Source organism: Curtobacterium sp. GD1, assembly GCF_020882855.1.
Lineage (GTDB): Bacteria > Actinomycetota > Actinomycetes > Actinomycetales > Microbacteriaceae > Curtobacterium.
Window position 1 is genome coordinate 1 of sequence record NZ_JAFEVQ010000028.1, and the last position, 49,466, is coordinate 49,466.

Annotated in this window: 57 protein-coding genes; 35 read left to right on the forward strand and 22 right to left on the reverse strand. The window is 73.0% G+C overall.

Translation table 11 applies throughout. The features are described from left to right. Positions 1–217 precede the first annotated feature (217 nt). Positions 218–874: a tyrosine-protein phosphatase gene (locus JSX79_RS14390; protein WP_229086782.1), complete on the forward strand. Its 657-nt coding sequence runs from the start codon at positions 218–220 to the stop codon at positions 872–874. Between the two features lie 127 nt (positions 875–1,001). On the opposite strand, the gene JSX79_RS14395 is transcribed toward JSX79_RS14390, so the two are convergent. Beyond that, the gene (locus JSX79_RS14395; protein ID WP_071295380.1) at positions 1,002–1,973 is read right to left on the reverse strand and encodes an aldo/keto reductase; all 972 of its coding nucleotides are present in this window, start codon (positions 1,971–1,973) and stop codon (positions 1,002–1,004) included. 120 nt (positions 1,974–2,093) lie between these two features. Between JSX79_RS14395 and JSX79_RS14400 the strand changes: the two genes are divergently transcribed. Next, positions 2,094–3,062, forward strand: a complete 969-nt coding sequence (locus JSX79_RS14400) for a beta-ketoacyl-ACP synthase 3 (RefSeq protein ID WP_083413986.1) — start codon at positions 2,094–2,096, stop codon at positions 3,060–3,062. Between the two features lie 117 nt (positions 3,063–3,179). On the opposite strand, the gene JSX79_RS14405 is transcribed toward JSX79_RS14400, so the two are convergent. Continuing rightward, entirely contained in the window at positions 3,180–4,082 is a 903-nt protein-coding gene (locus JSX79_RS14405) for a hypothetical protein (protein ID WP_175496091.1), read from the reverse strand. 39 nt (positions 4,083–4,121) lie between these two features. On the opposite strand from JSX79_RS14405, the gene JSX79_RS14410 reads away from it, so the two are divergent. Continuing rightward, the gene (locus tag JSX79_RS14410) at positions 4,122–4,763 is read left to right on the forward strand and encodes a hypothetical protein (protein WP_229086783.1); all 642 of its coding nucleotides are present in this window, start codon (positions 4,122–4,124) and stop codon (positions 4,761–4,763) included. On the opposite strand, the gene JSX79_RS14415 is transcribed toward JSX79_RS14410, so the two are convergent. The 5 genes from JSX79_RS14415 to JSX79_RS14435 form a co-directional block, all read right to left on the reverse strand. Next, a complete protein-coding gene (locus JSX79_RS14415) occupies positions 4,750–5,673 on the reverse strand; it encodes an endonuclease domain-containing protein (protein WP_229086784.1) in 924 nt (307 codons plus the stop codon). The two genes, JSX79_RS14410 and JSX79_RS14415, sit on opposite strands and share 14 nt — an antisense overlap. A 264-nt stretch (positions 5,674–5,937) precedes the next feature. Then, a complete protein-coding gene (gene fliW, locus JSX79_RS14420) occupies positions 5,938–6,312 on the reverse strand; it encodes a flagellar assembly protein FliW (protein ID WP_071295376.1) in 375 nt (124 codons plus the stop codon). Beyond that, positions 6,309–7,190 carry a flagellar hook-associated protein FlgL gene (gene flgL, locus JSX79_RS14425; RefSeq protein ID WP_070418825.1) on the reverse strand — a complete coding sequence of 294 codons (882 nt, stop codon included), beginning with the start codon at positions 7,188–7,190 and terminating at the stop codon, positions 6,309–6,311. The genes fliW and flgL overlap by 4 nt, the downstream gene beginning before the upstream one ends. Positions 7,191–7,192: 2 nt before the next feature. Then, positions 7,193–8,614: a flagellar hook-associated protein FlgK gene (gene flgK / locus JSX79_RS14430; protein WP_229086785.1), complete on the reverse strand. Its 1,422-nt coding sequence runs from the start codon at positions 8,612–8,614 to the stop codon at positions 7,193–7,195. 4 nt (positions 8,615–8,618) lie between these two features. After that, positions 8,619–9,104, reverse strand: coding sequence for a flagellar protein FlgN (locus tag JSX79_RS14435; RefSeq protein WP_070419569.1), 486 nt, complete (start codon positions 9,102–9,104; stop codon positions 8,619–8,621). A gap of 396 nt (positions 9,105–9,500) precedes the next feature. On the opposite strand from JSX79_RS14435, the gene JSX79_RS14440 reads away from it, so the two are divergent. The 18 genes from JSX79_RS14440 to JSX79_RS14525 all read left to right on the forward strand — a co-directional run bounded on the left by JSX79_RS14440 (position 9,501) and on the right by JSX79_RS14525 (position 25,117). Continuing rightward, complete coding sequence (locus JSX79_RS14440; protein ID WP_229086786.1) at positions 9,501–10,352, forward strand: sigma-70 family RNA polymerase sigma factor; 852 nt, start codon at positions 9,501–9,503, stop codon at positions 10,350–10,352. A gap of 129 nt (positions 10,353–10,481) precedes the next feature. Continuing rightward, positions 10,482–11,321 (forward strand): flagellin, encoded by an 840-nt coding sequence (locus JSX79_RS14445; protein ID WP_071295373.1) that lies wholly within the window; start codon positions 10,482–10,484, stop codon positions 11,319–11,321. Positions 11,322–11,411: 90 nt separating this feature from the next. Next, positions 11,412–12,809, forward strand: coding sequence for a flagellar filament capping protein FliD (fliD, locus tag JSX79_RS14450; protein WP_092387392.1), 1,398 nt, complete (start codon positions 11,412–11,414; stop codon positions 12,807–12,809). An 11-nt stretch (positions 12,810–12,820) separates the two neighbouring features. Beyond that, a complete protein-coding gene (fliS, locus tag JSX79_RS14455; RefSeq protein WP_083295338.1) occupies positions 12,821–13,297 on the forward strand; it encodes a flagellar export chaperone FliS in 477 nt (158 codons plus the stop codon). After that, the gene (locus tag JSX79_RS14460; RefSeq protein WP_229086787.1) at positions 13,287–13,571 is read left to right on the forward strand and encodes a hypothetical protein; all 285 of its coding nucleotides are present in this window, start codon (positions 13,287–13,289) and stop codon (positions 13,569–13,571) included. The genes fliS and JSX79_RS14460 overlap by 11 nt, the downstream gene beginning before the upstream one ends. Positions 13,572–13,832: 261 nt before the next feature. Next, entirely contained in the window at positions 13,833–14,177 is a 345-nt protein-coding gene (locus JSX79_RS14465; RefSeq protein WP_070418831.1) for a flagellar basal body protein, read from the forward strand. After that, positions 14,174–14,569, forward strand: a complete 396-nt coding sequence (locus JSX79_RS14470) for a flagellar basal body rod C-terminal domain-containing protein (RefSeq protein ID WP_229086788.1) — start codon at positions 14,174–14,176, stop codon at positions 14,567–14,569. The genes JSX79_RS14465 and JSX79_RS14470 overlap by 4 nt, the downstream gene beginning before the upstream one ends. Next, positions 14,569–14,922, forward strand: coding sequence for a flagellar hook-basal body complex protein FliE (fliE, locus tag JSX79_RS14475; RefSeq protein WP_083403303.1), 354 nt, complete (start codon positions 14,569–14,571; stop codon positions 14,920–14,922). The genes JSX79_RS14470 and fliE overlap by 1 nt, the downstream gene beginning before the upstream one ends. Then, positions 14,922–16,592 carry a flagellar basal-body MS-ring/collar protein FliF gene (fliF, locus tag JSX79_RS14480; protein WP_229086789.1) on the forward strand — a complete coding sequence of 557 codons (1,671 nt, stop codon included), beginning with the start codon at positions 14,922–14,924 and terminating at the stop codon, positions 16,590–16,592. Before fliE ends, fliF begins: the two co-directional genes overlap by 1 nt. Then, on the forward strand, positions 16,589–17,638 hold the full coding sequence (fliG, locus tag JSX79_RS14485) for a flagellar motor switch protein FliG (RefSeq protein ID WP_083295340.1): 1,050 nt from the start codon (positions 16,589–16,591) through the stop codon (positions 17,636–17,638). Before fliF ends, fliG begins: the two co-directional genes overlap by 4 nt. Next, positions 17,631–18,266: a hypothetical protein gene (locus JSX79_RS14490; protein ID WP_229086790.1), complete on the forward strand. Its 636-nt coding sequence runs from the start codon at positions 17,631–17,633 to the stop codon at positions 18,264–18,266. The genes fliG and JSX79_RS14490 overlap by 8 nt, the downstream gene beginning before the upstream one ends. Further along, positions 18,263–19,615: a FliI/YscN family ATPase gene (locus JSX79_RS14495; RefSeq protein ID WP_229086791.1), complete on the forward strand. Its 1,353-nt coding sequence runs from the start codon at positions 18,263–18,265 to the stop codon at positions 19,613–19,615. The genes JSX79_RS14490 and JSX79_RS14495 overlap by 4 nt, the downstream gene beginning before the upstream one ends. Beyond that, positions 19,615–20,046, forward strand: a complete 432-nt coding sequence (locus tag JSX79_RS14500) for a hypothetical protein (RefSeq protein WP_071295367.1) — start codon at positions 19,615–19,617, stop codon at positions 20,044–20,046. Before JSX79_RS14495 ends, JSX79_RS14500 begins: the two co-directional genes overlap by 1 nt. Then, positions 20,043–20,756: a C40 family peptidase gene (locus tag JSX79_RS14505; protein WP_083403302.1), complete on the forward strand. Its 714-nt coding sequence runs from the start codon at positions 20,043–20,045 to the stop codon at positions 20,754–20,756. Before JSX79_RS14500 ends, JSX79_RS14505 begins: the two co-directional genes overlap by 4 nt. After that, positions 20,753–22,375: a flagellar hook-length control protein FliK gene (locus JSX79_RS14510; protein WP_229086792.1), complete on the forward strand. Its 1,623-nt coding sequence runs from the start codon at positions 20,753–20,755 to the stop codon at positions 22,373–22,375. Before JSX79_RS14505 ends, JSX79_RS14510 begins: the two co-directional genes overlap by 4 nt. A gap of 40 nt (positions 22,376–22,415) precedes the next feature. Continuing rightward, positions 22,416–22,850: a flagellar hook assembly protein FlgD gene (locus JSX79_RS14515; RefSeq protein WP_071302932.1), complete on the forward strand. Its 435-nt coding sequence runs from the start codon at positions 22,416–22,418 to the stop codon at positions 22,848–22,850. Positions 22,851–22,896: 46 nt separating this feature from the next. Continuing rightward, on the forward strand, positions 22,897–24,072 hold the full coding sequence (locus JSX79_RS14520) for a flagellar hook protein FlgE (protein WP_070418840.1): 1,176 nt from the start codon (positions 22,897–22,899) through the stop codon (positions 24,070–24,072). A gap of 235 nt (positions 24,073–24,307) precedes the next feature. Continuing rightward, positions 24,308–25,117 carry a GAF and ANTAR domain-containing protein gene (locus tag JSX79_RS14525; RefSeq protein ID WP_229086793.1) on the forward strand — a complete coding sequence of 270 codons (810 nt, stop codon included), beginning with the start codon at positions 24,308–24,310 and terminating at the stop codon, positions 25,115–25,117. Positions 25,118–25,135: 18 nt separating this feature from the next. Here the strand turns inward: JSX79_RS14525 and JSX79_RS14530 are convergent, their stop codons facing one another. Continuing rightward, positions 25,136–27,190 (reverse strand): GMC oxidoreductase, encoded by a 2,055-nt coding sequence (locus JSX79_RS14530; RefSeq protein ID WP_229086794.1) that lies wholly within the window; start codon positions 27,188–27,190, stop codon positions 25,136–25,138. A gap of 114 nt (positions 27,191–27,304) precedes the next feature. Between JSX79_RS14530 and JSX79_RS14535 the strand changes: the two genes are divergently transcribed. From JSX79_RS14535 to JSX79_RS14555, 5 genes are all read left to right on the forward strand, one after another. Further along, positions 27,305–27,712 (forward strand): cupin domain-containing protein, encoded by a 408-nt coding sequence (locus JSX79_RS14535; RefSeq protein WP_229086795.1) that lies wholly within the window; start codon positions 27,305–27,307, stop codon positions 27,710–27,712. A gap of 4 nt (positions 27,713–27,716) precedes the next feature. Beyond that, positions 27,717–28,091 (forward strand): DUF2255 family protein, encoded by a 375-nt coding sequence (locus JSX79_RS14540; RefSeq protein WP_229086796.1) that lies wholly within the window; start codon positions 27,717–27,719, stop codon positions 28,089–28,091. After that, positions 28,088–28,993 (forward strand): helix-turn-helix transcriptional regulator, encoded by a 906-nt coding sequence (locus tag JSX79_RS14545; RefSeq protein ID WP_229086797.1) that lies wholly within the window; start codon positions 28,088–28,090, stop codon positions 28,991–28,993. The genes JSX79_RS14540 and JSX79_RS14545 overlap by 4 nt, the downstream gene beginning before the upstream one ends. A 188-nt stretch (positions 28,994–29,181) precedes the next feature. Beyond that, positions 29,182–29,664 carry a DUF1003 domain-containing protein gene (locus tag JSX79_RS14550; protein ID WP_229086798.1) on the forward strand — a complete coding sequence of 161 codons (483 nt, stop codon included), beginning with the start codon at positions 29,182–29,184 and terminating at the stop codon, positions 29,662–29,664. Positions 29,665–29,880: 216 nt separating this feature from the next. Further along, entirely contained in the window at positions 29,881–30,315 is a 435-nt protein-coding gene (locus JSX79_RS14555; RefSeq protein WP_083414041.1) for a DUF805 domain-containing protein, read from the forward strand. Positions 30,316–30,501: 186 nt separating this feature from the next. Here JSX79_RS14555 and JSX79_RS14560 read toward each other — a convergent pair whose 3' ends face one another. Beyond that, positions 30,502–31,332 (reverse strand): universal stress protein, encoded by an 831-nt coding sequence (locus tag JSX79_RS14560; RefSeq protein WP_229086799.1) that lies wholly within the window; start codon positions 31,330–31,332, stop codon positions 30,502–30,504. A gap of 257 nt (positions 31,333–31,589) precedes the next feature. Between JSX79_RS14560 and JSX79_RS14565 the strand changes: the two genes are divergently transcribed. Next, complete coding sequence (locus tag JSX79_RS14565) at positions 31,590–32,429, forward strand: universal stress protein (RefSeq protein ID WP_229086800.1); 840 nt, start codon at positions 31,590–31,592, stop codon at positions 32,427–32,429. 6 nt (positions 32,430–32,435) lie between these two features. Here JSX79_RS14565 and JSX79_RS18740 read toward each other — a convergent pair whose 3' ends face one another. The 8 genes from JSX79_RS18740 to JSX79_RS14605 form a co-directional block, all read right to left on the reverse strand. After that, the gene (locus tag JSX79_RS18740; RefSeq protein ID WP_229086801.1) at positions 32,436–32,885 is read right to left on the reverse strand and encodes a BON domain-containing protein; all 450 of its coding nucleotides are present in this window, start codon (positions 32,883–32,885) and stop codon (positions 32,436–32,438) included. Further along, on the reverse strand, positions 32,882–33,304 hold the full coding sequence (locus JSX79_RS14575) for a pyridoxamine 5'-phosphate oxidase family protein (protein ID WP_071303192.1): 423 nt from the start codon (positions 33,302–33,304) through the stop codon (positions 32,882–32,884). The genes JSX79_RS18740 and JSX79_RS14575 overlap by 4 nt, the downstream gene beginning before the upstream one ends. Then, positions 33,301–34,365 (reverse strand): alcohol dehydrogenase AdhP, encoded by a 1,065-nt coding sequence (adhP, locus tag JSX79_RS14580; RefSeq protein WP_229086802.1) that lies wholly within the window; start codon positions 34,363–34,365, stop codon positions 33,301–33,303. Before adhP ends, JSX79_RS14575 begins: the two co-directional genes overlap by 4 nt. A 65-nt stretch (positions 34,366–34,430) precedes the next feature. Further along, positions 34,431–35,084, reverse strand: a complete 654-nt coding sequence (locus JSX79_RS14585) for a hypothetical protein (protein WP_229086803.1) — start codon at positions 35,082–35,084, stop codon at positions 34,431–34,433. Between the two features lie 83 nt (positions 35,085–35,167). Beyond that, positions 35,168–35,809 (reverse strand): response regulator transcription factor, encoded by a 642-nt coding sequence (locus JSX79_RS14590; protein WP_229086804.1) that lies wholly within the window; start codon positions 35,807–35,809, stop codon positions 35,168–35,170. Continuing rightward, a complete protein-coding gene (locus tag JSX79_RS14595) occupies positions 35,806–37,512 on the reverse strand; it encodes a GAF domain-containing protein (protein WP_229086805.1) in 1,707 nt (568 codons plus the stop codon). The genes JSX79_RS14590 and JSX79_RS14595 overlap by 4 nt, the downstream gene beginning before the upstream one ends. 91 nt (positions 37,513–37,603) lie before the next feature. Then, positions 37,604–38,464, reverse strand: a complete 861-nt coding sequence (locus JSX79_RS14600; protein ID WP_229086806.1) for a universal stress protein — start codon at positions 38,462–38,464, stop codon at positions 37,604–37,606. Further along, positions 38,464–39,339: a universal stress protein gene (locus JSX79_RS14605; RefSeq protein ID WP_229086807.1), complete on the reverse strand. Its 876-nt coding sequence runs from the start codon at positions 39,337–39,339 to the stop codon at positions 38,464–38,466. The genes JSX79_RS14600 and JSX79_RS14605 overlap by 1 nt, the downstream gene beginning before the upstream one ends. Before the next feature lie 247 nt (positions 39,340–39,586). Here JSX79_RS14605 and JSX79_RS14610 point away from each other — a divergent pair, with 247 nt between their 5' ends. Beyond that, positions 39,587–40,474: a universal stress protein gene (locus tag JSX79_RS14610; RefSeq protein WP_229086808.1), complete on the forward strand. Its 888-nt coding sequence runs from the start codon at positions 39,587–39,589 to the stop codon at positions 40,472–40,474. 26 nt (positions 40,475–40,500) lie between these two features. Here JSX79_RS14610 and JSX79_RS14615 read toward each other — a convergent pair whose 3' ends face one another. Next, the gene (locus tag JSX79_RS14615) at positions 40,501–40,965 is read right to left on the reverse strand and encodes a DUF2231 domain-containing protein (protein WP_229086809.1); all 465 of its coding nucleotides are present in this window, start codon (positions 40,963–40,965) and stop codon (positions 40,501–40,503) included. 143 nt (positions 40,966–41,108) lie between these two features. Here JSX79_RS14615 and JSX79_RS14620 point away from each other — a divergent pair, with 143 nt between their 5' ends. The 6 genes from JSX79_RS14620 to JSX79_RS14645 all read left to right on the forward strand — a co-directional run bounded on the left by JSX79_RS14620 (position 41,109) and on the right by JSX79_RS14645 (position 46,673). Continuing rightward, positions 41,109–41,828 (forward strand): VIT family protein, encoded by a 720-nt coding sequence (locus tag JSX79_RS14620; RefSeq protein WP_229086810.1) that lies wholly within the window; start codon positions 41,109–41,111, stop codon positions 41,826–41,828. Between the two features lies 1 nt (position 41,829). Beyond that, a complete protein-coding gene (locus tag JSX79_RS14625) occupies positions 41,830–42,513 on the forward strand; it encodes a response regulator transcription factor (protein WP_070418878.1) in 684 nt (227 codons plus the stop codon). After that, positions 42,510–43,910, forward strand: coding sequence for an ATP-binding protein (locus JSX79_RS14630; RefSeq protein WP_229086811.1), 1,401 nt, complete (start codon positions 42,510–42,512; stop codon positions 43,908–43,910). Before JSX79_RS14625 ends, JSX79_RS14630 begins: the two co-directional genes overlap by 4 nt. Positions 43,911–44,038: 128 nt before the next feature. Then, complete coding sequence (locus tag JSX79_RS14635; RefSeq protein ID WP_229086812.1) at positions 44,039–45,478, forward strand: ferric reductase-like transmembrane domain-containing protein; 1,440 nt, start codon at positions 44,039–44,041, stop codon at positions 45,476–45,478. Next, positions 45,475–45,927 (forward strand): FMN-binding protein, encoded by a 453-nt coding sequence (locus JSX79_RS14640; protein ID WP_229086813.1) that lies wholly within the window; start codon positions 45,475–45,477, stop codon positions 45,925–45,927. The genes JSX79_RS14635 and JSX79_RS14640 overlap by 4 nt, the downstream gene beginning before the upstream one ends. Next, complete coding sequence (locus JSX79_RS14645) at positions 45,924–46,673, forward strand: FAD:protein FMN transferase (RefSeq protein ID WP_229086814.1); 750 nt, start codon at positions 45,924–45,926, stop codon at positions 46,671–46,673. The genes JSX79_RS14640 and JSX79_RS14645 overlap by 4 nt, the downstream gene beginning before the upstream one ends. Positions 46,674–46,704: 31 nt before the next feature. On the opposite strand, the gene JSX79_RS14650 is transcribed toward JSX79_RS14645, so the two are convergent. The 4 genes from JSX79_RS14650 to JSX79_RS14665 all read right to left on the reverse strand — a co-directional run bounded on the left by JSX79_RS14650 (position 46,705) and on the right by JSX79_RS14665 (position 48,802). Then, positions 46,705–47,100: a cupin domain-containing protein gene (locus JSX79_RS14650; protein WP_229086815.1), complete on the reverse strand. Its 396-nt coding sequence runs from the start codon at positions 47,098–47,100 to the stop codon at positions 46,705–46,707. A 143-nt stretch (positions 47,101–47,243) separates the two neighbouring features. Then, positions 47,244–47,633: a hypothetical protein gene (locus tag JSX79_RS14655; protein WP_229086816.1), complete on the reverse strand. Its 390-nt coding sequence runs from the start codon at positions 47,631–47,633 to the stop codon at positions 47,244–47,246. Positions 47,634–47,642: 9 nt separating this feature from the next. Beyond that, positions 47,643–48,224 (reverse strand): hypothetical protein, encoded by a 582-nt coding sequence (locus tag JSX79_RS14660; RefSeq protein WP_139219831.1) that lies wholly within the window; start codon positions 48,222–48,224, stop codon positions 47,643–47,645. After that, on the reverse strand, positions 48,221–48,802 hold the full coding sequence (locus JSX79_RS14665; protein ID WP_229086817.1) for an RNA polymerase sigma factor: 582 nt from the start codon (positions 48,800–48,802) through the stop codon (positions 48,221–48,223). Before JSX79_RS14665 ends, JSX79_RS14660 begins: the two co-directional genes overlap by 4 nt. A 117-nt stretch (positions 48,803–48,919) precedes the next feature. Here JSX79_RS14665 and JSX79_RS14670 point away from each other — a divergent pair, with 117 nt between their 5' ends. After that, a complete protein-coding gene (locus JSX79_RS14670) occupies positions 48,920–49,132 on the forward strand; it encodes a hypothetical protein (protein WP_071303181.1) in 213 nt (70 codons plus the stop codon). Positions 49,133–49,466 lie beyond the last annotated feature (334 nt).

Here is a 49,466-nt window from a genome sequence, read left to right on the forward strand (position 1 = left end):
GCCCCGCACCACGCGGTCGCACGGCTCGGGGTGACTTCCCTTGTGCGAACCCGCGCCGCACCACCGGCGCGGGTTCGCCCACCGGCAGTCACCCCGAGCCGTGCGACCGCGTGGTGCGGGGCGGCTTTGGTTGTGCGCCGCGGGCCCGGGCACGCGGCGGACGGCGGGCGCGCGCCCGGCGGCGCGCCCGACGCCCCGCGTCCGGCAGAGTGGAGCCATGACGACGACGTCGAACACGCTCACGAACCTCCGCGAGGTCGGGGGACCCGGCCTCCAGCACGGCCGCCGGCGCACGGTTCACCGGGCGAACACCGACCCGGTCGCTCCCGCCGCGTACCCGGCGGGCCTCGCCGCCGTGGTCGACCTGCGCCGCGTGGACGAGACGGACGCGGTGCCGCACCCGCTCGCCGCCACGCCCGCCTACCGCTCCGTGCCGCTCTTCGACCCGGCCTCGGCGATCGAGTCCGCCGCCGAGGCCGTCCAGCTCGAGGACCAGTACACCGACTGGCTCGACCGGCACCGCTCCGGCATCGCCGCGGCACTGCGGACGATCGCCACCGCGGACGGCGACGTGCTCGTCTGCTGCGCCGCAGGCAAGGACCGGACCGGCATCGTGAGCGCGCTCCTCGCCCGGCACTGGGGTGCCGACCTCGACGCCGTCGGTGCCGACTACGCGGCCAGCGCCGCCGGGCTCGTCGAGCGGTTCGCCGCCGAGCGCGCCGCCAGCACGGACCCCGTGGCGACGGCGATCGGCCACCGCTGCGTGCCGGAGATCATGACGACGGTCATCGAGCGCGTCGAGCGGCGGTGGGGCTCGGTGGACGGGTACCTCCGCAGCATCGGGCTGCGGGACGACGAGATAGCCGCGCTCTGACCGGTGGCTGCGCGCGCGACGCGGGTCCGGCTCTGGACGTACGGACGGACGGGAGGCGCGGTGCGGGTCGGACCCGCACCGCGCCTCCCGTCATGGGTCGCGTCAGCGACTTGGTGGCGTCACCGCGTCACCAGGCGTAGTCCTCCGGCGAGGTCTTGTGCCCCGGGAAGATCTCGTCGAGCCGGTCGAGTGCACGCTGGTCGAGGCGGATGTCGACGGCGCGGACCGCGGACTCCCACTGTTCCATGGTGCGCGGTCCGGTGATCGGTGCCGTGACGCCGGGCTGGTGCAGGAGCCACGCCAGGGCGAGCTCGCCCGGGGTGTGCCCGAGCTCCTTCGCGAAGGACTCGTAGGCGGTGAGCTGGTCGCGGTGGCCCTCGACGTACTCGGCACTGCGGCCCGAGAGGCGACGCGAGCCGTTCTCGGTCTTCTCGATGACGCCACCGAGGAGGCCGCCCTGCAGCGGCGACCACGGGATCACGCCGAGGCCGTACTCGCGGGCGGCCGGGAGGACCTCGCGCTCGATGTCGCGCACGACGAGGTTGTAGATCGACTGCTCGCTGACGAGGCCGAGGGTGTTCCGGCGCGCGGCGGCCTCCTGGGCCTGGGCGATGTGCCACCCGGCGAAGTTCGACGAGCCGACGTAGAGCACCTTGCCCTGCTGCACGGCGACGTCGATCGCCTGCCAGATCTCGTCCCACGGGGTCGCACGGTCGACGTGGTGGAACTGGTAGAGGTCGATGTGGTCCGTCTGGAGGCGCTGCAGGCTCGCGTCGAGGGCCTGGCGGATGTTGTACGCGCTGAGCTTCCCGCCGTTCGGCCAGTCGATCATGTCGCCGTAGACCTTCGTGGCGAGGACGGTCTTCTCGCGCCGCCCGCCCCCCTTGGCGAACCACCGGCCGATGATCTCCTCGGTGGCGCCCTTGCCCACCGAGCCGCCGTAGCCGTTGGCGGTGTCGAAGAAGTTGACGCCGAGCTCGTGGGCCCGGTCCATGATGGCGTGCGAGTCGTCCTCGCTGGTCTCGGGGCCGAAGTTCATGGTCCCGAGCACGGCTCGTGAGACCGACAACCCTGTGCGGCCGAGGTGTGTGTAGTCCATGGTCCAGGTCTACGCGGTCCCGGTCTCCGCAGGCAGGCCCTGTGGGTACCCGCCTCGGAGGCTGCGCTCCATGCCGCGCCGGGCATGAGCGGGTCGCGCAGGGGAGTAGCGTGCGGTCTCGTGAACACCCCAGCACTCCGTGGCAGCCGGATCCTCGGGTTCGGCCACCACCAGCCAGCACGCGTCCTGACCAACGACGAGCTCTCGACCATGGTCGACACGAATGACGAGTGGATCCGCACGAGGACCGGGATCGAGACCCGGCACATCGCCGGACCGTCGGACACCGTGACCTCCATGGCGATCGAGGCAGCGCGGAACGCCCTCGCCGACGCCGGCGTCGCGCCCTCCGACGTGGGACTGGTCATCGTCGCGTCCACCACCCACCGCGACCGGGCGCCCTACACCGCCGGTCGGGTCGCCGCGGCACTCGGCCTGTCGCCCGCCGCCGCACCCATCGACATCAACACCGCCTGCAGCGGCTTCGAGTACGGCGTCGCGCTGGCCGACCAGGCCATCCGGGTCGGGTCGACGGACATCGCGGTCGTCGTCGGCTCGGAGGTGCTGTCCGGCATCGTCGACTGGACCGACCGATCCACGTGCGTGCTCGTCGGGGACGGTGCCGGCGCCGCCGTGCTCGGCGTGTCCGACGAGGCCCAGATCGGCCCGGTGTCGTGGGGGAGCGTGCCGCACCTCGAGGAGGCCGTGCTCGTCTCCGGCGACCCCGAGCGCTTCAGCCAGGAGGGTCGCTCCATCTACCGTTGGGCCATCACCGAGGCCGCCGACCACGCCCGGGCAGCCGTCGCCGCTGCGGGGCTCACGATGGACGACATCGGGGTGTTCGCGTTCCACCAGGCGAACCTGCGGATCATCGAGCCGCTCGTGCACGCCCTCGGCGGGGAGTCGAAGTTCGTGGTGCGGGACGTCGTCGAGTCGGGGAACACGTCGGCGGCGAGCGTGCCGTTGGGGCTGTCGAAAGCGTGGGCCCGGGGGGACCTCCCCGAGGGGGTGCCGGCGCTGCTGTTCGGGTTCGGCGGTGGGTTCGCGCACGCTGGGCAGGTGGTGACGACGCCGGTGCGGGGGCGCTGAGGCGGGCTTGCGCTGGGACGGACGGGAGGCGCGGTGCCGGCTGGCACCGCGCCTCCCGTCGGTCTGTTGGTTGCGTCCGGCCGATCGGCGGTTGCGCCCGGGCGGTGGGTGCGACCGTCAGTCGCCGGTGCGGTCCGGGGTGTCGGCCCAGAGGTCCTCGCGACCCTTCCGGCGACCGATCGCCCGCCGTTCCTTCGGCGCCTTGGCCTGCTTGGGTTCCTTGGCCGGCTTCGGTTCCTTGCCCGACTTCGGTTCCAGCACGATCGGGAACTGCGCCGGGGGCAGCCCGAACCCCGTCCGCGAGGCCTGGATCACCTTCCGCCCGAGCGCGTGGTTCCCGAGGCCACCGACCGCCGCACCGATCCCGAACGGGAGGGCCCGACCGACGATCGTCGTGCCCTGCCGCGCGGCGAAGCGCTTGATGAACTGGTCACGCACCTGTCCGCCGATGCCGTTCACGACCTGCTTCGGGAGGGACGACGTCACCATCTCGCCCCAGAACGCGGTGCGGACCTGTCCACCGGCGATCTGGCCCGCGAGCTGGTTGATGAGCTGGGTGCCCGGCGAACCGAGGATCATCGCCATCACGAGCATGCGGGCGCGCTCGGGGTCGTCGAGCGCGATGCCGTGCACCTCGGTCACGGACTGCGCGAACAGGGCCGTGGTCTCGAGGAAGCCCACGGTCTCGGCGCCGCTCAACCCGAGGGCCGCCGCCATGCCGACGCCCGGGATCACCGCGCTCGCGCCGACGGCTGCACCGCCCGTGGTCACCGCAGCGAGGTACTGCCGCTCGAGGATCTGGATGATCTCGGCCGGGGTCGAGTCGGGGTGCCGACGGCGGAGTGCCCGCACGTGGGCCACCACGACGGGGCGTTGCACGCTCAGCACCCGGTCGAGCATCTTCACCCAGCCGGCCGGCTGGGTCTGCTCGGGGGTGCGCGCGTTCGGGTCGGTGGGGGTGGAGGCCACAGGCGCTGCCGGCAAGGGCACGATCGCCTGGTCCTTCTGCTCTCGGGCCATGGAGACGACGGTACGCCGGACGCATGGGAGGCTCGTCGGATGACCCCTGCACACGCACTCGATGCAGCACGCCGCGCTGCCGGATTCCTGACGCCGGACAAGGTCGCGGCACTGGCGCCGGACGTGCTCGTCCTGGACCCGGCGTCCGTGCTGGTCGGTCGTTCGGTGGTCATCGAGCCGGGCGTCGTGGTGTACCCGGGTGCCGTCCTCGAGAGCCGGGGGACCGGGGCGGTCATCGTCCGCGCGGGGGCGCGGTGGGGGCCGGGGCCGGTGACGGTCCTCGCGGACGGGGCGCGCGTCGAGATCGGTCGGGCGGAGCTCGGGCCCGGTCCGGTCACGGTCGTCGCGGTCGGTGCGGCCTCGTCCGGTTCCGGGAGTGCCGACGTGGAGATCGGCGCGGATGCGCGGCTGTCCGGTGGCTGTTTCGTCGAGGGACCGGCGACGATCGGAGCCGGTGCGCAGGTGATCGGGACGGTCTCGATCCGTGACGTCGTCCTCGGCGCCGGGGCCGACCGCCACGACCCGGACCCCGACCGGCGCGGCGCCGTGGTCAAGGGCACGGGGCGGGTCCACGGCGTCCGCCTCGGAGCGGGCGACGTGGTCGTCGGCCGTGCCACGGTCTCCGATGTCGAACGCCAACGAGCCCACCACCCGGACGCTCCGCGGTTCACCGGCACGTGATCCCCGCCCGTCGGAGCTTCGCCCGGACCCGCTCGGGATCCATCAGGTCCGCCCAGGTCAGCCGGACGACGGCGCGGACCTCGGGGAAGGACCGCACGAAGTCCTCGCGCTGCTTCTCCTGCCAGTGGGCGTCGGCGGTGGTGGAGCCGCGCAGCTTCGCCGGGTCCTCGTACTTCCCCCGGCCGTCCACCTCGACCACCACGCCGGCCTCGGGGAACCAGAAGTCGACGATCGCCGTGCGTTCCCCGGGCCGTCGGAACGTGTGCTGCTGCACGGGCTGCGGGACGCCGAGCTGCCGGAACCGGACCCGGCACACCGACTCCGCCGGCGACCCCGACAGCCCCGACCCCATCCCGATCGCGACCCCCGCCTTGGTCCGCCCCTTGTGCAGCGAACCCGCCTCGCGCTCGAGGTCCGTCGCGGTCGCGAGGCCGCGGCCGAGCACGTGGTCGATGACGGGGAGCGAGTGGATCAGCGCTCGTGATGCTGCCAGGTCCACCGCCGTCCGTGCCGCCTCGGTCGCGGCGATCTCGTCCGCGCGGGTGTGACCCAACGGCGGTCGGTGTTCGGAACCGTGTCGGACGAACCACGCCGTGACGCGGGTGTTCGGTGAGGTCGGATCGCACACGTGCACCTTCGGTGGCCACGGCCCCACGAACGGCAGTCCGAGCACGGCGCACGCGGACTCGTGCGAGACCAGGTCGCTCGGGCGTGCGCGGTGGATCGAGGCCCGCACGAGCACGTGGTGCCGATGCTCGGGCAGGAGATCGTCCAGCGCACCCTGCTGCACGAGCACGCCGGGCCGGATCCGGACCAGCTGCCCACGGAGGACGGCTCGTTCGAGGTGCCGCCGTTCCGCACTCGGGAGCCCGGTCGTGCGGATGATCTCGATGTCGTCTGCTCTGCTCACCGCCCCAGGGTCGCGCCCGCGTCGGTCCCCGGGCGTCCGTGCCGCCGGATCCGTGGACACCTCCGGTCATCGAGCAGCTTGTGGAGGACCGAGGGTGATCCGTGCGTGTACATCGACCGACAAGACACTCGTCGATCGTCGGGCGTGATGTCGCTTCATGCACGTGCATCTCATGCGTGTGCAGGTTCCGACGAAGCACGCGTCGATCGACTCGCGCGATGTCGAAACACGCGCGGAACCCGGGCCGCGGCCGCCCCGCCGCGCTCAGCGCGCGGCGAGCTCCGCGCGCAGCGGCAGGTCCTGCTCCTCGAGGATGAGCTGCGCCCCGACCGACGTCCGGGCGTTCACGACGATCGGCGCGAGCAGGTTCACCGTGGTCCCGCCGTCGGCGCCGCCCGGGTTCGCGACGACGAGCAGCATCGCGTCCTCGGGCGCGGTCAGCCCGAGCCCGGCCGCCTGCTCGTCCGTGAGCTCCGGCGCGTACGACGGCAGGTGCACCGCGGCGTCGAGCACGAACAAGCGCGAGGAACCCCCGACGAGGGTGAACAGGCCTTCGGCGCCGTCCACGGGCGTCAGCGTGAAGACGGGGGCGGGCGCCAGGCCGAACGGCGGGACGGCGAAGGTCAGGTCGATGCTCATCGGAGGTAGTCCATCAGGGTCGGCTGCAGGACCTTCGCGGTGACGGCGAGGGCTGCCTGGTAGTTGGTCTGCTGCACCTGCAGGTCGAGGACGGCCTTCGCGAGGTCCTTGTCCTCGATGCCGGCGCGCCGGTTCTCGAGCGAGACGGTCGCGCTCTTCAGGGAGTCCTGCGCGGAGAGGGCCGCGGCGTGCCGGACGCCGACGTCGGCCTGGATGCCGCGCACGGTGCTGATCGCGGCGTCGACGTCGTTGATGCGGGGGTTCACGTTCACGCCGTTCTGCAGGTCGCCGACGATCGAGTCGATCATGGCGAAGACGGACGAGTTCCCCGAGCCGAACACCGCGGTGCCGGCGGTGTCGACCCGCACGGTGGTGCCGTCGCCGATGCGTCGGGTGACGTCGGTGCCGGAGGACGCCCACCCGGTCGCCGGGTCGTACGCGGTGGCGGCGGTGGACGATCCGGCGAACACCGATCGCGTGCCGTAGGTCGTGTTCGCCCGGGACTCGAGCTCGGACTTGAGGGACTGGAACTGCGTGATGAACGCGTCGCGGTCGGTGTCGCTCATGGTGCCGCTGTTCGCCGCCTGCACGGTGAGGTCCCGCACGTTGTTGAGCACGGAGTACACGCTCGACAGGGCGCTGTCGGTCGTGGCGAGCCAGCCGGCCGCGTCGTTCGCGTTGCGCGTGTACTGCGCGGCGGCCGCCTGCTCCTTGCGCACCTGCATCGACGAGGCGGTCCCGACGGGATCGTCGGACGGCCGCTGGATGTTCTTCAGCGTCGTCGCCTGGTCGGTGAGCTGCGCGAGCTTCGCGGCGCCGGCCTGCAGCCTGGCGCTCGCGGCCGTCATCGACATCTGGGTGGTCACACGGGTGATCACGGTCAGCCCCTCCCGACGAGTCCGACGCGGTTGATGATGGTGTCGAGCATCTCGTCGACGGCGGTCAGGACCCGCGCGGCGCCCTGGTACGCGTGCTGGTAGCTGAGCAGGTTGACGTTCTCCTCGTCGAGGTCCACACCGGCGCTCGACTGCTGCTGCGTGCGCGCGTTGGTCAGCGCGAGTCCGGTGAGCGTCGATTCCGACGCGGCGGACCTGGAGGCGCTGCCCACCCCCGCCACGAACGTCGCCCAGGAGCGGTCGGCACCGTCGGAGGTCGCGCCGAGTCGCGAGAGCGCGTCGGTGAACGAGTCGTCGAGTTCCCCCGCCGCGTTCCGCGTCGCCAGGCCGCTGCCGTCGGTCGGGACGACCGAGAGGCCCTGGGCCGCCGGGACGCCGGCCGCGAGGGAGAAGAACGGGGTCCCGGTGGCACCGGTCGGGGTCGTCCCCGTGGCGTGCACGGCGTTGACCGCGCTGGCGAGCTTCGTCGCGACCTGGTCGTACGACGCGGACGCCTCGGCGAGTGCTCCGCCGGTGCCGTTCGCCGTCGCGGGTGCGAGCAGTGAGAGGTTCCCGCCGATCGAGCCGCCGGACAGGGCGACCGCGCCGGCCGTGCCCGAGGTCCAGGTGAGGGTGACCGCGGCGCCGTCGGCCATGCGCTGCCCGCCGCCGAGCGCCACGGAGCGGGCATCGGTGCCCTGTACGATCGCGTTGCCGCCGATGAGGACGTCGACGGTGCCGTCGGTGTTCTGCCGGACGGTGCCGCCGGCCAGCGAGGCGATCTGCTGGGTGAGCTGGTCGCGCTGGTCCAGCAGCTCGTTCGCGTTCCCGCCGGACGCCAGCGCGGTGCGGATCCGACCGTTCAGGTCGGCGACCTGCGACGCGGCGTCGTTGAGCTGCTGCACCTGGCCGTCGACGGTGCCGCGGACGCTCGTCCACTGTGCGTCGATCGCCTTCGAGCCGCTGGCGAGCGCGCTGGCGACGGTCTTCGCGGCGCCGATGACGGCGCTGGCGGCACCGGGGTCGTCCGGGTGGCTGGAGAGCTCGCTCCACGAGGACCAGAACGCGTCGAGCTTGCTGGCGAGCCCGTCGTCACCGGGTTCGTTCAGCCCGTTCTCGAGCGCGGCGAGTGCGGTGGCGCGGGCGTCGGCGTAGGCCGAGGAGCCGGAGGCCACCCGCACGCCGGCGTCGAGCGTGAGGGACGCCAGGCGGGCGATGCCGTCGACGGACACGCCCTGGCCCGCGAGCGCTGCGGTCCCGCGCATGAACCCGGTCTGGGCGGCGGGGATCGAGGACTGCGAGACGCGCTGGCGGGTGTACCCGGCGGTGCCGGCGTTGGCGATGTTCTGCCCGGTGACGTCGATGCCGGCGCGGGCCGCGGCGAGGCCGGAGTAGGCGGTGGCGAGGGAGCCGAAGGTGCTGACCACGGTGCTACAGCGTCCCCTCGAAGAGTCGTGCGCCGTCCGTGCCCGTACCCGAGGTACCACTGGCGTCGTAGGTGGCGGCACCGGTGACGGACCCGGCGAGCGTCTCCTCGGTCGCCTGCGCGGCGGCACGGAGGAAGCGGTCGTTCTCGTCGCGGAGCGCCCCGATCTGCGTGGTGAGCTCCACCATCGCGGTGAGGTGGGCGGCGAGGATCTCGCCCCAGGGGCCGTTCGGCGCAGCGGCGACGACCTCGCGCAGGGGAGCGTCGGCGGCGACGCCCCACTCCTCGGCGACCTCGGCACTCGACGCGGCGCGCTCGAGACCGGTGCTGCGGAGACGCTCGAGGACCTGCTCGACCTCGCGGCTGGCGTGCGAGACCCAGCGGGAGCGACCGGCCGCGAGGAGCAGCTGTTCCTCCTCGAGCTTGAAGGTGAGCAGCTCGAGCAGTTCGCGTTCGCGCCAGAGCACGGCGGACAGTTCGTTCACGCTCATCAGCTCCTCCCGGTGGGGTGTGTCGGTCATCCTGCGGACACCGGGACCTATCGGGTCGCGGATGCCGGGCGTAAGCACCGACCGGGTGACCGCGCCTGCCGGACACGACCCGCGCCTCCAGGGAATCACCCACATCGGGGGACAAGAACGCGCGTTCCCAGGCCGGGGTCCCCCCAAATGCCGACCGGGAAAACGCCCCCTCACCCCCGCTTTGGGGACGGTTGTGCACCTCCTCAGGGCTTTGCCAGCCGATACATTCGAAGCGCACCGCGGGGGACACCCCGCACCGCGTCGCAGGGACGCACGGTGCACCACCCGGAGGGACCCGGGTGGGTCTTCGGCGTACGCACCGGCCATCCGAGGCCGGCGTCTGCCGCGCCCACGGACGGGTCAGGCATGTCAGGCGACCAGGGGATCAGCATGGACCGGAACGACCGCAACGCGATGATCGTGGAGCACCTCCCGCTCGTGGGCTACATCGTCGCCGACGTGCGGGCGCGTGCCACGCACCTCGACCGTGACGACCTCGCCGCCGTCGGGTCGCTGGCCCTCGTCGCCGCGGCCGAGGCCTTCGACCCCGACCTCGGCGTCCCCTTCGGCGCGTACGCCCGCACCCGCATCACCGGCGCGATCGCCGACGACATGCGCTCCGCTGACTGGGCGTCCCGCGGCACCCGGAAGCGGATCCGCGAGACCCTCGCCACGCAGGAGGCGCTGTCGGCCCGGCTCGGGCGGAGCGTCGGCGTGCAGGAGATCGCGGACGCGATGGGCGTCGACCGCCAGACCGCCGCCGACGCCATGAGCGACGCGGCCCGCACCGTCTCGCCGATCGACGAGACCGTGCACGACACCCTCGCCGCGGACCTGCCGCTGCCGGGTGAGGACCTGCTCGAAGCGGAGAAGCGCCGCTACCTCCGTGCCGCCGTCGAGGCGCTGCCGGAGCGGATGCGCTTCGTGGTCGAGAACGTGTACTTCGGCGACCGGTCGGTGACCGAGGTCGCCGCCGAGCTCGGGATCACCCACTCCGCCGTGTCGCAGCAGCGCTCCGAGGCGATGCGCCTGCTCCGCGACGGACTCGCCGCGCACTACGGGGACGACGGCGTCACCGTGGAGCCGGCCTCGAAGACCACCGCCGCGCGCCGCAGTGCGTACCTGGCACGGGTCGCCGCGAACGCCGCAGCCGGCGTGGCGCGGGCCGTGCAGGACGCCACGACGGTCACGACCGCCCCCGTCGTCGCGGTGAGCTAGCCCTCGGCGGTCTCGTCGCACGACGAATTCCGCCGATTCCCTAACGGCTCCGGCCAACCGGTCGAGAGTCACCCCTGTCAGCCCACGGACGGGCAGACGTACGACCCAGATTTCACGGAGGAAACCACCATGGGTATGTCCATCAACACCAACCTCTCGGCACTCAACACGTACCGGAACCTGAACTCGACGCAGAACGACCTGTCGAAGTCCCTCGAGAAGCTCTCGTCGGGTCTCCGCATCAACCGTGCTGCCGACGACGCGGCCGGTCTGTCGATCTCCGAGGGGCTGAAGTCCCAGGTCGGTGGCCTCACGGTCGCCGCCCGCAACGCACAGGACGGCATCTCCGTCGTGCAGACCGCTGAAGGTGGCCTCACCGAGACCCACTCGATCCTCCAGCGCATGCGTGACCTCGCCGTGCAGGCCGGCAACGACTCGAACAACGCGGACTCCCGCACGGCGATCTCCACCGAGGTCGGCGAGCTGTCCAAGGAGCTCACCCGCATCTCCCAGTCGACCAACTTCAACGGCATCAACCTGCTCGACGGCTCCGCCGGCACCGCAGGCGTCCTGAAGTTCCAGGTCGGCGCCAACGGCGACGCGGCGAGCCAGATCGACGTCGACCTGTCGGGCGCGAACGTCTCGACCGTGGCGACCGCCGTCACCGGTCTCGACTTCACGACCGCCACCGGTGCGCAGACCGCGATCACCACGATCGACGCGCAGATCAAGAGCGTGTCGACGGCACGTTCGAACATCGGTGCCATCCAGAACCGCTTCGACCACGCCATCAACGTGACGAACGTGGCCAAGGAGAACCTCACCGCTGCCGGTTCGCGCATCACCGACGTCGACATGGCGGAGGAGATGGTCAAGTACACGCGCGACAACATCCTCAGCCAGGCCGGCACCTCGATGCTCGCGCAGGCGAACCAGAGCACGCAGGGTGTGCTCTCGCTCCTGCGCTAGCAGCGCTGACGCCGTCGTCCGGGATCGTTCAGGTACCCCGGGCGGCGGCGTCGCCCGCACCCTTTCCCCTCGTAGCGGCAGGAGCCATCGATGTCGTCCGTGTCATCGGCGAGCAGTCTCGCGATCGACGGTCTCGTCAGCGGTCTCAAGACCACCGACCTCATCAACTCGCTGATGAGCGTCGAGGGGGTCCCGCAGACGCTCCTCAAGAACAAGCTCACCAGCACCAACTCGTTCATCTCGTCACTGCAGACGATCAACGGGCTCGTGCAGACCCTCGCGACGAAGGCGAAGGACGCGGCGAAGGCGACCTCGCTCGACCTCTTCACGGCCACGAGTTCGTCGCCGGGCGTCACCGCGGTCACCGGGGCGAACGCCAGCGCCGGGTCGCTGAGCTTCACGGTCGGGTCCACCGCGTCGGCGCAGGTCGGCGTCACCGCGGCGATGGCGACGTGGTCCTCCGCGGCCGAGCCGATCACGATCGTCGGCGCCGACGGCACGAAGACGACCGTCACACCGGCCTCCGGGTCCCTCGACGACACCGTGTCCGCGATCAACAAGTCGGGCGCCGGTGTCACGGCGACGCGGGTCGCTGCCGGGACCGACGCCGACGGCACGAAGCTCTACCGCCTGCAGCTCACCTCGGCGAAGACCGGGGCAGCCGGCGCGTTCGAGGTGTACCGCGGCACCGCCGACGAGGTCACCGCCGGCACCGCGACGAACGTCCTCACCCAGGTCGGTGCCGCGGTCGTCACGCAGGCGAAGGACGCCAGCGTGACCCTGTGGGCCGGTACCGCGGCGGCGCAGACGGTGACGAGCACGACGAACACGTTCACCGACCTCGTCCCCGGGGTCAGCGTCACGGTGACGCAGCCCACGACCGACCCGGTGACGCTGACCGTCGCGCAGGACACCACGAAGGCGCAGACCGTCGCGTCCGGCCTCGTCGACGCGATGAACGCCGTGGCCGCGTACTACAGCTCGAACACCGCCGTCACGAGCACGACCAGCCCGACGACCGGCACCACCACGACGACGGCCGGCGTGCTCTCGGGCGACGGCACCACGCGTGACGTCGTCCAGCGGCTCGCGAGCACGATGTCGGCGCCGGTGGGCGGGAAGTCCCCGTCGTCGATCGGGATCTCGATCACGAAGGACGGCGACTTCACCTTCGACGCGGACGTCTTCCAGAAGGCCCTCGCGACCGATCCGGAGGGCACGCAGGCGATGCTCTCGGGCGTCGCGGCGAACGTCGGCGCCGCTGCCACCTCGGCCTCGGACAAGTACGACGGGTCCATCACCACCGCGATCACCGGACAGCAGGCCGTCGCGAAGGACCTCAACACCCAGATCGACAGCTGGACCGACCGGCTCACCTCGCGTCGCGCAGCGTTGCAGACGATGTACGCGAGCCTCGAGACCAGCCTCAGCAAGCTCCAGTCCCAGTCCAGCTGGCTCGCGAGCCAGCTGGCGTCGACGACGAGCTGACAGGAACACCGATGAACGCCTTCGACCTCCAGTCCGCCGCCTTCCGACAGGCCGCGCAGCCCCGCACCGTCACGGACCAGCGCCGTGCCCAGTACACGAACGAAGCCGTGCTCTCGGCGACGCCGGCGCAGCTCGTCACGATGCTCTACGACCGGCTGCTCCTCGACCTGCACCGCGCCGAGGCCGCACAGACGACCGCCGACTGGGACGCGGCCCGCGAGCAGCTCCTGCACGCGCAGGCCATCGTCGGCGAGCTGTCCTCGACGCTGAAGATCGACGTGTGGGACGGCGGTGAGGGACTGCTGGCGATCTACAACTACGCGTCGACGTCGCTCATCACCGCGAACGTGCACCGGGACGTCCAGGCCACCCGAGACTGCATCCGGATCCTCGAGCCGCTGCGGCAGTCGTGGCACGAGGCCGCCGCGTCGATCCCGGCGGCGACCGCGGTGCAGCACCCGACCGGCGGGGCACTCGGTGTCGCCTGACGCGGAACGCCGTGCCGCGTGGGAGGCCGTGCTCGAGGCGCTCGAAGCCGACCTGACGGCGGGCGGCGACATGCGGTGGTCCGAGCCGACCGGGCTGGGGCCGGTGCCGCGGGAGCTGGTGGGGCGTGCCTCCCGGCTACTCGCCGCGCAGCGGGACCGGATCGCTGCGCTCGAGGGGGACCGTCGGGCGACGCTCGACCACCTCGGGGCGCTCCGGGCGGTGGACGCGACGCGGGAGCCGCGCGGGTCGGTGTACCTCGACGCGTCCGCCTGACGCGGGGCGCGGGCGCGGGGGCCGCGGCGCGGGGATGCGTGTGCATCGTGCGACGAAGCACGCGTCGATCGACTGGCGGAATGTCGAAGTGTGCACACGTGAGCCGCCCCCGCCCCCCGTTCGGGGCGACCCCTAACGCGCCCCACAGCCCGGCCGACAGCGCCCCCTGAGCACGGATCGCTCACCAGTTCGGCCACGGATCGGCCACCGCCATCAGGCGACGTCAACAGGGGACGTCGTCAGCGAGGGGACGGTCCACCAGTGTTCGATTCCGTGACGAGCGTCGCACTGCAGAGTGCGCTCGACGGCCTGTCGATGCGACAGAAGGTCATCGCGAACAACATCGCGAACATCAACACGCCGAACTACCACGCCGAGAAGGTCCAGTTCGAGGACGCCCTGGCGAAGTCGATCGTCGACGGGGACGGCGGCACGACCCCGACCGTCGCGCGGAGCCTCGAGCCGACGAACACGAACGGCAACAACGTCAACCTCGACGAGGAGACGCTCTCGAACATCGACACCGTGCTCCGGTACCAGTTCGCCACGCAGGCGATGAACTCCGAGCTCACCAGTGTCCGCGCGGCGATGCGGACCACCTCGTGACCACGTTCGACGCGATCGGCATCGCGAGCACCGGCATGACGGTGCACCGCAAGTGGCTCGACGCCGTGTCGGACAACATCGCGAACGTCAACACGGTGAAGTCGATGGACGACTCCGCCTTCCAGGCCCGCTACGTCGAGGTCCAGGAGGGCAACGGCGTCTCCGGCGCCTACGTCAAGGGCGCCGCGTTCGGCAGCGCCGCCGGCCGGGTCACGTACGACCCGGACAACCCGCTCGCGAACGCGGAGGGCTACGTCCGCATGCCGGACATCGACCTCGGCACGCAGATGGCGGACCTCATCATCGCCCAGCGGGGCTACCAGGCGAACGCCGCCGTGGTCGACCGCGCGAAGACCGCCTACGAGGCGGCCCTGCAGATCGGGAAGAACTGATGCCCATCGACGCCGTGAACGGTGTGACCACCAACGCGATGACGAACGCGATGACGAGCCTGAGCGGCACGTCCAGCGACGTCGGCACGAGCGCGACGAGCGGGGTCGCTGCCGCCGGCGCGACGTCCGACGGCAGCGGGTTCGCCGCGTCGCTCGGGAACGCGGTCGACGGGCTCCAGCAGCTGCAGAGCGACTCGAAGACCCTCGCGCTCAAGGCCGTCACCGGCAACCTCGACGACATCCACGACGCGACCATCGCCGCCACCCGCGCCCAGGTCACGCTCGAGCTCGTCTCCGCCGTCCGCAACAAGGGCGTCGACGCCTTCAACGAGATCATGAGGATGCAGGCCTGATGCCCGTCGCCGTCAAGGACCTCTTCGGTCGTCTCGCCGCCTACGTCAAGGGCTTCAGCGCCGCCCAGCGGACCATCGCGATCCTCGTCATCGCCGCGCTCGTGCTCGGCGGCATCGCGCTCGCGAGCTGGCTCGGCAAGGCGTCCTACGCCCCGCTGTTCACCGGACTGGCGGCGGCCGACGCGGCGAGCGTCACCGACCAGCTCACCACCGACGGTGTGCCGTACCAGCTCACCGACGGCGGGGCCACGATCCTCGTCCCGCAGGGGTCGGTGTACTCGGAGCGGCTCAAGGCCGCGTCGAACGGGCTGCCCGCATCGAACGAGGGCGGCTACTCGCTGCTCGACAAGATGGGCGTGACGAGCTCCGAGTTCCAGCAGGACGTCACGTACAAGCGCGCGATGGAGGGCGAGCTCGCGAAGACCATCGGCGCGATGGACGGCGTGCAGACCGCCACCGTGCAGCTCGCGATCCCCGAGAAGACCGTGTTCGTCTCCGAGGAGAAGGACCCGACCGCGTCGGTGTTCATCGCCACGAAGAACGGCAGCGAGCTGAGCACCGACCAGGTCCAGGCGATCGTGCACCTGACGAGCGCCGCCGTCGAGGGCATGCAGCCGACCGACGTCTCCGTCGTCGACGCGAAGGGCCAGACGCTCTCCGCCGTCGGCACCGGCGCGACCGGCAGCGGGGCGGACCAGGCGGCCGACTACGACGCCTCGACGAGCAAGAAGATCCAGGACCTGCTCGACACGACCCTCGGCACCGGGAACGCCAGCGTCGTGGTGTCCGCCACGATGAACCAGAACTCGGGCACCCGCACGTCGGAGTCCTACACGACGCCGACGACCGGCCCGGTCGCGCTCAACGAGTCGTCCACCACCGAGCAGTACGGCGCGGGGTCCGGTGCCGGCGGTACCGGGGCGACCGGCGTCCTCGGCCCGGACAACATCGCCGTGCCGAACGGCACCGCCACGAGCGGCGCCGACGACGGGTACAAGAACGAGTCCGCGACGAAGAACAACGCCGTCGACCACACCACCGAGACCACGCAGCTGCCGGCCGGTGGGCTCTCCCGCCAGACGATCTCGGTCGCGCTGAACTCCAAGGCGGCCGCGGTGCAGAACGCGAACCTGCAGAGCATCAACGACCTCGTGGCCGCGGCCGCCGGTGTCGACCAGACCCGCGGCGACCAGGTCCGCGTGGCGATGATGGACTTCGACACCAGCGCCGCCGACAAGGCGACGAAGGCGCTCGAGGCCCAGCAGAAGGCCGACCAGCAGGAGGCGCTGTGGTCGTCGATCCGCACCGCCGGGATCGTCGTCGGCGCGCTGCTCGCCCTCATCGCGATCATCGTCTTCCTCGCCCGCCGCAGCCGGAAGCAGGAGCGCGAGGCGGTCGACCTCGGCGAGCTCGACGCATTCTCCGGCGAGACCTTCCAGCTCCCGCTCGCCGTCGACGGCGCCGCGGACCGGAGCACCCTGCAGGCCGGGGACGCCCCGACCGTCGCGCTGCCCACCGTCCCGCACGACGACGCCCCCACCGAGGTCCTCACCACCGAGGAGATCACCGCGGAGCGTCGTCGCCAGGACATCTCCGCCCTCGCCGAGCGGGACCCGAAGCGCACGGCCGAGCTCCTCCGCGGGCTCCTCGACGACCGGGCACCGGTGTGAGCGCCCTGGTGCCGAGCGCCGGCGGGACCGGCGCTGGCGACCGTGCGCTGACCGGTGCGCAGAAGGTCGCGCTCATCCTCATGCAGATGGAGACCGAGCGCGCCGCCGAGGTGATGAAGCAGTTCACCGAGATCGAGGCCGAGGAGATCTCCGCCGAGATCGTCCGGATGCGCCGCGTCGAGGACACCGTCGTCGACAAGACCCTGACCGAGTTCCACCGGATGACGCTGAGCGGCCGCACGCAGAAGCGCGGTGGCAAGGAGACCGCGCTCGGGCTGCTCGAGGCGTCCTTCGGTGCCGAGCGCGCCGCCGGCGTCATGGACCGCCTGGCCTCGAACCTCGCCGGGCAGTCGTTCGACTTCCTCGACGACGCCGAGCCCGGCCAGGTCGTCACGCTCCTCGAGGGCGAGCTGCCGCAGACGATCGCCCTCGTGCTCGCACACCTGAAGCCGGCGCAGGCCAGCGCCGTGCTCGCCGGGGTGGACGAGCGCGCCCGCACCGACGTCGCCCAGGCGTTCGCGACCATGGGGAGCGCGACCCCGGAAGCCGTCGGGATCGTCGCCGGCGTCCTCCGCCAGCGCGCCGGTGCCGTCGTGTCGCCGCGCGAGAGCGTCGAGGTCGTCGGCGGCATCGCCCCGCTCGTCGACATCATCAACCGTTCGGACGTCGCCACCGAGAAGGCCGTGCTCGACGGGCTCGAGGCGCGCGACCCCGAGCTCGCCGAGGACATCCGCTCCCGGATGCTCACGTTCGAGGACATCGTCAAGCTCGAGTCCCGCGACATCCAGCAGGTCCTGCGCGGGATCGACTCGAAGCTCCTCGCGACCGCCATGAAGGGTGCCGCCGCGCCGGTCGTCGAGACCATCCGGGCGAACGTCTCCGAGCGCAACCGCGAGCTCCTCGACGACGAGCTGCAGGCCATGGGCCCGGTCCGGGTCTCGCAGGTCGAGGAGGCCCGCGCCGAGGTGGTCCGCTCCGTCCGCGAACTCGAGGCGCAGGGCGTCATCACGGTCCACCGCGCCGAGGAGGACGAGCTCGTTGACTGAGTCCGTGGTCCAGCGCGTCGCGTTCCCCGTCATCGGGGACCCGTCCGGGAACGCGCGAGCCGCCAGCGCCGACGTGCGCGGGCACGCCGCCGGGTACGCTGCGGGGCTCCGGCAGGCGCAGGCCGAGACCGACGCGCTCCGTGCCCGGCTCGAGACCGAGCACGCGGCCCGCACCGCCTCGATGCAGGCCGACACCGCGCGCCGCATCGCGGTCCTCGACGCCGCGACGAACGCGATGCTGTCGCACGTCGCACCGGTCCTCGACCAGGCCGAGCAGTCGGTCGCGGTCGCGGCCGTCGACCTGGCGGAAGCCGTCGTCGGGTACGCGATCCGCGCCTCCCGAACCGCGGGCACCGCCGATGACGGACGGGAGGCGCGGGTCGTCCCCGGTGCGCAGGCGACCGTCGAGCGGGCGCTCGCGTCCATCGACCGCACCGTCGCCGTGGCCGTCCGGCTGAGCGTCGCGGACGCCGCGCGCGTCGCCGACCTCGACCTGCCGGTCCCGGTCGTCGCCGACCCGTCGCTGCGCGACGGGGACGCCGTCGTCGACCTGCCCGACGGGCTGCTCGACGCGCGGATCGCCACCGCCCTGGACCGTGCCCGCACGGCGCTGGGGGTGACCCCGTGACCACGACGCTCCTCCGCCCCCGTGGGCTCGACGAAGCGCTCCGACAGGCCGCTCCGCAGCGGGTCGGTGTCGTCACGAGCGCGGTCGGACTCGGCCTCACGATCGCCGGACTCGACGCGCACGTCGGCGAGGTCGTCGCCGTCGGTGCCGAGGGTGCGCCGCAGACCCTCGTCGAGGTCGTCGCGACCGACGTCACCGGCGTCCGCTGCATGCCGCTCGGGCGCCTGACCGGTGTCACCGCCGGCACGCCCGCACGGCCCACCGGGCGACCGGTGCTCGTGCCCACCGGTGCGGGGCTCTTCGGACGCGTGCTCGACGGACTCGGGCGCCCGATCGACGACCGCGGTCCGCTCGTCGGCGCCGGTGGCGAGCCGGTCGCGTGGGTGCCGCTCGACCACGAGACGCCGAACGCCATGGCCCGGACGCGCATCGACACCCCGATGCAGCTCGGCGTCCGCGTGCTCGACACCCTCACCACGGTCGGGCGCGGGCAGCGCATGGGCCTGTTCGCGGGCTCCGGCGTCGGCAAGTCCTCGCTGCTGTCGATGATCGCCCGGGGGAGCGACGCCGCCGTCAACGTCATCGCCCTCGTCGGTGAGCGCGGACGCGAGGTCCGCGAGTTCCTCGAGGACGACCTCGGTCCGGAGGGCCTCGCCCGCTCGATCGTCGTCGTGTCCACCTCGGACGAGCCGGCGCTCATGCGGCTGCGAGCCGCGTTCGTCGCCACCCGCATCGCCGAGTCCTTCCGCGACGCCGGACAGGACGTCGTGCTGATGATGGACTCGCTCACCCGCGTCGCGATGGCGCAGCGCGAGATCGGGCTGTCCGTGGGGGAGCCGCCGGCCACCCGGGGCTACCCGCCGTCGACGTTCTCCGTCCTCGCCGGACTGCTCGAACGCGCCGGGACCGACCGGGTCGGCAGCGTCACGGGGCTGTACACGGTCCTCGTCGACGGCGACGACCACAACGAACCGATCGCCGACGCCGCCCGGAGCATCCTCGACGGGCACGTCGTGCTCGACCGGAAGCTGGCGATCACCGGGCACTTCCCGTCCGTCGACGCGCTCGGCTCGGTGTCGCGCGTGGCCTCGAAGGTCACCACGCCCGGGCAGCGCGGTGCGGCGACGGCCCTGCGGAAGGTCATGGCGGCACGCAAGGCGGCGCAGGACCTGCTCGACGTCGGGGCGTACCAGCGCGGGACGAACCCCCTCGTGGACGCCGCCGTCGACCACCAGGACGCGATCGACGGCTTCCTGCGGCAGGGCATGGACGAGCGTGCGACCGCGGCTGCGTCGTGGCGCTCCCTCGACGCACTCGTCAGCACGCTCGGCACCGGGGGTGGTGCCTGATGGCCCGCCGGTTCCCGCTCGCCGGGCTCCTCCGGCTCCGGCACGCCGAACAGGACCGTGCCGCCGCCGCCCTCGCGACCGCCAACGAGCGGGTGCGGGACGCCGCCGACGCCCGGATCGCAGCGCGTCGGAACCTCGCCGACACCGAGGGGTCGCAGCCGATCCAGGACGCCGCGACCCTCAGCGCGGTCGCCGCGGCCCGTGCCGCCACCCGCGGGATGCTCGAGGAGCTCGACGCCGTCGCCCGGACCCGCCGCGCCGACGCCGACCGGGCACAGGACGACTACAACGCCGCCCGCCGGTCCGCCCTCGGGCTCGAGAAGCTCGAGGTCCAGCACGACGAGCAGCAGGCCGCCGAGGACCTCCGCACCGAACAGAACGCCCTCGACGAGATCGCGGCACGCAGCCGCGCGGAAGGTGGTGCCCGATGAGCGTGGACGCCGTGCTCTCCCGGATCTCCGAGATCCGGACCCAGATCGATGCCCTGCGCAGCGGGACCACCGCGACGGCGGCCACCTCGGCCGCGTCGGGCGCCGCCACGTCGACCGCGTTCGCCGACGCCCTGGCGACCGCGACCGGGAGCGGGACCGGCGCGACCGGTACCGGCACGACCTCGGCCGTGACGCCCGCGGCCGCCGCCACGTCCGTCGACGCCGGGGCCGGGACGCTCGCGACGGGCAGCGGTGCCACGGGTGCCGACGTCGTCGCGGACGCGAAGAAGTACCTCGGTGTGCCGTACGTCTTCGGCGGCACCACCACGAGCGGCATGGACTGCTCGGGGCTGGTGCAGACGGTGTTCAAGGACCTCGGGGTGACCATGCCCCGGGTCGTGCCGGACCAGGCGAAGATGGGCGTCGAGGTGGGGTCCCTCAAGGACGCGCAGCCCGGCGACCTCATCATCCCGAAGGGCGAGGGGCACGTCGTCATCTACGTCGGCGACGGCAAGGTCCTGCACGCGCCGCGACCGGGCAAGGACGTCCGGATCGTCGACAACTGGTACAAGGACTCGGACATCGCCACGATCCGACGCATCGTGCCCGCGCAGGCGTCCGCCACGACGGCGACGACCGCGGCCTCGGGTGCGACGGACCTGCAGACGGCGGCGCTGCTGTCCCTCATGAACGCGGGGAGCGCAGCATGAGCCTGACCATCACCACGTCCGCCGCCACCCCGGCACCGGCGCGGGCCGCGTCCTCGTCGGGTGCGCCGGCGTCCGCGGACTCGTTCGGCGCCGCGATGGCCGCCGCAGGGAACGCGGGTTCGGCCGCGGCCACCGGGTCCTCCACGTCCGCTGCCTCGGCTGCCGACGCCCGGGAGCGCCGCACGCCGACGGGGCCGTCCCACGACCGCCGCACCCCGGCGCCCGGAGCGGACCGCGATGCGCAGTCCACGGCCTCGGCAGCAGGACGGGACCGCCGCTCGGCGACGGACGCGACGACGACGGACGGCACGACGGACGGTGGGACCCGTGCCGCCGCGGCTCGCTCCGCCGACGACACCGCCGCCGACGGCACCTCCAACGACGGCACCGCCGCCGGTCCCGCCGCCACGGGGACGGCGCCGACCGTCGACACGGCGTCGATCGTCGCTGCCCTGGTCCAGCCGGTCCCCGCCACGCCGACCGCCGCCGCCCAGCCGCTCGCGACTCCCGCAGCAGCCAGCTCGCCCGTGGCGTCGCTCGACGCACCCGTGCCGAGCAGCGGGGCGACCCCGACGCCCGACCCCGCAGACCCGACGATGCACGCCGACGCCGCGAGCAGCACACACCCGACCGCGGCGACCGCTGCCGCGACCCCCGCGGCCGGGGCGCTCGGCGGCACCCCAGCGACGACCGCCGCCGGAGCGCCGGCCGGAACGACAGCTGCCGCGGCGACGACCCCGGCCGCCCCGCTCGGTGCGCCCGGCCCGGCCCTCCCGGCGGGCCCCTCGCTCCAGGCCGACCGAACGGCAGCAACGCCGGCGTCCGCCCTCCCGGGGGCAACGGCCGCACCGACGGCCCCGGCAGCAGCGAGCACGCCGGTCGCCCAGAGCACCCAGGCCAGCCAGAGCGCCCAGGGCGTCCGGGCCGCCACGACCGGTACCGGCCCCGCCGACGCGGGGCAGCCCGTCGTCGCCACGGCCACGGCCACGGCAACGGCCACCACCCCGGCCGCCGGAGCACCGGGCAGCAGTGCCCAGACCGGCCACGAGGCGGACAGCGGCGCGCCCGACCAGGGCGATCCGCGCCTCCAGGCCGTCACCACGTCGCGCGGCGGCGAGAGCGCCTTCGCGGTCCCGACCACCTCGCCGACGGCGCCCGCCGCGCCGGCCACCCTGACGTCCGGCGCAGCGACCGCGAACGCTCCGGCCCCGCTCGCCCAGCAGCTGGCCCGCCCGGTGTTCACGCTCGCACAGGCCGGCCCGGGGGAGCACGTCGTCACCGTCCAGGTGACGCCGGACACGCTCGGCCCCGTCACCGTCCGCGCGCACGTCACCGCGCACGGGATGCACGTCGAGCTCTTCGCCGCCTCCGACGCGGGGCGCGACGCGGTCCGGCAGGTCATGCCGGACCTCCGCCGCGACGCCGCCGGCTCCGGACTGTCGACCACGCTCGACCTGTCCTCGCAGAACCACCCGGACACCCGCTCCGGGCACGACGAACGGCCCGCCCAGACGGGTCCACGCGTCGACACCGGCCAGGAGGCGCGGCGCACCCCGCGTGCACCCGGCACCGCCCACACGCCCACCGTCCGCACCGTCGGACTCGACGTCCTCGCCTGAGCGACGACCGCCAGCACAGGCAGAACCGAAGGGAACGACCATGCCGATCGACGGCATCACCGGCACCGTGGACCAGGCCGCCCAGGCCGCGGCCCTCGCCGCGAACCAGACCGGCTCGCGGTCGCAGACGATGGACTCCGAGGTGTTCATGAAGCTCCTCGTCACGCAGCTGCAGAACCAGGACCCGTCCTCGCCGATGGACACGAACCAGATGATCAGCCAGCAGACGCAGCTCGCGATGATGGAGCAGATCACCAACCAGACCACGACGGCGAACGAGAACTTCTCGCTGCAGATGCGGATCGCCGCCGCCAACCTCGTCGGGAAGCAGGTCAGCTACACCGACGCCACGTCCGGCACATCGATCACGGGGACGGCGACCGCGGTGTCGTACGCCCAGAGCGTGCCGACCGTGACGGTGAACGGGAAGGAGGTCAACCTCGACGTGATCTCCGGCATCAAGACGACCTCCTGACCCCCTCCTCTTCTTCTTCTTCGGTACCTCCACGAAAGGACGCACCATGCTCCGCTCGCTCTACTCCGGGATCTCCGGCCTCCGTTCGCACCAGCAGATGCTGGACGTCACGGGCAACAACATCGCCAACGTCAACACGGTCGGCTTCAAGTCGTCGTCGACGGTCTTCCAGGACACCCTGTCGCAGATGACCCAGGGTGCCGGCGGACCGCAGACCGGCATCGGCGGCACGAACCCCGCCCAGATCGGCCTCGGCGTGCAGGTCGCCGGCGTCTCCACGAACTTCGCCCAGGGCTCCGCCCAGGCCACCGGCAAGGCCACCGACCTGATGATCTCCGGCGACGGGTTCTTCGTCACGCGCCTCGGCAACGACACCGTGTACAGCCGCGCCGGTGCGTTCGACTTCGACGCCGACGGCCGCCTCGTCAGCGCCGACGGGAAGATCGTGCAGGGCTACCCGGCCACGAACGGCGTCGTGAACGAGAACGGCGCCCTGTCGGACATCGTCCTGCCGCTCGACGCCGCCGCGCCCGCCGTCCGCACCTCCACCGCGGGTGTGACCGGCAACCTGCCGTCCGAGACCGCCGTGGGCGCGGTCATCACCCGCGACGCCACCGTCTACGACGCGTCCGGTGCGAAGCACACCATGTCGATCGCCTACGAGCGCACCGCCGCCGGCTGGGACGTCACCGCGACCGACGGCCAGGGCACCCAGGCGACGACGTCGCTCACGTTCGGGACCGACGGCAAGCTCACGGCCGGTGGCACGCTCGCCGTCGGGGGCATCGCCGTCGACATGCGGCAGCTCACGGGCTTCGCGTCGCTCAACACCGCGTCGATCTCGTCGCAGAACGGCCACGAGGCCGGGTCGCTCCAGGGCTACTCGATCTCGAAGGACGGCACGGTCGTCGGGACGTTCTCGAACGGTGCGTCGCTCGCCATCGGCCGGATCGCCCTCGCGACGTTCGCGAACCCGGCCGGCCTCGAGAAGACCGGTGCGTCGGGCTACCGCGCCACGGCCAACTCCGGCAACGCCACGGTCGGCGCGCCGGGGTCGCCCGGTGTCGGGCAGCTCGCGTCGGGCACGCTCGAGATGTCGAACGTCGACCTGTCGCAGGAGTTCACGAACCTCATCGTGGCGCAGCGCGGGTTCCAGGCGAACGCGCGCATCATCACGACCTCGGACGAGGTGCTGCAGGAGCTGACGAACCTGAAGCGGTAGCGCGGCGCGGGGCGCGGCCGCGGCGCCCCGCGGTGCGGGGCGCTTGCGCACAACGGAAGGCACCGCGAACCACGGGGAACCGCGGTTCGCGGTGCCTTCCGTCGTGCGCTGGTCAGGCACGTCGGACGCCCGGGTGCGTTCGCATGTGCGGGCCGTACGGTGGGACCACGCGGTCCCCGACCGCTGGAGCAGCGCACGACCGGCCACTTCTGATCACCGCATCTGGAGTGACCCATTGGGTGTCGACCGCGAACGACGACTGCTCGACACGATCATCGAACTGGTCGGCGGTGCCACCGGTCCACGGGACCTCGCGGGCCGCCTGCAGCTCCTCGTGGACGAGTCGGCGGCGTTGTTCGACGTGCAGGCCGCCGGGCTGATGCTGTTCGGGTCGGACGACCGGTTGCACATCGCCGCCTCGGTGGGGCACCACAGCGGACTGCTCGAGCTCCTGCAGCTCGAGGTCGGCGACGGACCCTGCCTCGAAGCCGCCCGGACGGGGACCGTGGTCTCGATCCCAGACGTCCTGGCCGCCGAGTCTCGATGGCCGCACTTCTCCCGGGCCGCTGCGGATGCCGGGTACCGCGCCGTCCACTCGATCCCGCTCCGACTCCGGGCGACCGTCATCGGGTCGCTCAACCTGTTCGGCGAGTCCACAGGCGCGTTCAACGAGGACGACCTCGTCGCCGCGCGGGCACTGGCGGACATCGCCGCGATCTCGGTCGTGCAGCAGCGGACCATCGACGACGCCGTGACCACGCAGGCGCAGCTGCAGGCGGCCCTCGAGAGCCGGACGGTCATCGAGCAGGCGAAGGGGTGGCTCGCCAACCGGAACGGCGTGGACCCGGCGATCGCGTTCTCGCTGCTGCGCGACCACGCGCGGCGGAACCGGCTCCCGGTCACCGAGGTCGCGCTGGCAGTCCTCGCCGGACGGACCGTCCTCGGTCAGCCGACGGAGCCGACGGAGCCGACGGCGCCGACGGAGCCGACCGACCCGCCGGACCCGCCGGACCCGCCGGGCCCCCGCACCCGTCGCCGCGGGTAGCGGACGGGACGCCCGACGTCACCGGACCAGGTCGTCGATCGTCCGCATCGCCGTCGCGAAGATCGTCAGCACCGGGTTCACCCCGCCGTTCGTGACGTGCACCGACCCGTCGGCGACGCGCAGGTTGTCGTGTCCCCACACCCGGCCGAACGGATCGACGACCGACGTGCGCGGGTCGTCGCCCATGCGGAGGGTCCCGGCCTGGTGCTGGCCACCACTCGTCCCGGTCAGCTCCCCGTGCATCTCGGCGACCCGCGTCGCACCCGCGGCCCGGAGCCAGTCCCCGCTCCGCGCACTGGTGTGGTCTCGGGCACGGGTGTCCTCCGGGTGCGGACCACCGCTGAACCGTGCGACGGGGACGCCCCACCGGTCGGTGACGGCGGGGTCGACCCGGATGCGGGAGTCGGCGGACGTGACCTCCTGGATCGGCCCCATCAGTCGCATGCTCCGGCGGGCGAGGTCGCGCATCCCGCGCTTGCTGTCGATGCCCGCACGGGGGAGGAGCCCGAACCCGGTGAGGTACGCGTAGGTGTTCGACGGAGTCGCGACGAACTCGTCCGCGATGATCCCGCCGCCGATCTGCCCGGGGACGCCGTGCCGGAAGTCGGTCGTGGCGATGGACGGCCCGGGCCCGAGGCCGTCCTCGACGACGTCGTCGAAGATGCCCATCGCGCCGCCGTACCGGTGCCCCTGCAGGTGCCGTCCGACCTGATCCTGGCCGTTGCCGAGCCCGTTCGGCTCCTGCTCGCTGCGGCTGTTGAGGAGGAGCCGGGCGGACTCCACCGCTCCCGCCGCGACGACGACCTCCGCCGCGTCGACGTCCGAACGCCAGTCCACGCCGTCGACCGTCCCGACGAGCGTGACCCCGACGACGCGGCCGGACCGGTCCGTCCGGATCCGCGCGGCCCGGGTCTCGAGGAGGACGGACGCGTTGCCGGTGGCGACGGCCCGGGGGAGCATCGTGTTCTGGCTGCCGTTCTTCGCGTCGACGGGGCAGGCGAACCCGACGCACATCCCGCACTGCTCGCACGCTCCCCGCCCGAGGAAGGGGACCGAGTTGACGAGCAGCGGGACGTGCACCGTCGACCAACCGAGCTCGGTCGCGGCCCGCGCCAACCGCTCCCGCGCGGGTCCCGCCGCCACCGCCGGCATCGGCAGCGCCCGTGTGCGGGGACCGGCCCACGGACCGTCGCCGTCGCCGCTCACGCCGAGCTCCCACTCCGCCCGCTCGTACCAGGGCTCGAGGTCCGCGTAGCCGATCGGCCAGTCCGCCAGGGCACTGCCGTCCGGCACGCCGTGGTCGGTGGCCATCGTGAAGTCCCTCGGGGCGAACCGCCACGCCTGCGCGCCGTAGACCCTCGTGCCACCGCCCGCCGTGACGGCGTTGTTGTGCCAGTCCCAGTCGGACGGCCGGGCGACCCGGTCTCCCTCGGGCGAGGCGATGACGCGCGGGTTGCCGAGGTCGACGGGACCGGACCGCGGTGCGAGCCCCCACGTCGACCGGGGATTGCGGATGTGGTCCTGCGCGAGGTCGGCGGTGCCCGGCCAGGACCCGGCCTCGACCACGAGGACCCGGCGCCCGGACTCGGCGAGCCCGCACGCCGCGACACCCCCACCGGCCCCCGAACCGATGACGATCGCGTCGTACCGCTCGGCCAACTCCGCCGGGCGCACCACCACCGGCTGCGCCGTGGGCACCGGTACCGGGACACTCCACCCCGCCGGCGGCTCGGGCTGCCAGCCGACCATCTCCCACGAGCGTTCGCCGGCGTTGCCGCCGTTGCCCGCGTCGGCGTAGTAGCCGGCGGCGACGATCCCCGCGAACCACGCCCAGTCGGGGTCGTCGTCCTGGTCGTGGCCGTCCACGACCGCACGGATCCGGTCGAGCCAGTCCGGACGCTCGTCGAGGACCGACGCCAGGAACTCGAGCGCGCCGGCCTCGGACGCCGACGGGTACTCGTCGGCGGGCACGACCCGGTCGACGAGGGACTGCAGTCGGACGCGGTTGCGGCGGAGGAACAGCTGCTGCGTCGAATCACCGCGACCGGTCGTCCGGGGTGCGTCACTGCCCATGTTCGCAACGCTAGACCGACAAGGTCACCCTGTCAGGACATCCCTCCCGACCGCCATCGGTCGTAGCGTCGGACGCAGCGGGCACACGACCACCCGCCGAGAGAGGACGAACCCATGCCGCAGGAGATCCTGCCGAAGCAGCCCACCGCCAAGAACCCACCGGAGCAGTTCGCCGGCGACGTGTGGGTCGACCCGATCGTCACCCCGCAGGACGGCGACCAGCGCGCGACGCTCGCGCTCGTGAAGTTCGCCCCCGGTGCCCGCACCGCCTGGCACTCCCACGCCCGCGGCCAGTTCCTCCGCGTCACCCAGGGCGTGGCGCGCTTCGGGACCCGCGACGGGAAGGTCGTGACCGCGCGTCCCGGTGACACCGTGTACGTCTCACCGAGCGAGGAGCACTTCCACGCCTCCGCCGAGGGCACCTTCATGGAACACTTCGCGATGCTCGAGAGCGCCGACGACCCGTCGACCACGACCACCTGGCTCGAGCACGTCTCCGACGACGACCTCGCGGGCCGGTGACCCGATGACGAACTGGGACGAGGACACCATCGCCGCGATCGGCGCGAGCGACGACCTCCACGTCAGCCCGTTCCGGGGGGACGGCACGACGTACGGCACGCCGACGTGGATCTGGTCCGTGGTCGTCGACGGCGAGCTGTACGCCCGCGCCTACAACGGTCGGCGCTCCCGGTGGTTCCGGGCCGCCGTCGAGCAGGGTGCCGGCAGGATCCGCACCGCCGGGGCCGAGCACGAGGCAGCCTTCGAGGCCGTCGGCCCCGACCTGAACAGCCGCATCGACGCCGCCTACGAGGCGAAGTACGCCGGCAGCCAGTACCTGCCCCCGATGCTGCAGGACGGACCGACCTCGGCGACCGTCCGGATCAGTCCCCGTCCATGAGCACGAACCACGACGACGTCAAGGACTTCCTCGTCAGCCGGCGCGCCCGCGTCCGCCCCGAGCAGGTCGGCCTGCCCGCAGGAGCGAACCGGCGGGTCGCGGGCCTGCGCCGCGGCGAGGTGGCGATGCTCGCCGACGTGAGCGTCGAGTACTACTCCCGACTCGAGCGCGGCAGTCTCTCCGGGGTGTCCGAGGGCGTCCTGCACGCGATCGCCGGTGCGCTGCTCCTCGACGACGCCGAACGCGACCACCTGTTCGACCTCGCCCGTGCCGCGAACGCCTCTCCGGTGCGGGCCGCCCGCCGCCGGTCCACGACCCCGAAGACGCTGCGTCCCGGCCTGCAGTACGCGCTCGACGCCTTCACCGGGGGACCGGCGTTCATCCGCAACGACCGCCTCGACGTGCTCGGCGCGAACGCGCTCGGACGGGCCCTCTACGCCGACCTCTTCCGGAAGGCCGAGCGCCCGAACCTCGCCCGCGCAGCGTTCCTCGACCGCGAGTGGTCGGACGCGTTCTACCCGGACTGGGACCTCGCCGCCGACCAGAGCGTGGCGATCCTCCGGGCCGCCGCGGGGCACGACCCGCACGACCGGGAGCTGCAGGACCTCGTCGGCGAGCTCTCCACGCGCAGCCCCGAGTTCCGCACGAAGTGGGGTGCGCACGACGTCCGCCGGCACGGCACCGGCGAGAAGCGCTTCGTGCACCCGGTCGTCGGTGCGCTCGACCTGCTGTTCGAGGGCTCCCGCCTGATGAGCGACCCGGCGCTGAGCCTCCTGCTCTACACGGCCGAACCGGGCTCGCCGACGGCGGACGCGCTCCGCCTGCTCGGATCCCTCGACGCCACCGAGCGCCGGGACGCGGCGCACGCCGCCGACCCCGCTGCGGCAGACGGACGCGCGTGACGACGGCTCGCTGACACCGGGTCGCGACGCGACCACCCAGCGGACGGGAGGCGCGGTGCCAGCCGGCACCGCGCCTCCCGTCCGTCACCGGTCGCGTCGGGACGTTCGGCCCTGGTCGACCCGGGCTGCACGGGTTGGGATGGCGGTGGGTCCGTCCGGACCCGAACCGCCCTCGAGAGGCCTCGTCCATGGACAGCACCGACATCCCGACCACGAGCGCCCGCGCGGACCCTCGCTCGACCTGGCACCAGCGTCACCACTCGACCCTGTCGCGGGGCGAGCGCGCCGCGGACGCCATGCGCAACGGGATGGGGAGCTGGGGGTTCGTCGGCGGGTTCGTCGCGTTCATGCTCGTCTGGGCGGCGGTGAACACGGCCGCGGTCCGGTGGAACCCCTACCCGTACATCCTGCTGAACCTGTTCCTCTCGATGCTCGCCGGCCTGCAGGGCGCCATCCTGCTGATCGCCGCCAAACGGCAGGACGGCATCGCCGCCGCGCTGGCGCAGCACGACTTCGACACGAACGCGGCCGCGAAGGTGGACATCGAGGCGCTGCTCCGGATCAACCACCAGCAACTCGTGATGCTCGCCGAACTCCGCGCCCTCGTGACGGCGGTGGGCGATCCGGTGGTGCACGATGCTCCTGCGCCGGAGGTGTCGGTGGGGTCCTGACCCTGCGTCCACTCGCCGGACGGGGACGGACCGCCCGCCCGGACCAGTCCGCGGGGTCGGTCGACGACCTGGCTCGCCCCGGGCACCTCGTCAGGGCCGGGACGAAGGACCCTGGTCGGCACCGTCACGGGTGGGTACCGTCGCTGGCCAGCACGCACTCGCCCGGAGCCCGACGCATCCGGCGACGAGGGCGCGCACCGACCCGAGGAGTGCCCCATGTCCGAGCACAGCGAAGCCGTCCGCCGGCCGACGATCGACCTCCGGGAAGCCGTCCGGTCGGTGGTCCGTGGGGCGGCGGACTTCACCGGTCGTGCCGTGCGACCCGAGTTCTGGTGGTTCTTCCTCTTCAGCGCCGTCGTCGGCACCGCGCTCGGTGCGGCGAACGTGGTGACGCCCGCAGGCACCGTGATGATCGGTTCGGCACTGTCCGGTGTGTGGTCGGTCGTCGTGCTCGTCCCGACCCTCGCCGTCACGGTGCGGCGGCTGCGGGACGCCGGTCGGCGGTGGCAGAACCTGTTCTGGCTGCTCCTGCCCGTCGTCGGGCCGATCATCCTCATCGTCCGGCTCTGCGAACCCAGCGTGGTCGCGGCGACGAACGGCCCGACGGAACCGTCGACCCTGCCGCTGGACGGACAGGCGGTCCGACACTGAGCTCGGCTAACGGGCCCGAAGCGTCTGCACCGAGGAGGGTCCGCACGACGGCGTGCGGACCGTCGGACGGGAGGCGCGGTGCGGGCCCGCACCGCGCCTCCCGTCCATCGCGGAGCGAGACCACCGCGCACCCCGCGAGCGCAGCGTCCGGCCGGCAGCGCCGATGGTCCGACCGAGGCGGTCCCGTCAGTCGGCCGACACCGGCACGACGACGACCGGCGTCGCCGACCGGTGCATCATCTCGCGCGCGACGGACCCGAAGAGCTCGCCGCCGATCGTGGTGCGGTGCCGCCGGCCGACGACGACCAGTGTCGCCTCGACGCCGGCCGCCGCGAGTGCTTCACCGGCGTCGCCCTCCCAGAGCGTGGAGCGGACGGACACGGCCGGCTCCCGCCGCGCGGCTTCGCGTTCGGCCTCGCCGAGCACCAGGCGCGCGGACTGCTCGTCGGTGCTCGACGCGTCCTCGAGCAGCGCGACGGGACGTGCCGCGACGGGCGCCGTCACGCGCCACGCGTGCACGACCCGGAGCGAACGCCCGGTCCGTCGGGCTTCGCGCAGGCCGAACCCGAGCGCCGCCTCGGCGGTGTCGGCGTCGATGCCGACGACGACCGGACCGCTGCCCGGGCTCCAGTCGTCCGGTACGACGACGGTGGGCACGGGGGCCCTGGTCGCGATGCGCTCCGGGAGCGACCCCGTCAGCGCGGAGCGGACCCTGCGCGACCGGTGCGCCCCGATGACCAGGAGGTCCGCGTCGGCCGTGTCGTCCACGAGTGCGTCGGCGGCGAAGCCGCGTGCGACGGAGGTCTCGACGACGGTTCCCGGGGCGGTGCCGCGGACGAACGCCGCGGCCTCGGCGAGGCGCTCGCGCACGACGAGGACGTCGGTGTCGGCCGCCTCGAGCGCGTGCACGATCCGGACCCGCGCCGGGCTCTCGGCGGCGCGCTTCGCCGTCCACCGCAGTGCCGTCCAGCTGGCCTGAGACGCGTCGAGACCGACGAGGATCCGTTCGACGGACATGGTGTTCTCCTGCTCCTCCGGGACCGCGCGCACGCGGCGTGCGGTCTGCGCGCGATCAGCGCGCGAGGCGACGCTAACCGGCGAGGGCGCGGTCGAGCAGGGCCGAACGTCCCGCGGAGCGACGCCCTCCCGAGCCGACGGTCGCGGGTGGTCGGCGATCCGACCCGCGCAGGGACCTTCGGCTCTCGGTCGAGCGCGGCGGCGGACGTACGGTCTCGACGACGGGCGGCCGCCCGTCGGACCGGACGGAGCGGACCATGCACGACGACGTCGAACGGATCACGATCGGCCTGGACGACGAGGCGAGCTGGACCGCGCTCCGGTGGGTCGCGGAACGGGCAGCCAGGCACGCCTGCCGCGTCCGCATCGTGCGCGCGGTCGACCCGCTCGAGCCCGAGGAGGGGTGGACCCACCACCGTCTGGCGGCGGGACGTTCCCTCCTGCTGCAGTCGGCGCCAGGGATCCAGGTCGAGCTCGACGCACCGCCGGCCCCGATCGTCGACGCGCTCGTCGGCGCCGCGCAGTCGGACGACCTCCTCGTCGTCGGCAGCCACCGTCGTCGGCGCCTGCAGTCCGCGCTCACCGGGCTGCTGCCCGACCGGATCGCCGGGGCATCGCACGTGCCGACCGTGATCGTGCCGGACGACTGGCCGAGCGGCCAGCTCGACGCCGACGTCGTGCTGGCCGTGGACGCGGACACCGCTCACGAGGTCGTCGACTTCGCGATCACCGAGGCCGGTCGGCACGGTGCGGTGCTCCGCGTGGTGCACACGTGGCAGGAGTCCGCGCCGGTCGGCCCGCCCGTGGTCGCCGCCGTGGTGGAGTCACCGGTCGTCGAACGGGCGGCCGCACAGGCCGTGCTCGACGACGTCGTGACCCGCATCGCTGCCGCCTCGCCGGCGCTGATCGTCCGCACCGAACTGCTCCGCGGCGCCCCCGGAGGGACGGTCGCGGTGGCGGCGGAGCACCACGGGCTGGTCGTGGTGGGGCGTCGGCACCGGTCCACCTTCGGCGGCGAGGTCCTGGGATCGGTCGCGCAGGACCTGATGGCGGAGTCGACGACGGCGCTGTGCGTCGTCCCGCTCGAGCAGGGCTGACGCCGATCAGCCGACGACCGGGGCGACCGTCAGCTGGTCGATGACGAAGTGCACACCGCCGCACCGGGCAGCGGCGGCGTGCACCGCGCGGCGTTCCGCCACGGAGCTGACGGACCCGGCGATGGTCACGACGTGGTCGTGGACGTGGACGGCCACCGCGGCCCGCGGGACGACCAGCCCGACCACGCGTTCGACCCGGCTCCGGACGTCGGCGTCGGTCTCCTCGGGGTCGCACGCGTACGGACGGACGACGATCCGGTTCTCGATCGCGTGCATCGGCACGCACTGTTCCGCGAGTCCGACGGCGGTCACCCGGTCGCTGTGGCAGCCCACGTCGCCGGTGAGCACGACGCGACCGTTCCGCAGCGCGACGTCGAGGGAGCTGGCGTCGAGGGAGTGCTCTGCTGCCCAGGCCCGGAGGATCCGGTCCCGCCGTCCCTCGCGGACGTGACTCACGGGGCGGCCTGGTCGAACAGCCGTCCCGTGATCGAGGTGGGCTCCAGGACGACCGTCGCGCGCTTCGGGGTGGCGAGCATCGACCGCAGCCGCTGGGCGCTGGCGTTGCGCGTGTCCGGTAGGTGGGCGGTGCCCTTCGCGACGACGCTCCAGGCGGTCCAGCCGTCGTGCTCGTCGGCTTCCACCACCATCTCGCGGCCGGCGTGCACGGCGTCGAGGATGACGGTGCTCGACGTGGCGAACACCAGCCGTCGGTCCTCGGCCACGTAGTTGACCGGGATCACCTCGAGCGATTCCTCGGTGCGGAACGCGACGCGCGCGGTACGGGAGCGGTGCAGCCGTTCCCAGCACTGGTCGGCGTCGAGCCGGACCACGAGTTCGTCGTCCGGCACGTGGTCCGGCGGCGGGGCGGTGGTCATCGTCCGACCCGCTCGTCGGGTCGGAGCACGACGGCCTCGCGTTCGATCGCCGGCAGCTCGAAGACGATGCGTGCCGGCACACGTCCCGCGAGGACGTCCGCCATCGCGTCGTTCACGTCGGCCAGCGGGCGGCGGACGGACACGACACGGGTTCGACCGGCCGCGTGCAGTGCGAACACCTCGGCGAGGTCCTGCCGCGTGCCGACGATCGACCCGATGATCGAGATGCCCTTGAGGACGGTGTCGAAGATCGGGACGGACATCGTCCCGTCCGCCGGCAGCGCCACGCAGACGAGTCGACCGCCGCGCTTCAGCGACGCGAAGGCCTGCTCGAACACCGCGGCGGACGCGGCCAGGACGACGGCGACGTCGGCGCCGCCGAGCTCCTGGACCTGCGCCGCGGCGTCGCCGGACGATGCGTCGACGGTGTGGTCGGCGCCGAGGTCACGTGCGAGTCGGAGCTTCTCCGGTTCGACGTCGACCCCGATCACGTCGGCGCCGAAGACCCGGGCGTACTGCACCGCGAGGTGGCCGAGACCGCCGACGCCGAACACGGCGACGGTCTCGGCCGGTGCGACGTGGGCGACCTTGAGCGCCTTGTACGTGGTGAGTCCGGCGCAGGTCAGCGGTGCCGCGTCCCACGGGTCGACCCCGGCGGGCACCGGTACCGCGTACTCCGCGTCCGCCACCGCGAACTGGGCGAACGCGCCGTCGATCGAGTAGCCCGTGTTCTCCTGCTGCTCGCACAGCGTCTCGCGACCGTCGACGCAGTAGCGACAGGTGCCGCACGCGTGCCCGAGCCAGGGCAGCGCGACCCGCTCGCCGACCCGGCGGTCGGTGACGTCGGGCCCGACCGCCTCGACGATGCCGACCCCCTCGTGTCCGGGGACGAACGGCGGGGTCGGGCGGACCGGCCAGTCGCCGTGCGCCGCGTGGATGTCGGTGTGGCAGAGCCCCGACGCCTCGATCCGGACGAGCACCTGCCCGTGGCCGGGGTCCGGGAGGGGGCGGTCCTCGATGACGAGGGGCTGCCCGAGTTCGTGGACGACTGCTGCCTGCATGGTCGACCTTTCCGGTGGGTGCGGGACGGGACGACCTGTCCCTCGCCGCGTCGGCGCCCGCACGGTCACGATGTCGGTGCCGCGGCGCGACGGGCAGGGTCGGAGGTCCCGTCGACGATCTGCCGGGAGGTCGTCATCGCCGCCACGACTGCGAGGCCGCGCGTCACCGGCGACCGGTCCGTGACGCAGTCCGACGACAGCCAGACCACGCGGTCGGTGCCACCGCTGACCAGCCGGTCGCCGCGGCTGATGCGCAGGACACCCCCGGGCAGGAGCGCCGCCACGGCTCGGACGTAGCGCAGCGTGCCCGCCGTCACGTGGCCGCACAGGCCCAGCAGGACGGTCTCGTCGGCGATCAGCGCCGCGGCGAGGTGCAGCGTCGCGAGCTCGAGGGGGAAGCCGGCGTCGACGACGAGTTCCGTGCGGACACGCGTGGACCGGACCGAGCCGGCCGGGAGCGCCGCGGCGTGGGCAGCCACGTCGTGCAGGACGCGATCACAGCGGGAGCGCACGTCGCCGCCGAGGTCGTGCGCCGCCTGCGACCGGGCGTCCTGCGGGCCGACGGCGCGGCCGGACGGACCGGTCCCGGCGACCGCGATGCCACTGCACTCCGCGAGCAGTCGAGCCCGACCGGCGGTGCTGAGGGACGACCAGGCTGCGCGCGATGCGGCGCGTCCTCCTGCGGCGGTCGTCGCGGTGCGGTCCAGCGTCGTGGTCATGGCATCGTCCCCTCGGCGGGTCAGCGAGGTGACCACCATCGCCGCCGGGGCGTCGTCGTGGCAGGGTCGATGGTCCCGCGGCCTCAGCTTCGGCGGTCGCGGACCCCGTGGTCGGCGCCGTAGACCGCAGCCTGCGTCCGGCGCTCCAGACCGAGCTTCGCGAGCAACCCGGACACGTAGTTCTTCACGGTCTTCTCCGCCAGGCCCAGCCGGTCGCCGATCTGCCGGTTCGTCAGGCCGCCGGCGATGAGCTCGAGGACCTGCCGTTCGCGCATGGTGAGCTCCGGGACGTCATCGCGGACGTCCTTGGTCAGCCGTTCCACGGTCGCCGGCACGGTCGCGGCGGGCAGGAGTCGGCGACCCGCGGCGACTCGACGGATGTCCTCGAGCAGGGTCTGTCCCCGGATGTCCTTCACCACGTAGCCCGCGGCGCCGGCGAGGATCGCGGCCTGCATCGCGCGGTCGTCGTCGTAGGCGGTCAGCATGAGGCAGGCGATGTCCGGGAAGGCGGAACGGACCGAGCGGCAGGCGTCGATCCCGCTGCCGTCGGGGAGCCGGACGTCGAGGACGACCACGTCGGGCAGGGTCGCGGCGACGCGTCCGACGGTGTCGCGGACCGTTCCGGCCTCGCCCACCACCTCGAGGTCGGGTTCGGCGTCGATGAGGTCGGCAACGCCGCGGCGGACGATCTCGTGGTCGTCGACGAGGAACACCCGTGTGGTCATGGTCGCTCCGTTCCGGAGTGGGCCGGGACGGTCCACCGGACGCGCGTGCCGCCCTCGGGAGGCTCGTCGAGGCGGTACCCGCCCCCGCGCAACCGCGCTCGGGCCGCGAGGTTCGCCGTGCCGCTCCGTCGCCCGTGGTCGCCGGGCCCGGGCCCGTCGTCCTCGACCAGGACCTGGACGGCCTCGTCATCGACCGAGACTTCGATCCGGCAGCTCGCTTCGGGTGCGTGTCGGGCGACGTTCGCGAGCGACTCGCGGACGACGGCCGCGACGTCGAGCGCCAGGTCACCGGTGACCACGGTGTCGACCGGGCCGGCGAACGCGATCCGCGGTGCGGTGCTGAGCGCGGGCCCGAGTTCGGCGACGACGTCGAGCAACCGGTCGCGAGCGGTACGTGGTCCATGGCGGTCCGGGGTCCCGAGCGCGAACACCGCAGTCCGGATCTCCCCGATCGCCTCGTCGATGATGGTCACCTGCGCGTCGATGCGTTCGCGGACCTGTTCCGGAGCACGCTCGGCAGTCGCCTGGAGGGACAACCCTGCGGCGAAGAGCCGCTGGATGACGTGGTCGTGCAGGTCCCGGGCGATCCGACCGCGGTCCTCGGCCCGTTCGAGCAGGCGGCGGTCCTTCCGTCCCCGTGCGACGGCGAGCGCCACACTCGTCTGCCGCCCGAACTCGTCGGCCATCTCGGCCTCCGTCTCGGAGAACGGCCGGGCGCCGGGGCCTCGGGAGATCATCAGGGCGCCCAGCGGCGTGCTGCCGTCACGCAGCGGCACGGCGAGTGTCGGGCCGAGCGCGGGCGCCCAGTCGTAGGCGGGCAGATCGGCACCGGTCGGGTCGGCGATCACCGACCCCGTCGCCATGGCTCGTCCGGCGAGCGATCCGTCGGCACGGTAGTCCCGACCCTGCACCCCGGCCGCACCCGTGCCGACGGCGACCGCCACGTGGATCGTGTCCGGGGCGCTGCGCGGTTCGACGACGGAGACGAGCACGGCGTCGACGAAGGCGATCACCCGGTCGGCGATGAGGGTCAGCACGTCCTCGAGCGTCTCGTCGCCGACGAGTGCAGCCGACACCTCGGCGGCGGCCGTCGTCCACCGCTCGCGTTGTCGTGCCTCGTCGAAGAGGCGGGCGTTGTCGATCGCGACGCCGGCGGTGGCGGCGAGCGCCTCGACGAGCTCCTCGTCCTCGTCGCTGAACCGATTACGTGACGGGTTCGCGAGGTAGAGGTTGCCGTAGACGGTGTCCCGGACCCGGACCGGGACACCGAGGAAGCCCTCCATCGGCGGGTGCCCGTCGGGGAACCCGGCCGAGCGCGGGTCCCCGGCGATGGAGTCGATGCGGATCGCCGTGTGCTCGTGGACGACCGCACCGAGGAGCCCTTCGCCGTGCGGGGGGTGGCCGATGCGTGTGACGAGCTCGGCGTCCATCCCGACGTGGATGAACCGTTCGAGGGCGGTGCCGTCCGGGTTGATCACGCCGAGTGCTCCGTACCGGGCGCCGACGAGTTCCACGGCGGCGTGGACGACCGACCGGAGCGTGTCCTCGAGGTCGAGGTGCTCGACGATGCGGCGGTTGGCGGCGAGCAGGTGTCGGAGGCGCCCCTGGGTGCGGAGCACGTCCTGAGCACGGTCGACGAGCTCCTCGATCGTGCGTTCGAGCGCGGAGCGGGGGCCGTCGGGGAACGCGAGTTCGTCGGGCATCGTCGGGCCCCCCTTCCCTGCGGAGTCCCGGCTGAACCTACTCCGTCGGCGGAGTGCGGCCGCGCGGGTCATCGCGACGGGGACGGCGTCGTCATCGCCCGTCCGGGGTCGGCGTCCGCAGCGGCGCGATGCACACCGGAGTCCGTGAGGCGGCGATGAGCTCGTGCGCGGTGGACCCGAAGAACAGCCCGCCGAGCACCGAGCGGTGCTGTCGTCCGAGGACGATCACCGAGGCCTCGCTCGCGTGTCGCCCGAGGACCTCCGAGGGATCACCCTCCTCGAGCACGGGTCGGTGCCGGAGACCGGGGAACCGGATGTGGAGGAGTCGTTCGGCGTCGACGAGCACGCTGCGGGCGTGCTCCCGGATGAGGTCCGGGTCCTCGAGGACGCTGAGCCCTCCGACCCGGGCGCTCACCGGGGCCTTCCACGCCCGGACCAGGGTCAAGCGCCGGTGGTCCCTGACCGCCTGCGCGCCGGCGAAGCGGAGCGCCGTGTCACCGCTCGCGTCGTCGACGCCGAGCAGGACGTCGCCGTGGGTCGGACGCCAGTCCTCGGGGACGACGACCGTCGGGACGGTCGACAGTGTCGGGACGCGCTCCGGCATCCAGCCGTCGAGCGCGGTGCGGACGCGGTGCTGGCGTCGGGAGCCGATGACCAGCAGATCGGCCCTGGCCGCGGTCTCGACCAGGACGCGGTCCGGCGCCCCGAAGAGCGTGGCCGTGGTGACCTCGACCCGGGGGTGCGCACCCGTGAGGCGTTCGGTCGCCCGGTGCAGTCGTCGGTCGAGCGCGGGCACGTCCCCGCCCCAGCCGTTCGCGACCGTGACGACCTCGATGCGACTGCCGGGGATCACCCGACGGAGCGCGACCCAGTCGACCGCGCGGTCGCTCGCGTCGTGTTCGTCGACGCCAACGACGATGTGCTCGGTCGTGACGGCGTTCCCGTCGCGCATCACCGCGCCTCGGCGTGTGCAGGCTCGCGTGTGCGGTCGTCGGACCCGGCCACCCGGCGCGGCTGGGGGACGATGCACACGGGCGCGTGCCCGCGGTGCAAGAGTCGCTCGCCGACGGACCCGGCGAGGAAGCCGCCGAGGGCGGTCCGGTGGCGCCGTCCGACGACCACGAGGGACGCGCCGCGGGACGACTGCAGCACGACGTCGCGCGGCTGGCCCTCGACCGACGACCCGTCGACGCGCAGCGCAGGGTGCGCCCCACCGACCGCCCGCAGGGCCGCGCGGAGTTCGATGTCGGCCTCGTCGGACCAGAGCACGCGGTCCTCCTCGAGGGAGATGTCGGCGTACGGTGCCATCGCGGTCGGGACCGCCCACGCCCGGACGAGGGCGAGGTCCGCGCCGCGTCGTTCGGCGGCGTCTGCGGCCCAGGCGAGCGCGGACGCGGCGGACCGGCCGTCGACGCCGACCACGACCGGCCCGTCGCTGCGCTCCCACTCCTCGGGGACGACGACGATCGGCGTGGTTGCGTGCGCCACGATCCGCTCCGCCACCCGCCCCGTGATGGCCGCGGTGAGGGTGTGCACCTGCGGTGCGCCGATCACGAGGACGTCCCCGAGCGCGGCGTCCGCCACCAGCCGGTCGGCGGTCGGGCCGCCCGTGACGTCGTGTGTGACCGAGAGTCCCGGGTGCACTGTACGCAGGCGCTGTTCGGCGGCGTCGAGCCGGTGTTCCGACCGCGTCAGCGCCTCGCCGAAGAACTCGCTGACGGTCAGCAGTCGCACGTCGTCGACCGCGGGGTCGACGGCGTCGACCGCCCAGTCCACGGTCTTCCAGCCGGCGACGGAGTCGTCGATGGCGACGGTGTACGCGGTCATGATCGCTTCCTTTCCTGGCGGCTGCACGGTGCGTCGCCAGCGGCTCGCACCGCTTCGGTCGACGCGACGCTACGGTGCCCCGGTGGGGCCGGGGCAGGGACGAAGGTCCTCTGGCATCGTGCGGCGAGCCGACCTCGGAGGCTCGGGGGACCAACGGCCTGGCCGCCGGCGATCGCACAGCGCATCGTCGTGACCGTTGCCGACGAGAGGACCGCTCATGCCACAACCGACTCGATGGATCGTCGCGGTGGACGATTCCGATGCGTCTTGGAACGGTCTGGACTGGCTCGACGTCGCCGTCCGTGACGACGACGTCGTCCGGCTCCTCACCGTGCACGAGCGGGCCGGTGAGTCCCGGGAACGGTCGACCGGGCGGCTCACGATCGCCGAGCACCGGCTGCGGGATCGCCACCCGCGCCTGCGCGTCGTCCGTGAGGTCGTCGACGGCCCGACCGTGTCCAGACTGCTCGTCGACGCGACGGACGGGGACGTGCTCGTCATCGGCGGACGCCGTTCGGAGCGTGTGTGGGCGGCACTCACCGGTCGGGTCGCCGAGCGGATCGTCGCGCGCGTCGCCGTCCCCGTCGTCGTGGTCCCCGAGCGATGGCGGGCCGGACGCGACGAAGACGCGGTCGTGGTGGGGGTCGACGGTCGCACCGCGGGGACGGCCTTGGCGTTCGCCGCCCAGCTCGCGGAGGGGTGCAGGGACGGACTCGTCCTCGTGCGGGCGTGGGAGCCGCCGACGAGCGTCTCCCCGTTCGGTGCCGTGTACCTCGAGCGCGACCGGCCGCGGTGGGAGCACGAGGGGCAGCTCGAGCTCGACGCGGCCATCCGGACCGTGAGCCGGTCGCACCCCGATCTCCGGATGCGGGGCGAGCTCCGACAGGGGAGACCGTCCGAGACGCTCGCGCGCGCGGCTGCGACGGCCTCCGTCGTGGTCGTCGGCCGGCGTCACCGTTCGGCGGTCGGCGCGTTCCTCGGCGGGTCGGTCGGCGAGTCGCTCATGCACCGCTCGTCCGTTCCGCTCTGCGTGGTGCCTCGGTCAGCACCCGCCGTCGTGCTGGCAGCAGCAGCGGAGCGCGAGCGAGCGCACGACCACGGCGGCTCGCGACGCGACGCCCATCTCGGCTGGTGAGCGTGCCGGACGGACACAGCGGCCTCCTACCCCTTCCAGACGGACTCAGCTCCGGCGTGGCCGATGACGACGACCTCGATGATCGAGACGACGGCGACCAGCACGAGCAGCACCGGTCCGACGATCCCGACGGCCCGCACCACGCCGATGCTCGTCACCCGGGCGGTCCCGAAGCAGTGCCAGGCCCACCAGAGCGTCAGGAGCGCGAAGACCGCGATCGACCACGGGAGCATCCCGTCGGCGAGCTCGGTGTGCCGTTCGAGCAACGCGGTCTCCTGCTCGTGGTGCTCCAGCCACTCGCCGGAGGACGTCGCGAGCGGGACGGACACCAGTGCGACCAGCCCGATGACCGGCGCACCGACGGCGAGCCACCGTCGCGCTGCCGGCCACACGGCGACGGCGATCGCGGTGAGGGCCGCGACCGGGACCGCGACGGAGGTGAGGTGGACGAAGAGGGGGTGGAGCGGTATCCCGCCGAACTGCCAGTCCATGTCGGCCTTCCGCATCGTGCGCCGATCGACACCGGCGCTGTGGCTCCAGCCAAGCGCTTCCGGGCGCCGGCATCGTTCGAAACCTCACACGAACACGACCCCGCGCTCGAACACGACGGGCACGACCTGGTTCGATCAGGACCATGACCGCACCCGAACCCCACCCCGGTGAGGCGCACGACGGCGACCTCGCAGCGCGCCTGAACTGGCTCCGCGCGGGGGTGCTCGGCGCGAACGACGGCATCGTGTCCACGGCGTCGATCGTCGTGGGGGTCGCCGGGGCGTCGACATCGGTGCCCGCCATCGCGACCGCCGGGATCGCCGCGCTCGTGGGTGGCGCGGTCTCCATGGCGCTCGGGGAGTACGTGTCGGTGAGCAGCCAGAAGGACAGCCAGCGGTCGCTCATCGAGAAGGAGCGCCGGGAGCTGCGGGAGGACCCGGTCGCCGAGCTGGAGGAGCTCACGCAGCTGTGGCAGGCACGCGGGCTCCAGCGGGCGACCGCCGAGACCGTGGCGTCCGAGCTCACGGAGCGTGACGCCCTCCGCGCGCACCTGACGACCGAGCTCGGGATCGACGAGGACGAGGTCGTGAGCCCGTGGCACGCGGCGTTCGCATCGGCCGCTGCGTTCTCCGTCGGCGCCGTCCTGCCGTTGCTCGCGATCCTGCTGCCCCCGGAGTCGGTGCGGGTCCCGGTGACCTTCGTCGTCGTCCTCCTCGCCCTCGCGCTGACCGGCGCGACCGGTGCGCGGATCGGCGGCGGATCGGTGCGGCGCGCGACCGTCCGCGTCGTCCTCGGCGGAGCGCTCGCCCTCGCGGCGACGTTCGCGATCGGGTCGCTCCTCGGGACGAGCGGGGTGGTGTGACATGGCGAACATCCTGGTGGTCGAGGACGACCCCGAGATGGGTGTGCTCGTCGAACGCGGGCTCGTCGGCGAGGGGCACGCCGTGACCGTCGTGTCCGACGGCGTCGCCGCGCTCGTCCAGGCCCGCGCGCAGTCCTTCGACGCGGCCGCGATCGACGTCATGCTCCCGGAGATGTCCGGGTTCGAGGTCTGCCGTCGGCTGCGCGAGATGGGCGAGGACTTCCCGGTCGTGCTCGTCACGGCGCGCGACGCGGTGGACGACCGGGTCTTCGGGCTCGACTCCGGCGCCGACGACTACCTCACGAAGCCGTTCGCGATCGCCGAGCTCAACGCCCGCATCCGAGCCCACCTGCGCCGTCGCGCGGCGGGGACCGCGACGGTCGTCGAGGCCGGCTCGGTCCGACTCGACACCGTCGCCGTCCGCGCCGCCGTGCGCGGGCGTGACCTGCCGCTGAGCGTCAAGGAGTTCTCGCTGCTGCGGTTCCTCATCCAGGGCTCGCCGGCACCGCGGACCCGCGCCGAGGTCCTCGAGGAGGTCTGGGGGAGCGCCGAGCACTTCGACCCGACGATCGTCGACCAGTACGTGAGCTACGTCCGCAAGAAGCTGCAGGCGGCGGATGCCGACGTCGCGATCCGCACCGTGCGCGGCGTCGGCTACGCGCTCGAGGTCGTGCCGACGGCATGAGGTTCCTCCGCCGCCTCTCGATCAGCGCGCGCATCACGCTCGGCAGCCTCGTCGTGGGCGCCGTGGTCCTCTCCGGGATCGCGGTCGTGCTCCACGTGCAGATCGAGCGGGCGACGATCGCGACCGACGAGTCCCTCGCCGCCGGGGACGCCGCGCCGTTCGTCTCCGACCTCCGCCACAACCCGGACGAGGCGCCGGACCGCCCCGCCGAGGACGTCCTGGTCGGGATCCGGACCTCCTCCGGTTCGTGGCTCGTCGACTCCCTGCCGCGCGACGTCCGGGCAGCACTGCCGTCCGGTGTCCCCGAGGACGAGGTCACGCTCCGTCTGCACACCGGGCACCGGCTCGTCACCGTCGTCGGGGTGCCCGTCACCAACGACGACGGCTCCTCCGTTGTCTGGGCTGCGCACGACGGCCGTGCCGGGCAGGAGACACTCGAGCGCGTGGACCGCTCGCTCGTCGTCGGGACGGTCCTGGCGCTCGTGGCGTTCGCGGCGACAGCCTGGTTGCTCTCGACGCTGGCCCTCCGACCCGTGGGGCGGATGCGGCGGACCGCCGAGGACCTGAGCGCCGGGACCGCGGGCGGCCACCTGCCGGTCGGGGGCTCGGACGACGAGCTCGCCGCCCTCGCCCGGACGCTCAACGCATTCATCGACCGGCAGCGCGAGAACGCCGAGCGGGAGCGGCGGATGGTGTCCGACGCCAGTCACGAACTCCGGACACCGCTCGCCGCCCTGACCGCTCGGCTCGAACTCGCGCACCGCTCGTCGGGCGATGCCGAGGCCCTCGAACGCGAGCTGCGCGGCGCCGAAGGAGACGCTGCGCGGTTGGTGGCGCTCGCGAACACGATGCTCGAGCTCAGCCGGCTCGACGAGTCCGGTCCCGCGCCGTCGACCCCGGCGGCCGCGCTCGTGACGGAGCTCATGGGCTCGATCGACCGCGCGCGAGCACTCGGCGGCGCCGTCGACCGGGACATCGACTTCACGGTGGCGCTCGACGCCCCCGACGAGCGGTACGCGCTCGAGCCCGCCGCGTTCGCCCGGATCGTCGACAACCTCGTCGCGAACGCGATAGCCGCCGGGGACGACGGCGGTGTGATCCGGGTGACGCTCGCCCAGGACGCATCGCACGCGCTCGAACTCACCGTCGTCGACGACGGTCACGGTGTCCCCGAGGACTTCCTGCCCCAGGCCTTCGAGCGGTTCGCCCGGGCGGACAGTGCGCGGCGTGCGGTGCTCGGTGGCAGCGGACTCGGTCTGGCGCTCGTGCGCGGGATCGCCGAGCGCGCCGGTGGATCGGCGTCGCTCCGGAACGGAGAGAACGGAGAGAACGGCGAGAACGGCGAGAACGGTGAGTACGGCGGCGCGATCGCGACCGTCCGGTTGCCCGCGACCTGACGCCGATCCGACGCCGGCGCCGATCACTCGAGGTCTCGAACGAAGCGCACGTCCCGTTCCGGGTTCCTCCATAGCTCCGATGCCGATGCTGTGAGCCACCCGATCACATGCTGGAGAGGAACGAGCCGATGATCGACACCGCTCGCCCCACTGCTCGTCCCGTTCCGAGACCCATCGGAGACGACGAACCCCTCGAGGTCGCGGCCCGTCGTCGCCGCCGAGCCGGACGCCGCCGCAACGCCGTCACCGACCTGCTCGGGATCCTCGCCTGGGTCTCGGCAGCCGTGGCCGTCATGCTCTGGCTCGTGTCGCCCGGATCGCACACGGTCGTCGGCATCGGCGGCTGGCTCACCGACGCCGGGATCGTCGCGGGACTCGTCGCGACCGACCTCGTGCTCGTCATGCTCGTGCTCGCCGCGCGCGTGCCGCTCATCGACCGGACCTTCGGCCAGGACAACGCCATCGCGGTGCACCGGTCGCTCGGGAAGCCCGTGCTGTACCTGCTGCTCGCGCACGGAGCGCTCCTGACCCTCGGGTACGGCGCCTCGGCGGGCACCGGGCCGATCGCCGAGACGATCGCGCTCTTCTCCACGCCGGACATGCCGCTGGCCTACCTCGCACTCGGACTCTTCGTCGCCGTCGTGGTGTCCTCGCTCGTCGCGGTCCGCCGTCGCCTGCCGTACGAGGCCTGGCACGTCATCCACCTCCTCAGCTACGCCGCGGTGCTCGTCGCGCTGCCGCACATGCTCAGCGTCGGCAGCGTCCTCGCGCAGGGCACGTGGCAGCGGGTCTACTGGATCGCGCTGTACGTCCTGGCCCTCGGACTGATCGCCCTGTACCGGTTCGCGCTGCCCCTCGTCGTGACGCTCCGCCACCGCATCCGTGTCGTCGGCGTCGAGCCCATCGCACCGGGCGTCGTGTCGATCCACCTCGCCGGACGGGACCTCGACCGCCTCGGGACCGAGGGCGGGCAGTACGGGGTGTGGCGCTTCTGGACCGCCCGCACCTGGTGGCACGCCCACCCGGTGTCGTTCTCCGCCGTCCCCGGCCGCGATCGTGCCCGGATCACGGTGCGTGACCTCGGCGCCGGCTCCGCGCGACTCGGCCGGATCACCCCGGGTGCGTTCGTCTCCCTCGAGGGCCCCTACGGCCTGTTCACCAGCCGGGCTCGGACCGCGCCGTACCTCGCCCTCGTCGCCTCCGGCATCGGGATCACCCCCGTGCGGTCGTTGCTCGAGGACACCGACCTCCGTCCGGGTGAGGCCACCGTGCTGCTGCGCGGGACCGACGCCGACCAGCAGTACCTGTGGCACGAGACCGCCGACCTCGCCGAGGCGACGGGCAGCCGGCTGTACACGATGGTCGGTCACCGGTCCCGCTCCCGCGAGAGCTGGATGACCGAGGAGGACGTCCGGCGCGGGGTCTCCCTCCGGTCGGTGTTCCCGAACCTGCTCCAGTCCGACCTGTACGTGTGCGGGCCGCGCGCTTGGTCCGATCTGGTCGTCCGCGAAGCCCGAACGGCCGGTGTCCCGGAGCACCAGATCCACCAGGAACGGTTCGAAGCATGAGAGCACGCGTCATCGCCGGCGGGGTCGTCTCGTCCATCGCGGTCCTGGTCATCGGGTGGCAGCTCGGCGGCCAGGCCGCGGTCACCGCCCCGGCACAGCAGAGCACGACGTCGGGTGCCGGCACGACCGGCAGCACCGGCACCGGCACCGGCAGCACCGGCGGGTCCTCCACCTCCGGCACCTTCACCGGCGACACGACGCAGACCCGGTACGGCCCGGTGCAGGTCCAGATCACCGTCGCGAACGGGACGATCACCGACGTCACCGCGCTGCAGCTCACGAACAGCGACGGGCGGTCGGTGCAGATCAGTCAGCAGGCGGCCCCGATCCTCCGCCAGGAGGCGCTGCAGGCGCAGTCCGCGCAGATCCAGTCCGTCAGCGGCGCGACCTTCACCAGTGAGGGCTACACGACGTCCCTCCAGTCCGCGATCGACAGGGCCGGACTGTGAGCGGCGTCACCACCTTCGAGACGATGGGCACCGTCGTGAGCCTCCGGGGAGCGACCCCGGAGGCCGCATCCGAGGTGCGCGCCGTCTTCGCCGGCTACGACCACCGCTACAGCCTGTACGACCCGTCGTCGGTCCTCAGCCGCGTCGCCGACGGTTCGGTCCGGCTCGCGGACACCCCGTCCGAGGTGCGTGACGTCTACGCGCTCGCGCTCGACTGGCGGGAGCGCACCGGGGGCGCGTTCACCCCGCACCGCCCGGACGGCGAGATCGACCTCTCCGGCGTCGTCAAGGCACTCGCGATCCGCGACGCCGGAGCCGTGCTCGACGCCGCGAGCAGCGACGGCGACTGGATGGTCAGCGCCGGCGGCGACGTGCTCGTCCGCGGACACCACCGCGCCGACGACCCTTGGAGCGTCGGCGTCGTCGACCCGACCCACCGGGACACCGTCGTCGGCGTCGTCCGGCTCGAGGCACCTCGTCGTGCGGTCGCGACCTCCGGCACCGCCGAGCGCGGCGAGCACATCTGGCGCCGGGCGACCCCGACGTTCGTCCAGGCGACGGTCATCGCCGACGACATCGTCACGGCGGACGTCCTCGCGACCGCGGTCGTCGCCGGCGACGAGGACGACCTCCGGCGGCTCACGAGCGACGCCGACGTCGACGTGCTCGCGTTCACCGCCGACGGGACGGTCTGGGCCACCCCCGGCGCCGCCGCGACCGTCCGTCAGGTCCCCGCGGCCCCCTGAGCGACGGTGTCGGCCGGCTGGGACACCACGCTCAACTCTGGCTCGGGCCCGGTCCGAGCACGGTCGGGTCCGGGCCCTCGACCGGCACGTCGAGGAGCTCGACCAGGATCGTGTGGGTCGGTGTGGACCCGGTGTTCCGCCCGCTGTGTCGCTGCGCCGGGAGCCACACCGCGGTCCCGGCGGGCAACGCCACGTCGAGCTCCCTCCCGTCGGCCACCAGTCGGCGATCGAAGCCCGTCAGCGTGACCATGACGCTCGCCGGGTGTCGGTGCACGTGGGTCCGGTCGCCCGGTACGTCGGTGTAGTCGAGCACGCGGACGTGCTCGTTCTCCCAGAGCAGCCGGTAGTGCTCGGGATCGGTCTGCAGGGGATCGTCGTCGGTCCGCATCATCGCGCTCGCCTCCTCGACGGGGTGATCGGGACTCATCCTCGTCCGGCTGTGCCGGCGCGCACCTGCGCGATCCAGAACGCGATGCGGACGCCCGGTCGTGGCACGGACGGGAGGCGCGGTGCGGGCCCGCACCGCGCCTCCCGTCCGTCCTCGGTGCGTCGAGGGCCGCACGGCCCCCGTCAGCCGGGTGTCGCGGCGGGCTCGCCCGCATCGGGACCGGCCGACTCGTCGACCGGTCCGCCGATGCCCTCGACGAGCCGGATCGTCACCTCGACCAGGTCGGCTGGGGCGCCCGTCCGCTCGTCGACCAGGTCGCGGATGCGCTCGCCCACCTCACGGACCGTCTCCGGTGCCGGACGTGCGTCGTCGACGGCGATCCCCGCCCCGATCCGGAGCGCCGAGCCGTCGCGGTGCACGTCGACGAGCACGTCGGGCTCCTGCAGCGCGAAGGTCGATGCGACGGCCTCCGCGGCCGCGTGCACGATCGGCCTCGTCGGGTACACGCCCGTGACGCCGGGGACGCCCCGGATCCGGTCGGTGAGGGCTCGGGACAGCGCTTCGTCGCTCACGTCGGGCTCCTACGGCAGGTAGACGTCGTCGAACACCACGTCGACGGACGCAACGGTCAGGGTGGTGTGGCGTGCGAGCGCCGCGGCGATCCGCACCCGGAGGCGGTCGGCGGTCTCGTCCGCGGGCGCCCCGTAGACGAGTCCGGCGGTCACGCGCACGTGGACGGGGGCCCCGGGGTCGCCGAGTTCACCGTCGAGTGTGCAGCTGCCCATCACGACCCCGCCCATCGTGTCGCCGGTCCGCCGGACCAGTCCACGGACGGCGGCCTCGGTCATGGACAGGCGGAGTCGGGGATCGGGGTGGGGGACGGGCACGTCCCGACCGGGGCGGACCTCGGAGCGGATCGTCGCGAGCAACCGGTCGACCCAGTCGGTCTCGCGGTCCGGTTCGGCGTCGGCCCGGTGCTGCAGGGCGCCGAGGGAGAGTTCGCGCAGCCGCTCCATGTTCGACAGGGCGAGACGGCACGAGGCAGAGCCCTCGATGGCGGGGTCGCGTGGTGACCGGCCACGATCGAGGTACTCCGCGAGCTCCTCCATCGTGTGGCCGTCGAGGTCGTCCTCGGGCACGGGGACATCGTCGATGTCGCTCATCGCCATGCCTCCATCTCCACGGTCAGGAACCGACGGGCACGAGCGAGCAGCCCACGCACCGTCGACACCGGCAGCTCGAGTTCGTCGGCGATCTGCTGGTAGCTGTAGCCGGCCGTCTCACGCAGGAGCCAGCAACGCCGCTGGTCTGCGGGGAGGCGGTCGAGCGCGGTCCACATCGCGTCGAGCTGCATCCGCGTCTCGACGATACGCTCCGGCTGCCGAGCGACCTCGGCCGGGTGCTGCACGGTGTCGACGTCGTCGTGGTGTCGTCGTCGGCGGAGCCGGTCGAGCGCCTTCCGGGTGACGATCTGCATCACCCAGGGACGGAACCGGGCGGGGTCGTTGAGGTCGGACAGTCGACGCCAGCCGGTCAGGAAGGAGTCCTGCACGACGTCGTCCGATTCGACGTTCGAACCGAGCATCTGCTCGGCGTAGAGGCGCATGACCGGGCCGTGGCGCCGGGCGAGGACCTCGAACGCGTGCACGTCGCCCTCGACGGCACGGACCACGAGGGTGGCGTCCTCCGCACGAAGGAGGGGATCGTCGTGGTCCATCCCCGCCTTCCGGTCGTCGTCCACGGTCGCCGTCCGGTCGTGGTCCGTCCACCCTGCACCGGCCGGCGGCGAAACGCCCGGGCGGACCGGAGGCCGACCGTTTCGTGACGGAACCGGGTGTCGCGTCGTCTTCTCCGCGGAATGATCGACGACAGCAACGCCACGTACTCCGCCGACCCGGTCCCGAGCGGCACCGGGTCCGACCGGCTTCCCCGCATCCCGTGCCTCAGCGTCTTCGACCGGTGGCGCTGCGGACTCGCCGACGGGCACGCGGGACACCACGAGTCGGTCGTCAGCGGCTCGGTCACGCGGTGGAACGAGGGCATCACCGGCCGCCGACTGCAGGACCTGTAGCCGCTACTCCCGTCGCCGGCGCTCCGCACGCCCGGGCCCGTGCGGACCCGGGATCGCGCGGGAACGGGACAGCCCGCGCGACGCTGCGGCCGCTTTGCGCGCCAGGTGCCGCCGCGGTCGTCGGCGGGGGACAAGAACCCCGTCGTCCGACCCCGTTCCTGGGACATCGCTGAACAGCACGAGCCGGGTGTGACTTCCGTCTGGTGGGCCCCGTCTCATCCGTGAACAGCAACCGCTGGGAACGCCCGGCGGGTCAACGGAAGGAACGAACATGGCTGACACCACGACCACCACGACTGCTTCGGCTGCGACGGCTTCGGGGGTCGCTCGGAAC

Excerpts from the sequence above, each read along its gene's own strand:
- JSX79_RS14390 (WP_229086782.1), top strand. The coding sequence starts at position 218 with ATGACGACGACGTCGAACACGCTCACGAACCTCCGCGAGGTCGGGGGA.
- JSX79_RS14395 (WP_071295380.1), bottom strand. The coding sequence starts at position 1,973 with ATGGACTACACACACCTCGGCCGCACAGGGTTGTCGGTCTCACGAGCC.
- JSX79_RS14405 (WP_175496091.1), bottom strand. The coding sequence starts at position 4,082 with ATGGCCCGAGAGCAGAAGGACCAGGCGATCGTGCCCTTGCCGGCAGCG.
- JSX79_RS14410 (WP_229086783.1), top strand. The coding sequence starts at position 4,122 with ATGACCCCTGCACACGCACTCGATGCAGCACGCCGCGCTGCCGGATTC.
- fliW (WP_071295376.1), bottom strand. The coding sequence starts at position 6,312 with ATGAGCATCGACCTGACCTTCGCCGTCCCGCCGTTCGGCCTGGCGCCC.
- JSX79_RS14435 (WP_070419569.1), bottom strand. The coding sequence starts at position 9,104 with ATGAGCGTGAACGAACTGTCCGCCGTGCTCTGGCGCGAACGCGAACTG.
- JSX79_RS14440 (WP_229086786.1), top strand. The coding sequence starts at position 9,501 with ATGTCAGGCGACCAGGGGATCAGCATGGACCGGAACGACCGCAACGCG.
- JSX79_RS14445 (WP_071295373.1), top strand. The coding sequence starts at position 10,482 with ATGGGTATGTCCATCAACACCAACCTCTCGGCACTCAACACGTACCGG.
- fliD (WP_092387392.1), top strand. The coding sequence starts at position 11,412 with ATGTCGTCCGTGTCATCGGCGAGCAGTCTCGCGATCGACGGTCTCGTC.
- fliS (WP_083295338.1), top strand. The coding sequence starts at position 12,821 with ATGAACGCCTTCGACCTCCAGTCCGCCGCCTTCCGACAGGCCGCGCAG.
- fliE (WP_083403303.1), top strand. The coding sequence starts at position 14,569 with ATGCCCATCGACGCCGTGAACGGTGTGACCACCAACGCGATGACGAAC.
- fliF (WP_229086789.1), top strand. The coding sequence starts at position 14,922 with ATGCCCGTCGCCGTCAAGGACCTCTTCGGTCGTCTCGCCGCCTACGTC.
- JSX79_RS14500 (WP_071295367.1), top strand. The coding sequence starts at position 19,615 with ATGGCCCGCCGGTTCCCGCTCGCCGGGCTCCTCCGGCTCCGGCACGCC.
- JSX79_RS14505 (WP_083403302.1), top strand. The coding sequence starts at position 20,043 with ATGAGCGTGGACGCCGTGCTCTCCCGGATCTCCGAGATCCGGACCCAG.
- JSX79_RS14510 (WP_229086792.1), top strand. The coding sequence starts at position 20,753 with ATGAGCCTGACCATCACCACGTCCGCCGCCACCCCGGCACCGGCGCGG.
- JSX79_RS14515 (WP_071302932.1), top strand. The coding sequence starts at position 22,416 with ATGCCGATCGACGGCATCACCGGCACCGTGGACCAGGCCGCCCAGGCC.
- JSX79_RS14520 (WP_070418840.1), top strand. The coding sequence starts at position 22,897 with ATGCTCCGCTCGCTCTACTCCGGGATCTCCGGCCTCCGTTCGCACCAG.
- JSX79_RS14530 (WP_229086794.1), bottom strand. The coding sequence starts at position 27,190 with ATGGGCAGTGACGCACCCCGGACGACCGGTCGCGGTGATTCGACGCAG.
- JSX79_RS14535 (WP_229086795.1), top strand. The coding sequence starts at position 27,305 with ATGCCGCAGGAGATCCTGCCGAAGCAGCCCACCGCCAAGAACCCACCG.
- JSX79_RS14540 (WP_229086796.1), top strand. The coding sequence starts at position 27,717 with ATGACGAACTGGGACGAGGACACCATCGCCGCGATCGGCGCGAGCGAC.
- JSX79_RS14545 (WP_229086797.1), top strand. The coding sequence starts at position 28,088 with ATGAGCACGAACCACGACGACGTCAAGGACTTCCTCGTCAGCCGGCGC.
- JSX79_RS14550 (WP_229086798.1), top strand. The coding sequence starts at position 29,182 with ATGGACAGCACCGACATCCCGACCACGAGCGCCCGCGCGGACCCTCGC.
- JSX79_RS14555 (WP_083414041.1), top strand. The coding sequence starts at position 29,881 with ATGTCCGAGCACAGCGAAGCCGTCCGCCGGCCGACGATCGACCTCCGG.
- JSX79_RS14560 (WP_229086799.1), bottom strand. The coding sequence starts at position 31,332 with ATGTCCGTCGAACGGATCCTCGTCGGTCTCGACGCGTCTCAGGCCAGC.
- JSX79_RS14565 (WP_229086800.1), top strand. The coding sequence starts at position 31,590 with ATGCACGACGACGTCGAACGGATCACGATCGGCCTGGACGACGAGGCG.
- JSX79_RS14575 (WP_071303192.1), bottom strand. The coding sequence starts at position 33,304 with ATGACCACCGCCCCGCCGCCGGACCACGTGCCGGACGACGAACTCGTG.
- adhP (WP_229086802.1), bottom strand. The coding sequence starts at position 34,365 with ATGCAGGCAGCAGTCGTCCACGAACTCGGGCAGCCCCTCGTCATCGAG.
- JSX79_RS14585 (WP_229086803.1), bottom strand. The coding sequence starts at position 35,084 with ATGACCACGACGCTGGACCGCACCGCGACGACCGCCGCAGGAGGACGC.
- JSX79_RS14590 (WP_229086804.1), bottom strand. The coding sequence starts at position 35,809 with ATGACCACACGGGTGTTCCTCGTCGACGACCACGAGATCGTCCGCCGC.
- JSX79_RS14595 (WP_229086805.1), bottom strand. The coding sequence starts at position 37,512 with ATGCCCGACGAACTCGCGTTCCCCGACGGCCCCCGCTCCGCGCTCGAA.
- JSX79_RS14600 (WP_229086806.1), bottom strand. The coding sequence starts at position 38,464 with ATGCGCGACGGGAACGCCGTCACGACCGAGCACATCGTCGTTGGCGTC.
- JSX79_RS14605 (WP_229086807.1), bottom strand. The coding sequence starts at position 39,339 with ATGACCGCGTACACCGTCGCCATCGACGACTCCGTCGCCGGCTGGAAG.
- JSX79_RS14615 (WP_229086809.1), bottom strand. The coding sequence starts at position 40,965 with ATGGACTGGCAGTTCGGCGGGATACCGCTCCACCCCCTCTTCGTCCAC.
- JSX79_RS14620 (WP_229086810.1), top strand. The coding sequence starts at position 41,109 with ATGACCGCACCCGAACCCCACCCCGGTGAGGCGCACGACGGCGACCTC.
- JSX79_RS14625 (WP_070418878.1), top strand. The coding sequence starts at position 41,830 with ATGGCGAACATCCTGGTGGTCGAGGACGACCCCGAGATGGGTGTGCTC.
- JSX79_RS14630 (WP_229086811.1), top strand. The coding sequence starts at position 42,510 with ATGAGGTTCCTCCGCCGCCTCTCGATCAGCGCGCGCATCACGCTCGGC.
- JSX79_RS14635 (WP_229086812.1), top strand. The coding sequence starts at position 44,039 with ATGATCGACACCGCTCGCCCCACTGCTCGTCCCGTTCCGAGACCCATC.
- JSX79_RS14640 (WP_229086813.1), top strand. The coding sequence starts at position 45,475 with ATGAGAGCACGCGTCATCGCCGGCGGGGTCGTCTCGTCCATCGCGGTC.
- JSX79_RS14650 (WP_229086815.1), bottom strand. The coding sequence starts at position 47,100 with ATGAGTCCCGATCACCCCGTCGAGGAGGCGAGCGCGATGATGCGGACC.
- JSX79_RS14660 (WP_139219831.1), bottom strand. The coding sequence starts at position 48,224 with ATGAGCGACATCGACGATGTCCCCGTGCCCGAGGACGACCTCGACGGC.
- JSX79_RS14670 (WP_071303181.1), top strand. The coding sequence starts at position 48,920 with ATGATCGACGACAGCAACGCCACGTACTCCGCCGACCCGGTCCCGAGC.